Raw genomic sequence first — 56,825 nt, 5'->3', positions numbered from 1 at the left:
CGGTGGGTGCCGTGGCCACCGTCATCTGGACCGCCGTGCCCTTCGGCCTGGGCTGGCTGGCCTTCGCCAAGCGGGACGTGTGATGTCCACACCGGTAGTCTCAGACAGATGAGCACCGGCAGGACCACAGCGCCGGACGATGCCGGGCAGAACCAGCCGCTGAAGGACTGGAACGAGCTCGGCATCGTCCGGCGCAGTGGTGTGCGCGGATGGTTCCGCCGGCACCCGAGGGTGATGAACGGCGTCGTGGTGGTGGTCTATCTGCTGCTCTCGGTGAGCAATGTGCGGATCCTCTTCGTCGATATCGCTGATCGCGGCTGGCTGATCCTCGGCCTCAACCTGCTGATCGCGGTTCTGCTGCTCTTCCGGCAGCGGGCGCCGCTGATGGTGACTGCGGCGGTGGCCGTTGCCGAGGCCTCGGCGATGACCATCTACCCCTGGCACAACGCGCAGGCGATCGGGCTGTGCTTCGCGCTGTACTGCGTGGGTCTGACCATGGGGCTGAGATGGGCGCTGCCCGTGGCCGGGGCCGTATGGGCCTTCTCCTATGCGCCGGCGCTGCGGGTCTCCACCTGGGAAGCTCAGTACGGGACCTCCGCAGTGGTGGAGTCCATGGGCGACCCGGTGACCACCTCCGCCTTCTTCTGGACGGCCGCACCGGTGATGCTGCTGTTCTGTGGGATGTCCGCCGGGATCGGGGCTGCGGTCCGGCGGGGCCGGGAGCACCAGCGCGAGGTCCTGGAATGGGCCCAGCGCTCCCAGCAGATGGCCCAGGTGGAGGAGCGGAACCGGATCGCCCGGGAGATGCACGATGTGGTCGCCCACTCACTCTCGGTGATGATCTCCCTGGCCGACGGCGCCCGTGTGGTGGTCCGGCGGGACCCCGAGCGCGCCGCCGAGGTGCTGGAGGAGCTCTCCGGGACCGGGCGGACCGCGCTGGGGGATATGCGCCGCGTGATCGGAGTGCTCAAGCGCGGAGATGATGTGGCCCAGGCGCGTGAGCAGGAGCGCGGGCCGGTGCGCGAGACCCTGGAGGAGCTCTACGAGGGCTTCCGGCAGGCGGGGCTGCCGCTGACGGTGACCACAGTGGGGCCGCCGCTTCCCGATGACACCGGCTTCGGACTGACGGTGCACCGGATCATCCAGGAGTCGCTGACCAATGTGCTGCGCTACGGCCGGCAGGTCACCCATGTGGAGGTCCGGGTGGAGCACCACACCGGGCTCAGCGAGGAGGAGTCCGAGCGGCTCACCGATGAGGAGGGTCTCAGCCGCGAGGAGCAGGATGCGCTGGGCATGTGCCGCGGGGGACAGGTGGTGCTGACCATCAGCGACGACGGCCTGCCCAGCAGCGGCGGGCAGCGGGCCGAGTCCGTGGGATCCGGGCAGGGGATCCACGGCATGGGAGAACGTGTGGCCTTCTACAACGGGTCGATCTACACGGGGCCCAGGCATCAGCGCGGCTGGACCGTGCGGGCGGTGCTGGAGCCGCCGCAGTGAGCGTGGGCGCGGCGGCGGCCGGTGTGGCGGTTCAGTTGGCCCGCAAGTGTCGGAAAGACGCCGATATGGCCGCTGTTGCGACATCTGCGCGACAATCAGACGGAGAGGGAAGAGGGACGGAACATGGAGACCACTCAGAGTCACGAGCCTACTGAGGGCCGCGAGCCCATCCGCGTCATGCTCGTGGACGATCAGCATCTGCTGCGCATGGGCTTCCGGCTCATCCTCGAGGGCGAGGAGGATCTGGAGGTCGTGGCCGAGGCGGCCGACGGCATGGAGGCCCTGGAGGTCCTGCAGCGGCCCGATCAGCCGGTGGACGTGGTGCTCATGGACGTACGCATGCCGCGGATGGACGGGATCGAGGCCACCCGCCGCGCCGTGGAGGCCAACCCGGAGATCCGAGTGATCATCCTGACCACCTTCGACCTGGACGAATACGCCTTCTCTGGGCTGCAGGCCGGCGCCAGCGCCTTCCTGCTCAAAGATGTCGCCCCGGAGGATCTGGTCGACGCCGTCCGCGTGGTCTCCGAAGGGGATGCGGTGGTCGCCCCGCGCATCACCCAGCGCCTGCTGGACACCTTTGTGCGCAGGTCCGAGGGCTCCGGCCAGGCACCCGCGGAGGCTCCGGCGGCAGCCCCGGCGGTCACGACGCCGACCGGTGCGGAGATCTCGGGGGCGCTGGAGGACGGCACACCTCGGGAGGCGCTCACCCAGCGTGAGGCAGAGGTGCTCTTCGCCGTGGCCGAGGGGCTCTCCAACGCCGAGATCGCACAGAAGTTCTTCCTCTCCGAGGCCACGGTGAAGACCCACGTGCGCCGCATCCTCACCAAGCTGCACCTGCGCGACCGCGTCCAAGCAGTGGTCTACGCGTATCAGACCGGTCTGGTGAACTGAGCTCGGCGTTATGCTCCGGTCCATGACAGCTTCGGAGGACCAGGCGGCTGCAGCGAGTGGCGGCGCAGCCGGGCCCCAGCGGATCGTTGTGGTGGGGGCGGGAATCGTGGGCGCCTCCATCGGTCTGAACCTGGCCGAGCAGGGCGCGCAGGTCACCGTGCTGGAGGCTGAGACCCCCGGTGCAGGCACCACCTCCACCTCCTATGCCTGGGTGAACTCCAACGGCAAGGAGCCGGAGAGCTACTACGCCATCAACCGTGCCGGGCTGCTGGCCCACCGTGAGTTCGCCGCGGCCCCTGCCGGACGGCGCAGCGAGGATGCCGAAACCTGGTTCCTGCCCACCGGTCACCTGGAGATCGCCGCCGATGTCGCGCATGAGGAGGATGTGCGGCGTCGTGCTGAGGCGCTGAAGGCCCGCGGACACCAGGTGGAGGACCTCAGCGCCGAGCAGGTGCGCGAGCTCGAGCCCGGGCTGGTCCTGCCGGAGCAGCCCCGGGCCATGATCCTCTTCCGCGAGGAAGCCTACCTCTACCCGCTGCGCTATCTGGCTGAGGCGCTGCACCGACTGCGTCAGGCCGGCGGCACGCTGCTGACCGGCGCGCGGGTGGCCGGCTTCGCAGCGCCAGACGGCGGCGGCTCACCCAACGCTGACAGCTCAGCGGCGGCCCCCGTGACGGTCCAGCTCGAGGACGGCCGCAGCCTCGAGGCCGATCAGGTGGTCCTGGCTGCCGGCCGCTGGACCGGGGGGCTGGCCGCCGCGGCCGGCGTCGAGGTGCCGCTGGCCGAGTTCCAGGAGCCCGGGGATGTCACCGTGGGCTATCTGGCCCGCACCACCGCGGTGCCGCATCCCCTGCAGCGACTGCTGACCTCTCCCTGGCTCAACGCCCGTCCCGACGGCGGCGGCCGCCTCCTGCTTCAGGCCCTGGACCTGGACGTCACCGCTGATCCCGGCGATGTCTCCGGCCCCGACAGTGAACTGGCCGCCGAATTCCTCCGCCGTCTGCGCGCGGTGCTGCCCGATGCCGCCGGCGCGCAGATCGAGGAGATCGTAGTGGGTCAGCGCGTCATGCCCGCCGACGGCAAGACCATCGCCTCCCCGGTGCCCGGTGTGCCGTGGATGTACGCGGTGGCCACCCACAGCGGGGTCACCCTGGCACCCTTCCTGGGCCGGGCGGTGGCCTCGGAGGTGCTGGGGCATGCCGAGCCGCTGCTGGAGGACTTCCGGCTGGAGCGCTTCCGCGAGGGTGTGCCCGCCGAACCTCCGCGCGGCCCCCGCAAGCCCGGGGAGCAGTGAGTCTCCGGCCTCCCCGCCCCAGCAGCAGGGAGCGTGCATAGGATGGAGCTCATGAGCAACAGCGCTGAATCACCGGAGAGCACCTACCGTCTGGTCGAGGATCTGGGCGGGTTCGTCATGGAGTCCCCCTCCTCCTACCACGCCGCCGAGGCCGTGGCGCGGCGCCTGGTGGCCGCCGGATTCACCCAGCTGGGCGAGCACCAGGACTGGTCCGCCGCCCCCGAATCCGCAGGTCCCGGCCGCTACGTGCTGGTCCGTGACGGCGCAGTGCTCGCCTGGATCGTTCCCGAGGGTGCGACGCCGACCACCCCGGTCCGCGTCCTGGGCGCCCACACCGATTCTCCCGGCTTCAAGCTCAAGCCCCGGTCCACCGTCCTCTCCCACGGTTGGGTGCAGGCCGGCACCGAGGTCTACGGCGGCCCGCTGCTGAACTCCTGGTTGGACCGCGAGCTGCGCCTGGCCGGCCGGCTGGTGACCCGCGACGGCGCCACCCACCTGGCCGCCACCGGCCCGGTGGCGCGGATCCCTCAGCTGGCCATCCACTTGGACCGCCAGGTCAACGAAGGACTGAAGCTGGGCAAGCAGGCCCACACCACGCCGGTGCTCAGCCTGGCCGGATCCGCGCAGGAGGCCGCCGAGGCAGACGTGCTGAAGGTGATCGCCGACGCCGCCGGGGTCGCAGCTGATGAGGTGGACGGCTACGACGTGGTCGTGGCCGACTCCCAGCAGCCGGGGGTCTTCGGCGCTGAAGGTGAGTTCTTCGCCTCGGGGCGTCTGGACAACCTCTCCTCGGTCCACGCCGGGGTGGTGGCGCTGGAGCAGGCTGCCGAGGAGGCGGCGTCGGGTGAGGTCATCCCCATGTTAGCGGCCTTCGACCACGAGGAGCTGGGGTCGGCGTCGCGCTCCGGTGCGGCCGGACCGTTCCTGGAGGAGGTGCTCGGTCGGATCTATGCGGGCCTGGGTGCCACCGTCACCCAGCGGGCGCAGGCCCTGGCCGCATCCTGGCACCTGAGTTCCGACGCCGGTCACGCCGTGCACCCCAACTACGCTGAGCGGCACGATCCGGCCAACCGCCCGCTGCCCAACGGTGGTCCGCTGCTGAAGATCAACGCCAACCAGCGCTACACCACCGACGCTCCCGGCGCGGCCATGTGGGCGCGGGTCTGCCGCGACGCCGGCGTGCCCACCCAGGAGTTCGTCTCCAACAACGACATCCCCTGCGGCTCCACCATCGGCCCGATCACCGCCACCCGTCTGGGGATCCGGACGGTGGACGTGGGGATCCCGCTGCTGTCCATGCACTCGGCACGGGAGATGTGCGGCGTCGAGGACGTGGTGTACCTGACCCGTGCGGTGCGCAGCTTCTTCACCGCTGAGCTCGGCTGAGCTGGTTGGGCTGACTCGCGCTCGCTGCGCGCCCGGATCGCCCCGGGTTCTTCCTGAGAATCAGCCGAAATCGCCGATTCTCAGGAGAAGCCTGGGGCGATCTGCGTGTGCACCGCCGGCCCCGCCTCTGCCAGGGCGCGGTACACCGCCTCCACAGCGGGATTGCGCATCGCGTCGGGGCGGATGACGGCCCAGTAGGAGAGCGGATGGGCGATCTCCTCAGCCAGCACCGGATGCAGCCGGGGGTCCTTCTGTGCCACATAGTCGGGCAGCAGGCCGATGCCGGCCCCGGCCAGTGTGGCGGTGACATGGGCGAGGATGTTGGTGGAGGCCACGCCGCGGCGCATCCGCGGCAGGCGGGCCACAGCGCGGTCCAGGTCATCCACGGTGAGGATGGACTCCACGTAGTAGTTCAGCGGGTGCGCAGAGAGCTCCGACGCCGTCCTCGGAGTGCCGTTTCGCTCCAGGTACTCCCGGGTGGCGTAGAGCCGCAGCGCGTAGTCGGTCAGATGTGAGGCGGTGGCATGCCGGATCTCCGGCTTCTCCACGACCACCTCCAGGTCCAACCCTGAGCGCACCTGCCGGGCCCGCTGGGTGGCACTGATGTTCTCGATGCTCAGCTGGGGATAGCGGTGCAGGAGTCCGGCCATGGCCGGCGCCGCGATATGCACCGAATAGGCGTCGGGGGCGCCCAGACGCACGGTGCCGGTGAAGGCGGCGTGGTCCTGTTCATGGTCGGTCAGTCCACCCATCGCCTCCTCGATCTTCTCCGCGGCCTCCACCGCGCGCTGCCCGAGGTCTGTCAGCGCCCAGCCGGAGGTCCCCCGCAGCATCACGCGCCCGCCGAGCACCCGCTCCAGGGAGCTGATCCGGCGGGACACGGTGGAGTGGTTGACGCCCAGCGAGTCGGCGGCCGTCGTGTAGCGGCCCAGCCGGGCCACGGCCAGCAGCGTCATGAGCTCATCGAGATGGTCGGTCATCACACGGCGATCCGGTGCATTCATAGCCTCAGTGTGCATAGATGCACACCATGGGTGCAAAATCCCCGGTCCACTGTGCCTTCATCCGACACGATCCGCCTACTAGCGTGATCCACATCACAACAGCGCCAGCACGTCAGGAGTGATCAGCGATGACCGAGAAACCAACCCACTACGGCTGGATCGGCCTGGGCAATATGGGCGGACCCATGACCGGCAACCTCGTCGACGCCGGCCACAGCGTGCGCGGCGTCGACCTGGACCAACGCAGCCTCAGAGACGCCCAGCAGCGCGGTGTCACCCCCGTCTCCGGCGTCGCCGAGGCGGTCCAGGGCGCCGACGTCGTCTTCACCATGCTCCCGGCCGGCCAGCACGTCCGCGAGGTCTACGCCGGTGAGGGCGGGATCTTCGAACATGCCTCCCAGGACACGCTGCTGATCGACAGCTCCACCGTGGACTTCGAGACCTCCCGCTGGTGCCACCGGGAGGCTGAGGCCCGCGGCCTCCGGTTTGTGGACGCCCCCGTCTCCGGCGGGATCTCCGGAGCGGAGGCCGCCACGCTGACCTTCATGGTGGGCGGCCGCGCCGAGGACGTGGAGCAGGCCCTGCCCTATATCGAGCCCATGGCCGGCAACACCTTCCCCGCCGGAGGTGCCAGCGCCGGCATCGCCGCCAAGCTGGCCAACAACATGATGCTGGGCATCAGCATCATGGCCGCCTCCGAGGGCTCTCAGCTGGCCGAACGTCTGGGCCTGGACCCGAAGGTCTTCTGGGACATCGTCTCGGTGTCCTCAGGCCAGTCCTGGGCACAGAAGACCTGGTACCCGGTGCCGGGGATCGTTGAGAGCGCGGCGGCCAACAACAACTATGACGCCACCTTCCGCGCCGACCTCGCCCTGAAGGACCTCACTCTGGCCACCCAGGCCGGTACGGAGGCCGATCTGCGGCTGACCGCCGCGGAGCTGGCCAAGTCCCAGCTGCAGGCGCTCGCCGATGAGGGCCTGGGCCATAAGGACTGCACGCTCATCACCAAATACGTCTCCCCGGAGGGGGCCGCCCCGGGCTACACGCCGGAGAGCGACATCCCCGACGCCGCCTGACGAGAGGACACATCATGACGCAGACCGCAGAGAACCCCGCAGCGGACGATGTCGCCACCCTGCCCACCATCGGGCATGTGATCGCCGGTGAGACCGTCACCGACGCCGATCGGCACGCCCCCGTCTACAACCCGGCCACCGGCCAGCAGGCTGCTCAGCTGACCCTGGCCGATGCGGCCACAGTGGAGAGAGCGGTGGCTGCAGCCGCCGAGGCTCAGAAGGCCTGGCGCAGCACCGGGCTGGCCAAGCGCAGCCAGATCATGTTCACCCTCCGGCAGATCCTCCAGGAGCGCCGCGGGGAGCTGGCCGCCCTGATCACCGCTGAACACGGCAAGGTGCTCTCCGATGCCGACGGCGAGATCACCCGCGGACTGGAGAACGTGGACTTCTGCACCGGCCTGATGCATCACCTCAAAGGTGAATATGCCGAACAGGTGGCCGGCGGACTGGACGTCCACCAGGTGCGCCAGCCGCTCGGCGTCGTCGCCTGCATCACCCCGTTCAACTTCCCGGCCATGGTGCCGCTGTGGATGGTCACGACCGCCGTCGCCGCGGGCAATGCAGTGATCCTCAAGCCCTCGGAGCGCGATCCCTCGGCGGCAGTCTTCCTGGCGCAGGCCTTCAAGGACGCCGGGGTGCCCGATGGCATCCTCAATGTGGTCCACGGGGATAAGACCGCGGTGGACGGGCTGCTGGATCATCAGGGCATCAGCGCGGTCTCCTTTGTGGGCTCCACGCCGATCGCCGAACAGATCTACTCCCGCAGCGCGCAGCAGGGCAAGCGGGTCCAGGCCCTCGGCGGAGCTAAGAACCATATGGTCGTGATGCCCGACGCCGACCTGGACTCGGCCGCGGACGCGGCCGTCAGCGCAGCCTATGGGTCCGCGGGGGAGCGGTGCATGGCAGTGTCTGTGGCCGTCGCCGTCGGAGATATCGCCGATGAGCTGGTGGAGAAGGTCCGCGACCGCGCCCGTAGGCTGACCGTGGGAGACGGCACCGATCCCAGCTCCGAGATGGGGCCGCTGATCACCGCGGAGGCCCTGAAGCGGGTCACCGGCTATGTGGCCGGCGCCGCGGGGGAAGGGGCCGAGGTCGTGGTGGACGGCCGCGACTGGTCCTTCGACGGGGAGGGCTACTTCGTCGGCCCCACGCTGCTGGACCACGTGAAGCCCGGGATGTCGGTCTACGACGATGAGATCTTCGGTCCGGTGCTCTCCGTAGTGCGTGTGGAGAGCTACGACGAGGCCGTGGAGCTGATCAACTCCAACCGCTACGCCAACGGCACGGCGGTCTTCACCCGCGACGGGAAGACCGCCCGCGAGTTCGAGTTCGACATCGAGGTCGGGATGGTGGGCATCAACGTGCCGATCCCGGTGCCGGTGGGCGCCTTCAGCTTCGGCGGTTGGAAGGACTCGTTGTTCGGCGACACCCATATGTACGGACCTGAGGCCTTCAACTTCTATACCCGGCGGAAGGTGGTCACCCGACGCTGGCCCGAGCCCAGCGAATCACAGATCAGCCTCGGATTCCCCACCCACTGATCGGCCGACCGGGGGCCGGCGGCCGTGCGCGCCGTCGGGCCCCGGACAGGCATGCCCTTGAGGAGGAGCTGTGATTCTCGGTCTCTTCGGAATTCTGCTGTCCCTGGCGCTGCTCATCACCCTGGCCTACCGCGGGATGTCGATCATCATCGCCGCCCCACTGTGCGCTCTGGTGGCCATGCTCTTCTCCGGGGCGCCGGTGCTGGTCAACTACACCGACACCTTCATGCCGGCGCTGGCGGACTTCGTGGCGCAGTACTTTCCGCTGTTCCTGACCGGTGCCATCTTCGGCAAGCTGATGACCGTATCGGGCTACGCCACCGATCTGGCCACTGTGATCACTCGCTGGGTCGGTTCCAAGCGTGCGATGTTGGCCACTGTGCTGACCACGGCGCTGCTGACCTACGGCGGGATCAGCGTGTTCGTCGTCGTCTTCGTGATGTTCCCGTTGGCGCGGGAGCTGTTCCGTCAGGCGGGGATCCCGCGACGGCTGATCCCAGGCGCCATCGCCCACGGCATGCTGACCTTCACGATGACCGCGCTGCCGGGCAGCCCGCAGGTGCAGAACATCATTCCGGGGCAGGCCTTCGAGACCAACACCTTCGCCGCTCCCGGGGCGGGCATCCTCGGCGGCACCGTCATCTTCATCCTGGGGATGCTCTGGCTCGAGCGGCGCAAGCGCAGTCTGTCGGCGGCCGGGGAGGCCTTCCCCGACCCCACCGACGCCGAGCGCCGTGCCGTCGCGGCCGCGGCCCGAACCCAGTCCGCAGGGCCCGGCGCCGCTGTTTCGAGTTCACAACCTCCGCGCACCGCAGCACAGCCCGACGCCGACCAGGCGCCGGCGCTGACCCCGCCGAACCATCTGGTGCCGTTCATCCCGATCCTGCTGGTCTTCGTGATCAACTTCGGGTGCACGGTCCTGCTGTTCCCTGCCATGGACTGGGACTATCTGGGCGACTATGAGACCAGCCTGGGAGAGCGCAGCGGGGTCTGGGCGGTCCTGTGCGCGATGCTCGGAGCGATCCTGAGCATCCTGCTGCTGAACATCCGAAACCTTCGCCGGATCCTCTCCGAAGTGACCCAGGGTGCGAAGGACTCGCTGATGCCGATCTTCAACACGGCCTCCGAGGTGGGCTACGGCGCAGTCATCGCCTCCCTGGCGGCCTTCGCGATCATCCGCGACGGGATCTTCGGGATCTCGGAGAACGCGTTGGTGACCTCGGCGGTGTCGACCTCGACGATCGCCGGTGTGACCGGTTCGGCCTCAGGTGGCATGACGATCGCGCTCAATGCCTTGGGCGATGATCTGAAGGCCATGGCCGCGGACCAGGGGATCACGATGGAGGCGATGCATAGGATCACCGCCATGGCCTCCGGAGGACTGGACTCGATGCCCCACAACGGGGCGGTCATCACCCTGCTTCTGGTGTGTGGAATGACCCACCGTGAGTCCTATAAGGATGTGGGCGTGGTGTCCCTGGTGATTCCGGTGCTGGTCACTGCCGCGCTGATTCCGCTGGTGCTGGCTGTGGGTGCCTTCTGAGTCTGACCTGCAGGTTCGCGGCAGCACCTCAGAGGCGGTAAGATTGCCGGGTTGTCTGCCCATGATGGGCAGATCTACGTGATCGATTGAACCTCCTGTTACGGAAATCCCGTGACCGCAAGACCGAAGGAGGTGGGTTCACTCATGCGTCACTATGAACTGATGGTGCTCGTCGACCCCGAGGTGGATGAGCGCACTGTGGAACCGACTCTCACCAAGTACATGGAGGTCGTCAAGAAGGACGGCGGCTCCGTGGACGAGATCGACGTCTGGGGACGTCGTCGCCTGGCGTACGAGATCCAGAAGAAGACCGAGGCGATCTACGCCGTCGTGAACTTCCACGCCACCCCCGCAGCATCGGCAGAGCTTGATCGCCTGCTGCGTCTGAACGAGACGATCCTGCGCACCAAGATCGTCCGTCCCGAAGAGTTCAAGGTCGCCTGACCAGGCGACACCTGGGTACACCACTCGAAAGCAGGTACAGAGCATGGCAGGCGAAACCATCATCACCGTTGTCGGGAACCTGACGGCAGATCCCGAGCTCCGCTTCACCCCCTCCGGTGCCGCGGTCTCGAACTTCGTCATCGCCTCGACGCCCCGGTTCTTCGACCGGCAGGCGAACGAGTGGAAGGACGGCGAAACGCTGTTCGTCCGCTGCTCGCTCTGGCGTGAAGCAGCTGAGAACGCTGCGGAATCCCTGACCAAGGGCACCCGCGTGATCGCCCAGGGCCGCCTGAAGGCCCGTTCCTTCCAGACCAAGGAAGGCGAGAACCGGACCTCCTGGGAGCTCGACGTCGACGAGATCGGCCCCTCGCTGCGCTTCGCCACGGCGAACATCCAGCGCCAGGGCCGTGGAGGCGGCGGCGGTGGCTTCAGCGGAGGTGCTGCAGCAGGCGGCGGCTTCGGAGGAGGCGACTCCTTCAACGGCGGCGGTGCTGCGCAGAGCTCCGGCGGCTGGGGCAACGACGGCGGCGCCGACCCGTGGGGCGGACAGCCCTCCGGCGGCGGAAGCTGGGACACCCCGGGCAGCAGCGAACCCCCGTTCTGATCCTGCACCACTGAATCTATTCACCATCCCGCACCCAGTGCGGGCTCCATACAGAGAAGGAGCACCACGATGGCAAAGGCTGAACTGAAGAAGCCGAAGCCCAAGGCGAACCCGCTGAAGGCTGCTGACATCAAGGTCATCGACTACAAGGACACCGCCCTGCTGCGGAAGTTCATTTCCGACCGAGGCAAGATCCGCGCACGCCGAGTGACCGGCGTGTCCGTCCAGGAGCAGCGGAAGATCGCTCAGGCGATCAAGAACGCCCGCGAGGTGGCCCTGCTGCCTTACTCCGGCGCTGGCCGCGGCTGATCGGACTGAGGAAGGAAAGGAACACACCATGGCAAAGCTCATCCTGACTCAGGAAGTGACCGGTCTCGGCGCTGCCGGCGACGTCGTCGAGGTCAAGAACGGCTACGCACGCAACTACCTGCTGCCTCGCGGCTACGCACTGACGTGGAGCAAGGGCGGCGAGAAGGATGTCGAGCGTATCCGCGCGGCCCGTCAGGCCCGCGAGATCGCGACCGTCGAGGAGGCGCAGCAGATCGCTGAGAAGCTGCAGTCCCAGCCGGTCAAGATCGTTGTGAAGACTGGCGAGAACGGTCGTCTGTTCGGCACCGTCGGCGCCGCTCACGTCGCTGAGGGCGTTGAGGCCGCAGGCCTCGGCTCCATCGACAAGCGCACCGTCGAGATCCCCGAGCGCATCAAGGCGACCGGCAACTACACCGCAACGGTGAAGCTGCACGCCGATGTGACCGCCACCGTCGACCTGCAGGTCGTCGCTGGGAAGTGAACATCACCGCTGAGGGATGATCCTCGCTGAGGGTTGATCCTGCAGTGAGCAGAAGCGGCCCCGGGATATGATCCCGGGGCCGCTTTGCTGTGCGCTGGGACTGTGCAGCTGTGCCCTACCCTCCCTGCGTTGCCGTGAGTGCTCTGCCGACCCCACAGCTGGGTGTCATCTTGCGGCATGTCGCGCGATGATGTGGGATCCGTCGATCACTCGCGGATCGGGGGTGGATACGCTGAGGGGCATGAGCACACCGGCAGGAGAGTATGACAGCGTCCCCGATTATCTCGCGAAGGTTCTCCGCGACTGCGGCCGGGACACCAGCGGAGCGATCGCGGCGGAGCTGCCGGAGCTCGGCGGCTCTGGTGCGCTTCGGCACGCCTTGGCTGTGGCCACTGCACAGGGCGAGGAGTACTCCGCCGGCGATGATCAGCACCTCTTCACCATCCAGTCGATCTCCAAGCCTTTCGTCTATGCGCTGGCCATCGACGACGTCGGGATGGGTCAGGTGCAGCAGGCTGTCGGCATGGAGCCTTCCGGAGAGGCGTTCAACGAGCTGTCCCTGGAGGGCGAGACCGCCCGGCCCCTGAACCCCATGATCAACGCCGGCGCCATCGCCACCCACCATCTGGTGGACTGGGCGAGCTATGAGCCGCATGCGCCGGGGCCCGAACGCCTCGAGCGGACTGAGCAGGTCCGGCGTCGCAGCGCGCGCATCCTGGCCGGACTCAGCGCCTTCGCCGGACGCGATCTGGCGATCGACTGGGAGACTGCGGACTCCTTCAGCCACAGGAACCTGGCCATCGCGCATATGCTCACCAGTCATGAGGTGCTCGAGGGGCCGCCTGAGGAGGTGGTGCTGGGCTACAACGAGCAGTGCGCGGTGCTGGTGACGGTCCAGGACGCCGCCCGCATGGCGGCCACCTTGGCGAACAACGGACTGCATCCGGAGACGGGACGGCGAGTGATCTCTGAGCACGCCGCCCGCCAGACGCTGAGTGTGATGGCCACCTGCGGCATGTATGACGCCTCCGGCGAGTGGCTGGCACGCATCGGGATTCCCGCGAAGTCAGGTATCTCCGGCGGGATCATCGGCGTGCTGCCGGGCCAGGTGGGGCTGGCCTCCTTCGCTCCGCGTCTGGATGGAGCGGGCAACAGCGTCCAGGGGCTGGGGATGTTCGAAGGGCTTTCCCAGGATCTGGGCCTGCACCTGATGGCCAGTGAGCGCCGCGATATCGCTGCGTGCCTCAAGAAGATCCACCGGTGAGCATCAGCTGCGTTCGGCTGATGCGGTCATCAGCTCCGCGCGGCGTGGACTGCTCCCTCCAGGACACGCAGTGCGTTGCCGGAGGCCAGCTTGCTGAGCTCCGCTTCGGACCACCTGCGCGCCTTCAGAGCTTCCATGAGGCGCGGATAGCAGGAGACGCGCTCCATACCTGTGGGCGTGACCGGGACGCCGTCGTAGTCCCCTCCGAGGCCGATGTGGTCGACTCCCACCACGTCGCGGGCGTGCTCGATATGGGACACCACATCCTCGACGCCGACCCGGCGTGCGACCTCCGCGTCCTCGGGAGCGGCGGCAGCCTCCTGGTCGATGAACTTGGGCACGAACGTGATCATCTGCACCCCACCGTTGCCCGGCAGGCGCTCCAGCACGTCATCGGGCACATTTCGTGGGTGCTCGGTGACTGCGCGGCAGGAGGAGTGGGAGAAGATCACCGGGGCCGTGCTGATGTCCAGGGCATCATGCATGGTCCTGGTGTGGACGTGGGAGAGGTCCACCAGCATGCCGATGCGGTTCATCTCCCGGATCACCTCACGGCCGAAGTCGGTGAGCCCATGGTCCACCGGCTCACCTGTGGCTGACGCGGCCCAAGGGGTGTTGTCGTTATGGGTCAGAGTCATATAAGCGACTCCCATACGGCGCATCATGCGCAGGGTCCCCAAGGACTCGGCGATGCTGTGCCCGCCCTCCATTCCCATCAGAGAGGCGATCTTCCCCGCCTGATGCGCGCTGCGAACGTCTTCGGCGGTGACGGCGAGCTGGAGATCCTCCGGGAAGGCTTCCACCAGCCGGTGCACGCAGTCGATCTGCTCCAGAGTCGCGACCACGGCATCGGCGGGCGTCAGCGTGGAGGGCACATAGACGGACCAGAACTGGGCGCCCACGTTCCCCGCACGCAATGAGGGGATATCGGTGTGCAGAGCCGGGTTCCCCTCGCCGAGGCGGGCAGCGTCGAGGTTGTAGGCGTAGTTTTCCCGCAGCGCATAGGGCAGGTCATTATGTCCGTCCAGGACTGATGCGATCGGCATGCACTCTCCTTCCGGGCTGCGATCAGGGTCATCTGATCCCAGCCTATCCCGGCCTTCGCCGGGCACCAGCCTCCGCCGGCGCCTCACCTCTCCTGCTGCTGGGTCCCGCCCGGGACCGGCTCCCGGCCCTCGGCTCTCCGGGCCTTCAGCAGCTCGTGTGTGGGCGGCTCAGGGGTGCCCTCGGGCGCCCGAGCGGCGACTTCCCTGCGCAGCACCGGCACGACCTCCTCGCCCAGCATGTCGATCTGCTCCAGCACAGTCTTCAGCGGCAGCCCTGCGTGGTCCATGAGGAAGAGCTGGCGCTGGTAGTCCCCGGCGTACTCGCGGAAGCTCAGCGTGCGCTCGATGACCTGCTCCGGGGTGCCCACGGTCAGCGGGGTCTGTGCGGTGAAGTCCTCCAGGGAGGGGCCGCCGCCGTAGACCGGCGCATTGTCGAAGTAGGGGCGGAACTCGCGGACCGCGTCCTGGGAGTTCCTCCGCATGAACACCTGGCCGCCCAGGCCCACGATGGCCTGCCCGGCGGTGCCGTGGCCGTAGTGCTCGAAGCGCTCCCGGTAGAGGTCCACCATGCGCCCGGTGTGCTCCTTGTTCCAGAAGATGTTGTTGTGGAAGAAGCCGTCGCCGTAATAGGCCGCCTGCTCGGCGATCTCGGGGGAGCGGATGGAGCCGTGCCAGACGAAGGGTGCGACGCCGTCCAGCGGCCGGGGCGTGGAGGTGAAGTTCTGCAGCGGGGTCCGGTAGCGGCCCTGCCACTCCACGTCCTCCTCGCGCCACAGGCGGTGCAGCAGCGCGTAGTTCTCCACGGCCAGCGGGATGCCGGCACGGATGTCCTTGCCGAACCACGGGTAGACCGGTCCGGTGTTGCCGCGGCCCAGCGTCAGGTCGATGCGTCCCCCGGTCAGGTGTTGCACATAGGCGTAGTCCTCGGCCAGGCGCACCGGATCCGTGGTGGTGATCAGAGTGGTCGCCGTCGAGAACTGAAGCCGTTCGGTCTGAGCGGCCATATGGGCCATGAAGATCGGCGGGTTGGCCGGAGCGACGAAGGGCGGGTTGTGGTGCTGCCCGATGGCGAACACATCCAGGCCCACCTCCTCAGCCTTCTGGGCGATGGCCACTGTGGCCTGGATGCGTTCATGTTCGGAGGGGGCCCGGCCCGTGGTGGGGTCCGGGGTGACGTCACCGATGCTGAAGATGCCGAACTGCATGAGGAGCTCCTTGCCCGTAGGGCCTGCGATCAGGGATATTTCAAAATTGAAGTATAACAGGGTGTGGAGAACTTGTGGATAAGCAGGAGTGAAAAGTGTCTATACACCTAACTCAGGGCAAACGGCAACCCCTCGCAGGGAGGGTGCTGTGGGTTTCGAAAAAACTTCAAATCACAGGTGTGTCGCTGCAAAACACCAGGTCAGAGGACTATCTGTGCAGAAGAAAGATCTCTCTCCACAGAGTTCTCACCATGTTCTTCACAGAACACGCCGCACAGTCCACATTTTATCCACAGGGGCTGTGGGTAAGGCTATTGCCCCGGGGGAAAACTCCCCATATCGTGTGAGACGTCCCTCGCGCAGAGAGTGGGTATTGGCCGGCAGAAGTCGGCGTGCATCCTCTCCTGTGACCCCCGGGGCGGCATACAGCCCCCTGGACGAGATCAGGGGCCCGCGGCACGCGCGGACCTCACCCGGCTTGAAGGACGGAATGCGCTTCGCGGCCGTCCGCCAAGCGATGAGCGAGGGTCTGGTCCGGATCGTCGGGCTCGGCGGCGAAGGGAAGGGAATCACGGCGTCGACGTCGTGATTCTGCCGCTCAGCCCGGCGATCCGACGCCAGCCGCATGTGCGGCGACGAAATCTCTGCTCCGCCCCGGCCAGGTGTCCAGGTCCTCAGGCGTCTCAGCGATCCTCAGATGCGCCTGCGGCAGCAGCCGCTGCAGCTCCTCCGCCGTGGAGACCGGATGGGCATAGTCATCCACCCAGGCCAGGATCTGCACCGGCACCTCGAGGCCGGACACCTCCTCCTTCGGCGGAAGATCAGTCAGCGCCGCGCCCCGGAAGATCGAGGGCAGCAGCTCCTGGCTCACCGCAGGAACACGCTCCTTGGGCCGGTCCGCCAGGGCCGGCGGGGGCAGTACGGAGGCCCCCACGCGCACGAAGGCGCCGATGCCGCTGCGTTCCACCAGATCCGCCGACTTCCGGTAGGACTCGGCCTGCGCCACCCGGCTCTGCCAGGCGGTGGGCGGCACCAACAGGGTCAGCGAGGCGAAACGCTCAGGATCCTTCAGCGCTGCATAGAGCAGAGTGGCCGTGCCCATGGAGGGGCCGGCGGCGTGGACCTGCTCACCGGGGCAGAGCTCATCCAGCAGGTTCAGCAGATCATCGGCCAGCTGCGGCCAGAGATAGTCCTCCGGCACCGTGCGACCGGTGGAGGAGCCGTGGCCGCGGGCGTCATAGCGCAGCACCTGGAATCCGCTGAGCGGACCGGACATGTCCAGTCCTGCGCGGTGCTCGCGGGAGGCGCAGGAGGTCAGGCCGTGCAGCTGGACGAAGGTGGGTCCCTCCCCGCTGATCTCGTAGGCGAGCTTCGCCCCGTCAGTCTGGAATATGCCCACTGTTGTGCTGCCACCTCTTCGGTTCCACTCGCCGCAGTGCTCTGTGCGGCGCTGACTCCAGCATCCCGCGGGTGTGTAAACCCTAGGTTTCCCGCGCGACACATAGCGTACGCGAGGCCCCTCTACACTGCGCAGTATGCGGTTGACGAACGTCTCCCAGATGCAGGTGCAGCCTGGCCGACTGCACAGCTGCGTGGTGACCGCCACGCCGGAGGACACCGAACGGCTGCCTCTGTCCTTCGATCAGCGCCGTCATGTCAGCTTCGGCTCCAGGCCGGGCTCCTGGATGGCGGTCTCCTTCCGACTGCCGCATCCCACCGGGCTGGAGCAGATCGCAGAGGCCTGGGAGCACGTCCTGGGCCGCCACGGCACGCTGCGCTCGGTCTTCACCTGTTCCGAAGGATCAGGTGACCAAGGTCACCCGGAGGTGACGGGGGAGAAGGGCGCGCAGCTGCGGCTCAACCGCGTGGAGCCCACGGAGAGCCAGTGGGAGACGCTGGCCCGCGACGCCGGCCCCGCCGAGATCAGAGCCACCCTGCGGGAGCTCTTCGACGTCGCCTGCGATCCCTTCGCTCAGCCCTCCCACCGCCTCTGCGTGGTGGAGCCGAGCCCTGTGGAAGCACCGCCGGCTGAACAGGGTGCGGAGCCGGCGTCGGGAAGGCAGCGGCAGGCCCCTGTGGAGCAGGGGCCGCAGATCATCATCGGCTCCGACCACTCGCATGTGGACGCCTGGTCGCTGTTGGTGCTGATCCGGGATCTGACCTCCTGTCTGGAGGACCTCGACGCCGGCCGTCCCCTGGGTGCCCGGCTTCCGGAGGCGGAGCCGTTCTCCGCGCACACCCGGCATATGGCGGCCAAGTCGGCCCCGCCTGAGGAGATCACCACCCGCTGGCGGGAGATCCTCGACGCCGGTGGGGGTGCGATGCCCAACTTCCCGCTGAATCTGGGGGACCTCTCCACCCCTGCGCAGGAGGTGGTGGAGGTCCGCGATGTCTTCGACGCCGAGGAGTTGGCCTTCCTGGAGGGCCACGCCGCCGAGCATGGGGTGCGGCTGATCGCCGTCGCAGTCTCTGTGATGACCCGGCTGGCGCGACAGCTGGCCGATCAGCCGCTGCGCACCGTCTTCCCGGTCCACAGCCGGGAGGATCCGCGGTGGTTCGACTCCGTGGGCTGGTTCATCACCAATTCGGTGTTGGAGAACGACGACGACAGCTACGCCGCCAGCTACCGCACGGTGAAGGAGGCCATCCGGCTGGGGTCCTATCCGCTGGGGCCCATCATGGAGCCCTACGGTGGGATGCCTCAGGAGCCCGGGACGTTCGCGATGTCCTGGCTGGACCACCGCAAGCTGCCGGTGAACGTGGCTGAGGACCTGCACCCGCAGCACGTCTCAGCGGTGATCCGCACCGATGGGGTGATGATCTGGTTCGTCATCAACGACTCCGGCATGCACCTGCGCTGCCGCTACCCCGACACCCGGCAGGCTCGCCGCGCTATGCGCACGTGGTTGGCGGGGCTGGTCTATGGCCTGCGGGCCCCGCTGGAGGCGGGATGACACAGAGTGCAGCCGTGAGCCTGAGCCGAGCCCTGCGCCTGGGACGAGCCCCGCGGTCGGGTGGAGCTCAGTCCAGCCCGAGCTCCGACTTGGAGTAGGCGAAGAGATAGGGCACGCCGGCCTCCTGCTCCACGCGCTCCTTGGCACCGGTGTCCCGGTCGACGATGACGGCGACAGCCTGCACCTCGCCGCCGGCCGTGCGCACGCCCTCCACTGCGGTCAGCGCGGAGCCGCCGGTGGTGGAGGTGTCGTCGAGGATGACCACCTTGCGGCCCTCCACCGAGGGGCCCTCGACCTGGCGCTGCATGCCGTAGTCCTTCTGCGCCTTGCGCACCACGAAGGTGTCCACCGGGCGGCCCTGGCCCGCGGTGTGGTGCATGATCGCGGCACCCACCGGATCCGCGCCCATGGTCAACCCGCCGGTGGCCTCAAAGCTGACGCCGGCCTCGTCGAGCATCTCGGTCATCACAGCGCCCACCAGGGGGGCGGCCTCATGGTGCAGCGTGATGCGGCGCAGGTCCACGTAGTAGTCGGCTTCCTCTCCCGAGGAGAGAGTGACCTGTCCCCGGACGACGGCGAGCTCGGTGATCAGTTCCTGCAGGCGCGTGCGATGACTCATGGGCGCCATCCTACTCATCCACAGGGGCGCTCGAGCACCCAGCTCCACCCGGTATTGTGGAACGGTGAGTTCCGACGTCTATGACACCAGTGCGCCGGCCGGGGCGGAATCCCGCACCCCGCCGCAGGACATGGCCGCCGAGCAGTCCGTGCTGGGCGGCATGATGCTCTCCAAGGACGCCATCGCCGACGTCGTCGAGATCGTTCGTGGTCCTGACTTCTACCGGCCCGCCCACGAGATCATCTATGACGCCATCGTGGACCTCTATGGCCGCGGTGAGCCCGCCGACGTCGTCACCATCTCGGATCACCTGACCAAGCGGCAGGAGCTGCAGCGGATCGGCGGTCCCGCCTATCTGCACAACCTGGCCCAATCGGTCCCGACGGCGGCCAACGCCTCCTTCTACGCCGAGATCGTCCGGGAGCGCGCCATCCTGCGCCGCCTGGTCGAGGCCGGCACCAAGATCGTCCAGCTGGGCCACGGTGCCGACGGCGAAGTCGACGCCATCGTCAACGAGGCCCAGTCTGAGATCTACAACGTGGCGGAGAACCGACAGTCGGCCGACTACGTCTCCCTGGGCGAGGTGCTGGTCCCCACGATCGATGAGATCGAGACCAACGCCTCCCACGACGGCGGCCTGACCGGCATCCCCACCGGCTTCCGTGAACTCGACGAGCTCACCCACGGCTTCAACGGCGGTCAGATGATCATCGTCGCGGCCCGTCCGGCGATGGGTAAGTCCACTCTTGCCCTGGACTTCGCCCGCTCGGCGGCGGTGACCAATGGGATGACCGCGGCGTTCTTCTCTCTGGAGATGGGGCGCAACGAGATCGCGATGCGTCTGCTCTCTGCCGAGGCGCGCATCCAGTTCCAGGATCTGCGCAAGGGTGACATCCGGGATGAGGACTGGGACAAGATGTCCCTGGCGGTGGACCGGCTGAACGAGGTGCCGCTGTTCATCGATGACTCCCCGAACATGTCGCTCATGGAGATCCGCGCCAAGTGCCGTCGCCTCAAGCAGCGGAACAATCTGAAGCTGATCGTGCTGGACTACCTGCAGCTGCTCTCCTCCGGAAAGCGCGTGGAGTCCCGTCAGCAGGAGGTCTCGGAGTTCTCGCGAACCCTGAAGCTGCTGGCCAAGGAGCTGGACGTCCCGATCATTGCGCTCTCGCAGCTGAACCGTGGTTCCGAGCAGCGTACCGATAAGCGTCCCCAGGTCTCTGACCTGCGTGAATCCGGGTCCATCGAGCAGGACGCGGATATGGTCCTGCTGCTGCACCGCGATGAGGTCTATGACAAGGAGTCCCCGCGTGCGGGTGAGGCCGACATCATCGTGGCGAAGAACCGTGCGGGTCCCACCCGTGACATCGTCGTCGCCTTCCAGGGTCATTACGCCCGGTTCCAGGACATGGCTCAAGATATGTGAGCCCCTGACAGAAGGAACGCCCCGCGAGCCTCTCGCAGGGCGCTCCTGCTGCCTCCGGGGTGGGGCGGTTGATCGTGGCCGGGCGTCTTCGCCGAGAACACTCCGATAGGATCACCGCTGTGACCTCAGAACCGCGCGTCGACCGTTCGTACGACTCCGCACACACAGATGCGGGGGCCGGAGCCCCCGCAGAAGCCGTCGCCCACCCGGGGAGCCCCCGCCTGGTGGCCTTCGACATCGACGGCACGCTGTTGGGCTCCGATAAGGTCCCGCAGCCCGGCACGCTGCGCGCCTTCGAGGCCATGCGAGCCGCCGGGACCCGGATCATGCTCGCCTCCGGCCGGCCGATCCCGGGGCTGAAGGCGCTGGCCGCTCGCTGCGGCCTGGGAGAGGACCTGATCTTCGCCGGGCTCAACGGATCAGTGGTGGTGGATCAGGCCAGCGAGGAGACCCTTGCTCGGCACCCCGTCCCCGCGGAGACCGCTCAGCCGATCATCGAGCTGGGCCGTGAGCACGGTGTGGTGGTCATGCTCCCGCACGGCGCCGAACTGGTGGTCGGCGCTGAGCATGCCGAACACCCCCAGGTGAAGCATGAGGCGGCCGGCAACGGGCTGACCGTCCGCGGGGTCGAGGACATCGCCCGGCCGGACATCGCCCCCACCAAAGTGCTCTTCTGTGCCGAGCGCCCCGAGCTGGAGGCCCTGGAGCAGCGGCTGCGCGCTGAGAACGCAGACCAGATCGAGCTGGCCTACTCCTCACGCATCTACATGGAGGCCACGGCCGCAGGCGTGGACAAGTCCACCGCCATCCGGGACTTCTGCCGCACCCACGGGATCGGCGCGGAGGAGACCATGGCCTTCGGCGACAACGGCAACGATGTGACCATGCTGCGCGCCGCCGGCGTCGGGGTGGCCATGGGCAACGGGATCCTGGAGGCCAAGGAGGCCGCCGACGTCGTGACCACCAGCAACGACGACGAGGGCATCGCCCGCGTGTTGGCCCAGCACTTCGCCGTGGAGATCAGCTGACTGCAGACGCCGGTCAGCTGAACACCCCGAGGATCCGGTCCAGGAAGATGTAGCCGAGCGCGGCATAGACCAGTCCGATCCAGAGGCTGTGGGTCAGGCTCTTCCAGAAGCGGCCGGTGCCGATCAGCAGGCCGAATGCCCAGGGGACACAGGCCAGGACATAGCCGGCGGCGACCATCCAGAGGCCGATGAACTCCGCCTCGGCCACCGTCCACAGGCCTACGCTCAGGCACCACAGCATAGTGGGTTCGAAGAGCATGGCCGCGAGGACCAGAGTGGTGATGACCGCCCAGAGCCAGCGCCCCCATTCCAGGCCTCCGTGGAGCAGGCGCGAGCCGGCGGAGGGCTTCTTCTCAGCCGATGTGCGTTCCCGCTGTCCGCTGCGCGCCTTCTGGCCTGCTGGTGCGGCCGGCTTCCGGGCGGGGGAGGGCTTCTTCGCCGGAGCCTTCTTCTCTCTGTTCACTCACTCCAGATTACATCCGGTCGAAGTAGGGCAGCAGCAGCACCAGGACGAAGAGTGCGATGCCGACCACCAGGCAGATGCCTACGGCTCGGTTGGAGGAGGCCTGGAAGTGGTCGCTGCCAGTGCTGCGGTGATCGCCTTCTGGCTCCCGCGACGTCATGTGCACCTCGCTGCACGGATATGGACCAGGTACGTCACCTGCGCAACTGTAAGGAGCATTGCTGGGAATGACCTGTGCGAGGAGTCAATCTTGGCTCAGTGAGCTCCCGACGCCGGCTCAGACCACCCGAGCGGCCGCTGAGGGTGCCACATCCAGGAAGCGCAGCCCGGCGTCGATCTTCAGAGCGGCTGCGGCCACATCGTGCATCTTGTCCTCGTGGACCAGCACCAGCACCGATCCGCCGAAGCCGCCGCCGATCAGCCGCGCCCCGGCGGCGCCGGCGCCCAGGGCGGCGTCGACGATCCGGTCCGCGGCGGGGAGGGAGACCTCGGCCTCGTCGCGCATGCTCACATGTCCGGCCGTCATGATCTCGCCTATCTCTGCGGCCATATGGTCCAGGCCGAAGGCCTCCTCGGAGAGCAGCGTGTGCAGCTTCTCCGAACGCAGCATCTCCATCAGCGCATGCTTCAGGCGGCGCCGGCAGGAGGCGGCGTCGTAGTCCTGGCCGTCCGGGCCGGTGATCTGAGTGCGGTCTGCGGTCTTCTCGTCGAACTCGGTCAGCCGCTCGGTCACGTGCAGCTTCTTGGGTCTGCGCTCCGGCAGCGCCTCGCGCAGCTGGTGGCCCTCGGCCACGGAGAAGCCCAGCAGGGCGCCTGCGGCCTCAGCCTCGGCCCGGCGTGCGGCGAACTGCCCGTCCACCAGCCAGTGGGCCTGGCGGGTGTCCACGGCCAGGAAGCGGTAGCCGCGCAGCAGGCAGGAGGCGTTGAGCCGGTTCACCGAGAAGTCGCGGCAGTCCAGGGAGAGGATGCGATTCTCGGCTCCGCGCAGGCTCACGGTCTGGTCCAGGCCGCCGGTGCCGGCGCCCACGAACTCCACTTCGGCGCGGATGCAGGCCTGAGCCAGCAGGGCGCGGTGGTCGTCGGTCAGCGCGGAGGTCAGTTCCTCCTCCGGGTTCTCATGGCCCAGCGGAGTGCCCAGGCCCACGAAGGCCAGGGCGCAGGCGCATTCCAGCGCGGCCGAGGAGGAGAGGCCTCCGCCCACCGGGACGGTGGAGAGGATCAGCAGATCCGCACCGAAGCCGTCCTCGGGGGTGAGGTTTGTGATCAGGGAGGGATCGCCGTCGTCGTCCAGGCCGGTGGCGCCGGTGCCCAGTCCCTGCAGCGCCCAGAGCACGCCGGAGACGTAATGGGTCCAGGAGGGGGCCTCCGGGCCGGAGGGGATGACCCCGCTGTCCAGTTCCGGGTCCAGGGTGCGCATCTGCAGCACGCCGTCGGTGCGCGGTGCTGCGGCCACGTAGGTGCCGTGGGACAGGGCCATCGGCAGGCAGCGCCCGCCGTGGAAGTCGATGTGTTCCCCGTTGAGGTTGGCGCGTCCTGGGGCGAACCAGGTTCCCTCGGCATCGCGGCCGAAGGTGCTGAGGAACTGAGCCCGCAGGTCAGCGGTGATCTGTTCAGGGTCTCCGGCAGGGTGCCGGGCGGCGTCGAGTGTTCGCACGAGGCACCATTGTGCCACTGACGTCCATGTGATGTTCTAAGGGGTGGAAGGCACCTTCCCCCATCGACTGAGAGGACACGAAGATGGCTGTCGAATCCGTGTACACCGCAGAAGCTCTGGCCACCGGCGGCGGCCGCCAAGGAGAGGCCAAGACCAAGGACGGCGCTCTGGACCTGACGCTGGCACCGCCGAAGGAGATGGGCGGCTCCGGTGACGGTGTGAACCCCGAGCAGCTCTTCGCCACCGGCTGGTCCGCCTGCTTCCTGGGCGCGCTGAAGAATGTCGCCGGCGACGACTACAACACCGACGACGCCGCCATCGGTGTGAAGGTCAGCATCGGCAAGGACACCGAGGACGGCGGCTTCGGCCTCGCCGTGGAGATCGAGGTGGTGCTCCCCAACGAGGATCAGGCCCGTGCCGAGGAGCTGGCAGAGAAGGCCCACGACTTCTGCCCCTACTCCAAGGCCACCCGCGGCAACATCGACGTGAAGGTCACCACCAGCCAGGACTGATGCTCCTGGGCGCGGCGGCTGCTGCGCGGCGGGCGTTGAGCCCGCGGTGATCGAGAAAGGCTCTGCGGACTGCTATGCGGTCCGCAGGGCCTTTCATATGGGCGCGGCTGGGCTGGGCCGCGTCCCGCCGATCACCGAGTACCAGGCATCTGCTCCGGCACTGAATCCTGCTGCAGCGTTTGGATCACCTGAGACGCCCACGCTCACGTGCTCCGGCAGCACAGCGCGCACCGCCTCGGTCCTTTGACGGGCCTGAGCCGGATCTGCCGGAACCGGCGGAATCTTCGCCTAGGCGACGCCGGGGAGTTCGGCGATGTGCCCGTAGAGCTCTGTGGGGAAGGTGAATCCGGTGGTCCCGGGGTTGTCATAGAGGACCACCGGGGTTGAAGTCTCGGCCGAAACGGTGTCGAAGAGTGCCTAGACGTCCTCCCCGGTCAGCGTGCCAATAAGACCTTGAGCCCTTTGCTGACGATGGTCTTAGCATCTACGCCGTGCTCGGCATGTAACGAGGAGTAGAGGGGTGCGGTGCCTTCGTCTATGGGGGCTTGCCGCTCAAGGCCTGCGATCGGTGTGGTGGCAGCACTGCCGATGACGAAGTTCGACAGGGCATACGCATCTCCCAGTGGGTCGGATGAGCCTCGTTCAGAAAGCAATGTGCACATCCGCTCCGAGAGTCGCAGGTAGTTCGGCCCCCTGGGGGCGCGCATCGCGATGACCTGGGATGCCCAGGGGTGGGCAACGAGATGACGGTAGTAGGCAAGCATCAACTCATGCAGCGGTGCATCTTCGATGGCCCGCTGCAGAGCTACGTCTTGACCGAGTGCTTGATCGAATCCGAGATCGTAGAGGTCATCCACGGAGTCCATCCGCGAGTACAAGCTCGCCGGGGCCACCTCCAGCCGCAGGGCCACTGCCCGGATCGTCAAAGCACGCAGGCCACCTTCGTCCAACAGTTTCACAGAGGTGGTGGCCACCTGCTCTATATCCACTGCCCGAGCGCGACGAACTGGTCTCCGATGCTCCCAATAACTCATACTTCCATATTAACCGAACTGTGTTAGTTTTACGTGCATGTTGAATGCCGAGCTTCTTCCGCTCCGTGACGACCGGGCGGTGCTGCGACCGATGCGCGCAGAGGACGCAGATGCCTATGCTGCAGGGACTACAGATCCGGCGGTGCATCTGTATGCTCATCTGCCTGAACCTGAATATACCCCGGCCTCGGTGACTGAGTTGATCCGCGGCACCCTCAAGGAAGGGTTGCACCGCGGTGACCTTGCAGCACTGACCATTGCTGAGCCCGCGACAGATGCTTTTGCAGGCAGCCTGGTCCTGTTCGGGGTCTCCGACGACTCTGTTGAAGTGGGGTTCTGGATCCACCCTGACCACCGAGGCAAAGGACTGAGTGCAGCAGCCCTTCAACTGGGTTCTGCTTTCGCCGGACGAAGCGGAATCACACGACTGACAGCCCGTACCGTGCCGGAGAACCAGGCATCGCAGCGTATTCTCGAACGGGCAGGTTTCACCCAGGGAGAGTGTGGCCGCGGCATGGCTCCTTCCGGTGAGGAAGCCGACTTGCTGCACTACTTCTCCTCGATAGAGCCGATTTCTCTTTTGCCCGTCGAGACCGAGCGATTGCGCCTCCGGCTGCACCAGCATGGTGACGCCGATGCCCTGCACAGGATCTATGAGCAGGAAGAGGTGGCGCGGTATCTGCTCGAAGAGCCCTGGTCACGGAGTGAGGCCGAACGCCGTATCAGCCAACGAATTGGCCAGACCGGCCTCCACCACGGCAGTGAGGCGCTCTCATTGGTCATCGAGCAGGATGGCGCCCTCATCGGTGATGTGCTGCTGTGGCTCACCGATACTGAACATCGCATTGCCGAGATCGGATGGGTGATGAACCCTGCCTATGGTGGTCAGGGGCTGGCCACAGAAGCGGTGCAAGCCGTGCTGGAATTGGGCTTCGAGCACTATGGTCTCCACCGTGTCGCAGCACAGATGGATGCCCGCAACACTGCTTCCGTCCGGCTGTCCGAACGGGTTGGGCTGCAGCGCGAAGCCCACCTCCGGCAGGACTGGTGGAGCAAAGGCGAGTGGACAGACACCCTGATCTACGGGTCCCTGTCGGCTGACTGTGAATCAGATGTAGCGCCCTAAGTCACTGAGAGCTCGCGTCTCGCTGAGGTTCCGCCGGTTCGCGCCAGGCGATCTGCTTGGTCCCGGGGAGATGAAGCCCTCTATGACCAGATACGGCTCCTGCCCCGACTCCAAGGCCGCCCGAGGCAACATCGACGTGAAGGTCACCACGAGCCAGGACTGATCCTCCTACGCGGCTGTACGGGCTGCGCGACTGTGTCGTCGCCCATCTCGATGCGAGCATACTCCATCTGATCGCTGCTGATGAAGCCCAGCACTCCCAGGGAGAGCACGCAGCGGACTTCAGCTCCGGCGGAGGTGGTGGACCCAGGCGAGGGCGTCGTCGTCGCTGTGGCCCAGAGCGGCCATAGCGGCCAGATAGTCCATGGTCAGCTGCTCGGCCGCCTCCACGACCGGAGCTTCCGCGCCCCTATCGGCCGAGGATCCGGCGCTCGACGCCGACGCCGCACCGCCCGGGTGAGCCGCACCGTCGAGCACCACAGTCCCGCGGCGCCCCTGACCCTGCGCGACGCCGGCCGCCTCCAGCTCCCTGTACGCCCGGGCCACGGTGTTCGGCGCCAGGCCGAGGTCGCTGGCCAGGCGGCGCACCGGTGGGAGGGTCGCCCCGGCGGTCAGCCGGCCCTGCCGTATCTGGTGCATGAGCTGCTCGCGCAGCTGGTCATAGGGTGGCTGCGCGGCGTTGGGATTGATCCGCAGGGTCATGCCGGATCCCGCCGATGCCGCGGCTCAGTCTCCACGGCACGGATATCGGGCCCGCCGAGTCCGCCCGGTTCGCCCAGGCCGGCAGGCGCGCCGCCTGCAGTGCCGCCCCCTGCAGGGTCAGGACCAGCCGCAGGGTCCTCCGCCAGTCCGTCCTCGGTGAAGGTCGTGTTCCCCCAGAGGCGGCGCAGCACGTGCTGACGGGTCCCGCGGCTGAACTCCTTCATCAGCGGCAGCAGGAAGATCGCGGCCAGCAGCAGGGTCACGAAGAACATGCCCAGCCCCACGAACAGCGTCTCCTCCATGGCGCCTTCGCGCACCTCGGGCGTGGTGGTGGCCAAGCCCACCGGGATGGCGGCCAGCAGGCAGATCAGTCCGGACAGGGTGATGGGCAGTGCATAGAGGGCTCGCAGGGACTCGGAGCGGCAGCAGTCGTCCCAGGCCAGCTCCAGCTCAGAACCGGCATGCTGAGGCCTGTGCACCGTGGCCGCCGCCGTCAGCTCCACACCTAGGAAGGTCAGTGCCAGCACCGGAACGGCCACCCAGGCGGCGAGCATCCAGTTCCACCACATGCCCTCTGCGGGGATGTCGAAGGGCGCGAAGTTCAGCACCGTCCAGGCCAGCAGCACCGCGGCCGCAGACAGCGGCGGACCCATACGGGCCGCCCACAGCTGACCTTCCGGGACGTAGTCGGGCTTCTGGGTGGTCTGGACGCGCTCCACGCGCTGGCTGTGGGGCAGCAGCGCCTTCTGCCCGGTGAGCACGGAGATCGCACCGCCGCAGACCATGCCCAGCAGGGTGCTGATCACCACCAGGCTCTCGTGCTCTCTGGTGATGCCGCTGAGCAGAATGACAGCGATGCTGAGGCCCAGCCCGATCAGCCCGCCGATCTGCACGATGCGGGCTCGTGAGCGCAGCCTTCTGCGCACCGGGCGGCGCAGCGGTGCCGGCAGCGGGAGCGCGTTCTTCTGCTCGGAGGGCCAGGGGCCGCTCCCGGCGGAGAGGATGATGGCCAGGGCGATGAAGCTCCATAGGGCGAAGCTCATGACATGTCCTTCCGCAGTCATACAGCTTCACTCTGTATCAATACAGAATTCCCTGGCAAGGGTTCTGGGCCGATCAGTTCGGTCCGGACGGTCGCGCACCGAGACTCAGCGCATCGGGTAGACCACGGCGTGGACTGTGGGAGCGCTCTGCTGCCCGTGGCCCGAGCCGTGCTCTGACCCCTGCCAGAGGCGCGCCGTGGGCTCCTCCGCTGCGAAGCCCTCCGGCTCAGCCTCGTCCGGGGAGATCTGCTCTGGGGTCAGCGGTACGGTCATGCTGCTGGTCTCCGGGGAGCCGGCACTCACCGAGAGCCGCAGCTCACCAGTGCTGCCTTCCTCCGCACCGGAGCCTTCAGCCCGGCCGGCACCCAGCACGACGGCGGTGCCCGGCTCGGCCTGCTGCAGCGCCTCATCCACCAGCTCCCGGTACGCGGCCTCCACAGCGTGCACATCGAGTTCGCCCTCGATCTGGGCCAGGGCGCCCAGCACATCGGCGGTCTGCCCGGCCCCGTGCTCGGAGTCCTCCAGAGCCAGGATGAACCGGCGGTCCGGGTGCAGCTGCTGCAGCTGATGCTGGGCGCGGAGCACGAGCGAGGCCGCCGACGTGCGCTGCAGGGAAGCGGGCTGTGCAGGATCGGCAGTGTCGGGTTCCGCAGCGCCGGGTTCCGCGTTGTCATGGTCGGCACGGTGCTCAGGCTCAGCGACGCCGGCCTCAGACTCTCCAGTCGCACCAGCACCGGCAGCACCATCCGCAGCGCTCACCTCGGACGCACCGTCAGCGCTCGCAGACTCCCACCTCTGGACAGGACCCCCGCGCATCAGATCGCTCAGCGGCACCGTCGGATCGCCGGTTTCCTCCGGAAGCGGGCGGGCCGGAGTGCTGTTCCAGGAGGCGTCCTGAGCAGAGTCGGGGTGGCCGGGGTCGTCGTAGTGCTCTCCGCGGCGCCGGGACAGGATCTGCTGGGTCATCCCGATGCCGAACCAGGAGCCCGCGCCCACCAGCAGCAGCGCCAGCACGGAGACCCAGGTGAAGGTCCAGACGATGCCGGCGGCCTCCTCCTCGGCGGGTGTGGTGAAGTGTAGGACCAGGAAGACGCCCTCCTGATCCGTGGTGACCTTGCCCCAGCGGATCTCCCCGAAGCCGGGAGTGTCCTGGACGCCGGAGGCGGCATCGGCCTCCAGCAGGGTCTCGAACTCGGGGCTGTCCTCCACGAACCGCTGGCCCATCCCGTTCTGCGCGTTGTCCAGGAACATGGTCTCGCCCTCGGAGACAGAGACCAGCATCTCGTGGGTCTCGGGGGTCTCGCGGGCCAGGAACCCGCGCATCAGGGAGGCCTCGGAGTCGAACTGCTCGCCCTCGCCGTTGCCGATCTGAGCGCGGTCCACATAGGCGATGAACTCATCCACCTCGTCCAGGATGGCCTCATCGGCGCTGCGGTCCACCTGGTTCAGCAGGATGGTGCGCACGGTCAGCAGGCTCAGCAGCAGCACGACGGCGCTGCTCAGCCCGATCAGCGCAACGAGCTTCATGCGGGTGCGGGCGTTCTCAGTCATCCTCGTCCTCCTGGTCGCCTGCCGTCTGGGCCCAGTCAGGGTTGGGTGTGGGTGCATGCCCGGGAGCCTCCAGGGGCGCCTCCTCAGAGGGCTCTTCGGCCTGCACCGGCGGCTGATAGGGGGAGGGGTCGGCGTCGTCGGTGCTGTCTGAGGAGGCGCCCGGGGAGGAGGTCAGCTTCTTCTCCACCTCGACGACGTCATCGGTGACGCCGTCGGGCTCCGGGGCGTCGCTGAGCGAGCGGCTGCCCACGAGGGCGCCGCCGAGCAGGGCGATGGCGCCCAGGAGCAGGGCGGCGCGGGAGAGGGCACCTCGGAGCATGGTCCCCAGCATGCTGGGACTCTGTGAGAGTTCGATGAGAGGCGTCGGCGGCTGATGCGGTGGGCGCAGACGACCAGCCGGGACCTCTGGGCGAATCCGTTCAAATTTGAAACCATAGGCCCATGAGTGCCGAAGCCGACCCCGTGAACCCCACTGAGCAGATCTGCATCAACAGTTCGGACACAGTGCAGGAGCTCAGCTCCTCCAGCGGGCTGCGCGACGGGGTCGTCGTCGGGGACTCCGGGGTGGAGGTGCTCGAGCCGCGCGAGGTTCCGCTCGGCGGTCCGCGGGCCATGCAGGTCCGCCGCACGCTGCCGCAGCGGGCGCGCTCGCTGGTGGGCGCCTGGTGCTTCCTGGACTTCTACGGGCCCGATGACCTGACCGAGGCCACGCCCATGCGCGTGCCGCGCCACCCGCACACCGGCCTTGCCACCGTCTCCTGGCTGTTCTCCGGGCGGATCGACCACATGGATTCCGCCGGCAGCTGGGCCACGGTCCGCCCTGGCGATGTGGTGCTGATGAACGCGGGCCGCGGCATCTCGCATTCCGAATACTCGACGGCGGACACCAAGGTCCTCCACGGCGCTCAGCTCTGGTACGCATTCCCGGATGAGCACCGGTCTGTGGAGCCTTCGCTGGAGGCTCACCGGCCCGAACCCGTGCGCGGCGACGGCTGGGAGGCGAAGGTCTTCCTCGGATCGCTGCTGGGGTACGAATCCTTGGTGAAGACCTATATCCCGCTCACCGGTGCGGAGCTGCGGCTGGAGCCGGGGACGGTGCTGGAGATCGAAGTGCCCGAGGACCATGAGCATGCGCTGCTGCAGGTCACCGGAGCGGTGAGCTTCAACGGCGAGGACATCCCTGAGGATCACCTGGGCGTGGTGGAGACCGGCGCCTCGACGCTGCGCGTGGAGGCCGGAGACGAGCCGGTGCTGGCGCTGCTGATCGGCGGTGAGCCCCTGGGCGAGCAGATCGTCATGTGGTGGAACTTCGTGGGCCGCTCCCATGAGGAGGTGGCCGCCTACCGCGCGGCGTATCAGGCGGAGATGGGCTTTGAGGCCCCGCAGGAGGATTCGCCGATGTTCGCCCGGCTGGGACTCGACGGCTCGGCTGAGGGCGCGGGGGCCGGCGTCGGGAGCTCCGGAGGCTGGGAGACCGCCGCCGAGCCCAACGGCGACACCTACGAGGTGGAGGTGGGGCCCGGTGCGCTCGGCGAGCCGATCCAGGGGGAGCTGCGCGAGGCTCTGGGCGGGACCCGGTACCGCGACGGCAGGCCCTTCCCGCAGTTCGGCGACTTCCCGCCCGGGCAGTCCGCTCCGCTGCCAGCGCCGCCGCTGCCCAACACACGGATGAAGCCGCGAGGCTGACGAATCGCGTACCTGATTCTCGACGATGAGGTACGCGATCCCGGTATTCACACAGTTCAGGTACACGATTTCCCCGCGGCCAGGCCCGCTAGGGTGGGGCCATGGTGAGAATCGGGTACATCATCGGCAGCACGGCAGAGGACTCCATCAACCAGAAGCTGGCCCGCGTCCTGGTGGACCAGGCGCCGGAGCAGGCTGAGATGGTGCATATCCCCATCCGGCACCTGCCGCTGTACCACCGGGATATGGACGCGGAGTTCCCGCAGGAGATGACCGACTATAAGCAGCAGGTCGCCGACGTCGACGGTCTGCTGGTGGTCAGCCCCGAGCACAACCAGAGCTTCCCCGCCGCGGTGAAGAACGCGCTGGACATCCTCACCCGCCCCTGGGGGAAGAACATCATCGAAGGGCTGCCGCTGGGCATCGCCGGCGCCTCGCCGGGGCGGTTCGGCACCATCAACGGCCAGTCCCAGCTGCGCCAGTTCCTCCCGCCGCTGGGTGTGAAGGTCATGGGCTCACCGCTGATGGCCGTCCACGCCACCCGGGAGACCTTCACCGACGACGGCGCCGATGAGCAGACCACGCGGCGCGCGGCTTCCTATATGGAAGCCTTCGTGGAGTTCGTGGTGCGGCACTCCCGGGTGGGCGATTAGCTCGGATTCAGAGCTTTCCGAACTCCACGGAGTCCACAGTCCAGGCTCGGGCCTGCTCACTCATGGTGATGCCCAGACCAGGGCGGTCCGGGATCAGCATGCGGCCGTCCTGGGTCTCCAGGCGTTCGTTGAACAGCGGGTCCAGCCAGTCGAAGTGCTCCACCCACGGCTCACGCGGGTAGCAGGCGGCCAAGTGCAGATGGATCTCCATGGCGAAGTGAGGTGCCAGGTCCAGGCCCTTCTGGTCGGCGAAGGTCAGCAGGCGCATGAACTGGGTGATTCCTCCGACGCGAGGCGCATCAGGCTGGATGATGTCGCAGGCGCCGCCGTGGATCAGCCGTTCGTGCTCTGCCACTGAAGCGAGCATCTCGCCGGTGGCGATGGGCGTATCGAGCGTCTGAGTCAGTCGTGCGTGACCTTCGACGTCGTAGGCGTCGAGGGGCTCCTCGATCCACACCAGGTCGAACTCCTCCAGACGGCGTCCCATGCGCAGGGCCGTACTGCGGTCCCACTGCTGGTTCGCGTCGACCATCAGCGGAACCTCGTCGCCGATGTGCTCGCGGACCCCTCGCACGCGGCGGATATCTTCGGCGTTGTCCGGCAGACCCACCTTGATCTTGATGCCGCCGATACCCTCTTCCACGGAGCGGCTGGCGCGCTCCTTGACCTCCTCCAGTGAGGCGTTCAGGAACCCTCCGGAGGTGTTGTAGGTCCGCACGGAGTCTCGATGCGCCCCCAACAGTTTGGCCAGGGGGAGATCGGCACGCTTGGCCTTGAGGTCGTAGAGCGCGATGTCGACCGCGGCCAGTGCCTGGGTGGCCAGGCCGGAGCGCCCGACGGAGGCACCTGCCCACTGCAGCTTGGTGATGAGCCGCCCGATGTCATTCGGGTCCTCGCCGATGAGCCCCTCCGCCACTTCTTTGGCATGGGCGAACTGAGCCGGACCACCGGCGCGCTTGGAGTAGCTGAACCCGATCCCTTCGAGCCCCTGTTCGGTGCTGATCTCGGCGAAGAGGAAGGCGACTTCCGTCATCGGCTTCTGGCGACCGGTGAAGACTTTGGCATCGGAGATGGCCGTCTTCAGCGGAAGGGTGACGGAGGACAGTTTGACGCCTCGGATGGAGTCAGCGGACATGAGTCTCCTCAGTTTCGGTGGATGAGTCGGACAGGGGGTTCAGATTCTTGTGCCGGGTGATCATCTTCAGGACCACGGGGAGGATGAGGACCAGCAGGAAGACGGCCAGCAGCGTCAGGGTGATCGGCCGGCCAGCAACCTGGCTGATGTCGCCTTCGAACATCATCAGTGCGCGGCGGAAGTTGTCCTCCAGGAGTGCGCCGAGGACGAAGGCCAGGACCAGTGGTGCGGGGTCGAAGCCGAACTTCTTCATCAGGTAGCCCAAGACGCCGAAGACGATGACCACCATGACTTCGAAGAATCGGTTGCTGATGGTGAAGGCGCCCATGCAGACGATGAGCAGCGTGATCGGAGCCAGGATTGTGGAGCGGACGTAGAGGATCCGCACGAAGAGTCCGATCATCGGGATGGCCAGCACCAGCAGGATGAGGTTGCCGATGTACATGGAGTTCACCACGCCCCAGAACAGATCTGGGTTGCTCTCCACCAGCTGAGGGCCGGGGGCGATGCCTTGGATCATGAGTGCTCCGAACATCACCGCCATCGTGGCGTTGGCAGGGATGCCGAGAGTCAGCAGGGGGATGAAGGAGGAGGTGGCGGCTGCGTTGTTCGCGGTCTCGGGCCCGGCCACTCCCTCGATCGCTCCCTTTCCGAATCGCTTCGGATCCTTGGAGATCCGCTTCTCCAGGCCGTAGGAGACCATCGAAGAGACGGTGGCTCCGCCGCCGGGAAGGATGCCCAGGAAGAACCCGAGGATGCCTCCGCGGGCCATCGGGCCGGAGGACTGCTTCAGGTCCTGGCCGCTGGGCAGCACTTTGTCCACCTTGATGGGCTTGGGCTGAGCCAGGTGCCGCTTCTCGAGGTTGTAGAGGATCTCGGCCAGGCCGAAGACGCCCATGGCGATCGGCACGAACTGGAGGCCGTCGGAGAGCTCCAGGTTCCCTGCGGTGTAGCGCAGCTCGCCGGTGAATCCGTCACGCCCGATGACGGCGAGGAGCAGCCCTGCCGCTGCGGCCACGAGGGCTTTGAGCATGTTGCCGTTGGAGATGGTGGCCACCAGCAGGATGCCCAGGAGGGTGAGGGCTGCGTACTCGGGAGGACCGAAGCGAAGTGCCCAACCCGCGATGATCGGAGCGACCATGGTCAGGGCGATGATGGCGATCGTCCCGCCCAGGAATGAGCCTAGAGCGCCGATTCCCAGTGCTTTTCCGGCCTGTCCCTTCTGGCCCATGGGGTATCCGTCCAGGGCGGTGATGGCCGAACTGGTCTCTCCGGGAAGTTTGAGGAGCACAGCGGTCACGGTGCCGCCGTAGATCGCCCCGTAGAAGATGCCGGCGAGCATGATGATCGCTGTGACCGGCTCCATCGTGTAGGTCAGCGGCAGCAGGATGGCGATGGTTGCCGCCGGGCCGAGCCCCGGCAGGACGCCGATGGTCATGCCGACGATGACGCCGAGGAGGCAGAAGAGGAAGTTCTGGGGTTGGAGCACCACCCCGAACCCTTCGATCACGGGAGCGAAGTCCATAGGAGTCAGAGCCTTTCGGAGGTTCTTCTGTAGTGGGCGGGATCAGAAGAGCCGTGGGATGGGCACATTCAGACCGATGACGAAGATCAGGTAGAACACAGCGACGGAGACGGCGGAGATCGGAACGGAGAGGCGGTACTTCTCCTTGCCGAGGATGCTCATCCAGAAGATCATCAGCAGCACAGCTGGGATCTCGAAGCCGATATGAGGCATCAGCTGGGCCGCTGCGGCGAGGCTGACCGCTCCGACCGCCACGGCCGTCGCGTTGGTGGTGATGCGTTCGGCATCGTCGAAGGTCTTGGCGCGGATGATGATGAGCACGCCGAGCAGGATGAGCAGGCCTGAGAGCAGACCGGGCCACGTGCCTGCCTGGGGCTGGGCCAGGGTGCCCAGCCCCAGGTCTATGGCGACCAGCAGTGCGCCCAAGCCGACCAGAGCGATCGTGGCCCCGCAGGCGACATTGGTCCAGGTTCCCGCGCGGGGCGCCTGGTAGTCGGCGGTGGTCAGGGCTGCCTCCTCCTCAGCGGGGGAGGTCTCCTCTGCGGTGTGCTCGAGAGCAGTCATCAGTCGTCGCCACCCAAGTCGATGTCGTTCTCTTCGACGAGCTCAGCATAGAGTTCGGCGTATTCGGTCCACTGCTCCTCCACCTCTTCGCCGTCCAACTCCGCCGGGGTCAGAAAGTGTTCCTCGTTGAACTGCTGGTAATCCTCGGAAGCGAAGACTTCTTCCAAACCTTCGCGCAGTGTTTCGATGACTTCGTCGGGGGCTCCGGCAGGCAGGGCGAGGGCGCGGTACTGGGAGATCGGGATCTCGTATCCTTCTTCCACGGCAGTGGGGACGTCCGACAGGTAATCGATACGGTCTTCGGAGAAGACCACGATGGGCTTGACCGTCCCCGCTTCGATCTGAGGCATCGCTTCACCGACTTGGACCGTGGCAACCTCGACCTGATCGCCCATCACAGCGGTCATAGCCGGAGCGCCGCTGTCGAAGGGAACTTCGTTGCCGGCGATGTCGGCCTCCTCCATCAGCAGCAGCTGGGCCAACTGGCTGGCCGTTCCGACGCCGGTGGTTCCGTAGCTGATCGTGCGGTCGGCCTGGACCATGTCCTCGACGGTTTCGATGTCGCTGTCTGCATTCGCGACCATGATGTAGTCGTCCTGGGACAGCCCAGCAACGATGTCGAGATCGTCGAGGGTGACTTCTTCGTCTTCATCGACGACCAGCGAGGTGACAGTGATCAGAGAGGCGTTGAGGAGGACCAGCTCGTAGCCGTCCGGCTCCTGCGAGGCCACATCCTGGGTGGCGATCGCGCCGTTGGCGCCGGGCTGGTTCTCCACTGTCATGGAGGTTCCCAACGCGCTCTGAGCTTCGTCGGCGATGGCGCGAGCGATCAGGTCTGTGCTGCCTCCAGCTTCCTGGCCCACGGTGAGGCGGATGTTCTCGTTGGGGTAGTCGTCGGCGTCGGTTGTTCCGTCGGTGACGCCGCCGCAGGCCGAGGCGGTCAGGGCAACTGCTGCCCCGGTGGCGATGAGTGTGGTTGAGCGGGTCGTGCGTCGGGTCCAGAACATTGCGCCTCCTTGAACGAAATTCTGGGAAGGGCGCCTAGCCTGTGAGCGGCGCCACATATTGCGAGTGATGTAGAGCATAATCAGGGGAGTGATACCTGTCTAAGCCCCAAGACGTATAGCTTGATACCGTTCGTGCATGACGTAAGGAGATCGCACGTGTTCACCCTTGACCAGGCTCGAGCCTTCGCCGCTGTGGCTGAGGAGCTGCACTTCGGGCGTGCTGCTGAGCGCCTCCATATGACCCAGCCGCCGTTGAGTCGCCAGATTCAGAAGCTCGAGAAGTCTCTGGAGGTTCAGCTGCTGGTGCGGCATCCCCGCGGTGTGGAGCTCACGGCGGCGGGCGAGGCCTTCCTGGATGAATGTCGGCAGGTGCTGGCCAAGGTGGATGAGGCCCCCCGGCGCGCTCGGCTGATCGCTGAGGGGCATCTCGGTGTGGTGCGTCTGGGGTATACCGCGGCCTCGGCCTACAACGTCCTCGGGGAGCTGTTGGCTCGCATCAAGGCGGAGGTGCCGGGTGTGACGGTGGAGCTGCATGAGATGGTCTCTGCCCGACAGCTTGAGGCTCTCCGCAATGGGGCGATCGACATCGGCCTGGCGAGACCTCCCTTCCACCTGGAGGCGGTGGAGTCGGCCCAGCTGCGGACCGAGGCGCTCGTCGTCGCTGCGCCCTCAGGGCACCCTCTGGTGAAGCGGGGAGGGCCGGTCAGTGCCGTGGAGCTGCAGCAGGAGAAGCTGATCATGCACTCCTATGAGCAGGCCAGATACTTCCGTGACCTGGTGGTCGGGCTGATCGATGTGCGAGAGGAGATGATCTCTTACACCGCCAGCCAGGTTCTGACCATCGTGGCCCTGGTTGCGGCAGGCCACGGAGTGGCACTGGTTCCAGAGTCGGTCGCGGAGCTGGGTATGGGCGGTGTGGTCACGCTTCCCCTCGAAGAGTCTCCGGCGAACCTCGTCCAGCTCCATGCCATGTGGCTGTCGACTTCCACCAATCCGGCACTGGAGCGGATCATCCCCCTGTTGGGGCGGTGACGGCTGAATGCTTGGTGATGCTCTGAAGGTATCGGACTATACGAAACAAGGCTTGGACAGGCATGACAGGGCGCTCGTAGCGTGAGTCACATTACGTCCGAGAATGTGGAGGTCCAGATGCCCGAATACTCACCCGCCGACCTGGCTGAGACCCTCAAAGACGGCCTGCTGTCGTTCCCCGTGACACCGTTCACCGAGAGCCTCGCCGTCGATGAGTCCGCCTTGGTCAAGCACCTCGAGTGGCAGTCCAGCTATGACATCGGCGGGCTGTTCGTCGCCGGAGGCACCGGAGAAGGCTTCTCCCTGACCCTGGAGGAGAGCCGCCTGGTGGTCTCCACTGCGGCGGAGACCGTCCGGGACGGAGTGCCCGTCCTCGGTTCAGCCACCGGCAACACTGCCCAGGCCGTCGAATTCGCCCAGATGGCAGAGACCGCCGGCGCCGACGGTCTGCTCCTGCTTCCGCCCTACCTCACCGAGACCACCCAGGAGGGGCTGCGAGCTCATGCCGCCGCGGTGCTTGAGTCCACCGATCTGGGCGTCATCCTCTATAACCGCGCCAATGCGATCTACAGCGCTGACACGGTGGCGTCCCTGGCCGAGGCCTATCCCAACCTCATCGGTTTCAAGGACGGCGTCGGGAACTTCGAGCAGCTCGCACGGGTCACAGCGGCCTGTGGTGACCGGCTCTTCTACCTGGGCGGGCTGCCCACGGCAGAGACCTACGCGCTGTCGCTGCTGAAGATGGGGATGAGCACCTACTCATCGGCCATGTTCAACTTCCTGCCCGAGTTCGCCCTTGAGTTCTACCGCAACGTCCGTGCCGAGGATCAGCAGGCCGTGCAGGAGAAGCTGCGGGACTTCGTCCTGCCCTACCTGGACATCCGTGACCGCGGAAACGGTTATGGGGTCTCGATCGTCAAGGCCGGCCTGCGCGCTGTGGGCCGCGACGCCGGTCCGGTGCGGCCGCCCCTGCGTGACCTCTCCGCCGAGGAGCAGAAGATGCTCAACACTCTGATCGGGAGCGTCGCTCCCGCAGCAGTCTGACCTGAAACCGTCGAAGAACTGAGGGAGTCCAGATGAGCACCCTGAACGAGACTGTCTACCATTCGTTGGTCGCCGGAACTCCGGTGGAGGGAACCGCCGGAAGCACCCAGGCGGTGGACCCGGCCCAGAACCAGAAGACCGGACCTGAATTCACGCTGCTGGGGGAGGGGCAGGTCGAGGAGGCCGCACAGGCCGCCGCAGAGGCTTTCCCCACCTACCGCAGACTGGCCCCTGAGGCGCGGGCGGCGTTCCTGCGCACTGCCGCTGATCGCATCGAGGCCCGGGGCGAGGAGATCGTCGCCACGGCGATGACCGAGACCGGGCTGCCCCAGCCACGCCTGCAGGGCGAGCTGGCGCGCACGGTGAATCAGCTCCGCCTCTTCGCCGGCGTCGCCGCAGCAGGTGACCACTTGGGCGTGCGGATCGAGCCGCCGCTGTCCGACCGTAAGCCGCTCCCGCGTCCTGACCTGCGCCAGCGCAGGATCCCGCTGGGCCCGGTGGTCGTGTTCGGCGCGTCCAACTTCCCGCTGGCCTTCTCCGTGGCCGGCGGCGACACCGCCTCGGCGCTCGCCGCAGGATGCCCGGTGGTCTTCAAGGCGCACAACGCGCATCCGGGGACCGGCCAGCTGGTCGGCCAGGCGCTGGCAGAGGCAGTGGCCGAACATGACCTCCCACGGGGCACCTTCTCGCTGGTCTACGGCCGCGGCACCGATGTCGGCCAGAAGCTGGTGGCTGACCCGCGCATCAAGGCAGTCGGCTTCACCGGCTCCCGCGGCGGCGGCACCGCACTGATGCAGACAGCTGCCGCTCGTCAGGAGCCGATCCCGGTCTACGCCGAGATGAGCTCGGTGAACCCGATCTTCCTGCTCCCCTCCGCAGCAGCAGGGGACCGGAAGGCCTTGGCCGAAGGCTTCGTCACCTCGCTGAACGGTTCTGCCGGCCAGCTCTGCACCGCCCCCGGGCTGCTGTTCGTCCCCGAGGGCTCTGATGGTGACGACCTGATCCAGCAGGTGCAGGCGGCTCTGAGTGAGGCGGCCGGAGTGACCATGCTGACTCCGGGCATCTGCTCCTCCCGCGTGGAGGGTGAGCAGAAGCTCTCCGGCCTGCCGGGAGTCTCTGAGGTCGGCCGCGGCACAGACGGTCAGACCGAGCACGCTCCCGCGCCGGCGGTCTACTCCACCGACGTGAAGACCTTCATCGAGACCTCGGAGCTCTCTGAGGAGATCTTCGGCGCAGTCTGCCTGGTGGTGCGCTATAGCTCCTCCGAGCAGCTGAACCAGGTGGCCGAGTCCATCGAGGGGCAGCTGACCGCCACGCTGCATCTGGACACCGATCAGGACGCTGACGTCGCGGCAGCTGAGACCCTGGTCGAGCTCCTGGAGCTGAAGGCCGGGCGACTGCTCATCAACGGCTGGCCCACCGGCGTCGACGTCGGGGATGCGATGGTCCACGGCGGGCCGTTCCCCGCGACCTCCGACGGTCGGTCCACCTCCGTGGGCACTCTGGCGATCGAGCGGTTCCTGCGCCCCGTGGTCTATCAGAATGCTCCTGAGGCTCTGCAGCCTGCTGCCGTCCAGGACGCGAACCCGTGGAACCTGACGCGCCGTGTGGACGGCAGCTGGGTTGTGGCTCAGAAGGAGGAAGGATGACCGCAGCAGGTCCCACTGTCGCCCAGGTCGAAGTCGTGCCCGTGGCCGGGTACGACTCGATGCTGATGAACCTCTCCGGCGCCCACGGCCCTTACTTCACCCGAAACGTCGTCATCATCACGGATGACGAGGGCCGGACCGGGCTCGGAGAGGTGCCCGGCGGGCAGAAGATCGCCAGCACCATCGACGAGGCCGGCCGTCGCATCGCTGGCCAGCCGGTGGCGCGGTTCCGCTCCCTGCTGCGGGAGATCTCGCAGGCCTTCGCAGACCTCGACGCCGGCGGGCGCGGCAATCAGACCTTCGATCTGCGGACCACGGTCCACGCCGTCACCGCCATCGAGTCAGCGATACTCGACCTCCACGGCCAGTATCTGGGCGTCCCAGTGGCTGAGCTCCTGGGCGAAGGTCAGCAGCGGCACAGCGTGCCGATGCTGGGCTACCTGTTCTTCGTCGGCAACCCTGACGCCACCGATCTTCCCTACCTGCGGGAGAGCGAGGGCGACGACTGGAGCCGTCGGCGTCGTGAAGAAGCCATGGATGCCCAAGGCGTCATCGAGCTCGCCAAGGCGGCTCAGCAGCGCTACGGATTCCGTGATTTCAAGCTCAAGGGCGGCGTGCTCGACGGCGACGTCGAGGCAGACGTGGTCACCGCGCTGCACGAAGAGTTCCCCGAATCGCGCATCACGCTGGACCCCAACGGAGGGTGGCTGCTGGAGGACGCGATCCGCATCGGCCGGAGGCTGCGCGGAGTGGTCGCCTATGCTGAGGATCCCTGTGGCGCCGAAGGGGGCTTCTCCGCCCGCGAGATCATGTCGGAGTTCAAGCGGGCCACCGGACTGCCCACGGCCACGAATATGTGCGCCACCGATTGGCGCGAGATGGCGGCAGCCATCCGCAGCAACGCAGTGGACATCCCGCTGGCGGATCCGCATTTCTGGACCATGGGCGGCTCGGTGCGTGTGGCCCAGCTCTGTCACGACTTCGGGGTGACCTGGGGATCGCACTCCAATAACCACTTCGACATCTCCCTGGCGATGTTCACCCAGGTGGGCGCAGCGGCCCCCGGGGAGATCACCGCTTTGGACACCCACTGGATCTGGCAGGACGGGCAGGGCCTCACCGAGGAGCCGCCGGTCATCCGCGACGGTGCCGTTGCAGTGCCCGATGCGCCCGGTCTCGGCGTGACGCTGGACAGGGATCGCCTGGCCGAGGCTCATGAGCTCTACGTGGAGCACGGCCTGGGTGCCCGTGACGACTCGGTCGCCATGCAGTATCTGGTCCCAGGGTGGGAGTTCGATCCGAAGAAGCCCTGTATGGTGCGTTGAGAAAGTTCTCACACGACGGGATCTGCGCGGGAGGCGGGTAGATGGAAGGGATCCTCCTCGGCTTTGCCGTCGTCGCCGTGCTGATGACCACCGGCGCGGTGACGGCCGCGTGGCGTCCGCGCCGGGCCGAGGTGATCCAGCAGGGCGCCACCCCGCTGGTCTACTACATCACCAATCCCTGTCTGATGATCATCCTGGTGGCCGACACCGATGTGCGGGTGGTCGCCGGGCTCTTCGCCCCGCTGGCGCTGGCCATCGCGCTGCTCACAGGGCTGTGCTTCGCGCTCTTCGGACTGCTGGCCCGCCGAGCCAAGCGGGACATCGCCGTCGGCGCGATGGCCTCCAGCTACGTCAACGCCGGCAACATCGGCGCCCCGGTGGCGCTCTACATGGTGGGCAGCACCGCCCCAGTGGTGGCGGTGCTGCTGGCCCAGCTGCTGGTGCTCGCCCCGCTCTATCTGGTGATCTTCGGTCTGATCGCCAGTGCCGACGGCGACGACGTCTCCGGGTCCTCCCGCGGCCGCACCATCCTGCGCTCGCTGTTCAACCCGGTCACGCTCGGCGTGCTGGTGGGCAGCGTGATCTCCCTGGTGGGCGAGGTGCCCCCGGCCTTCCTCTGGCAGCCGATCACCATGATCGGTGAGGCCTCCATTCCGCTGATGCTGATCATCTTCGGCATGGCGCTGTGGAAGGAGAAGCCCTTCCGCTCCCGTGAGCACCTGGCTGAGAGCCTGGTCAGCACCCTCTGCAAGGCGGCGGTGATGCCGCTGATCGCCTGGGTGCTGGCGGGGCCGATCTTCGGGCTCTCCGGCACGGATCTGCTCGGCGTCGTGGCGATGGCGGCTCTGCCCACGGCGCAGAACGTCTATATCTTCGGACTCCAGCACGGCATGCCCACCAGCGTGCCGAAGGACGTCATCTTCGCCAGCTCCTTCCTGGCGCTGCCGGTGACCCTGCTGGCCGCCTGGCTGTTGACGATGTGAGCCGGCTTAGTGACCGGTGGGGGAGCCCTCGATTAAATCGATCTATGGAAAAGCGCTGATCAGGTAGCTGAACTAGTCCTCCAGGGCGCTGATGGAGCGGAAAGTTCATCGCGCCCCCTTGTAAATCGATTCAATTCGCGCTTAGCATGTAGTGACTGAAGTCACGTGTCCTGAGTCACGTGAGCGCATTGTCTCTTCATCGCAAAGGAGCGAGCCCATGGCCACTGAACTTCGCCGATCCCAACGCTGGCGCTCGTGGTACACGGCAGGAGTCGCCGGTATGGCCTCGTACCTGGATGCGTGTGCCATCGTCACCACAGGCACTGCTCTGGTGCTTTATCAGGACAGCTGGGGCATCACTGGCGCTCAGTTCGGCCAGTTGTCGGCACTGCTGACGATCATGATCGCTGTCGGCGCATTGGTCGGTGGTCCGTTGTCCGATCGTTTCGGCAGGAAGCGGATCTTCACTCTGACCATCGCGCTCTACGCTCTGGGTGCACTCTTCTTGGTGCTTGCTCCGGGGGTCGGTCTGCTCTATCTCGGAATCATCTTCATCGGGTTCGGCGCCGGTGCAGACCTGCCGCCTTCGCTCGCGATGATTGCAGAAGCGGCTCCAGAGGGTGATGAAGGAAAGATGGTGACCTTCTCTCACGTGCTGTGGATGGCTGGAATCGTGGCGGCTCATGTCTTCGGACTCTTCGTCGGAGACTTGGGTGCGGAGGGTGCGCGCATCATGTATGGGCACCTTCTCCTGGTGAGTCTGCTCGTCCTGATTCTCAGATGGGGCCTGCCAGAGTCGCAGTTGTGGACGAGTCGGATGAACGCGGTCTCCTCGGGCTCGGTGGACGCCACCTCTCTGCGCACTGTGTTTTCGAAGAGGTACCTGCCGGCTTTGGTGGCGATAGGCCTCTTCTATGGCATTACGAACATCGCAGCGAATACGAATGGGCAGTTTTCCACCTACTTGTATGTCAACGTCGCGGGGTCGGATGTGCGAATGGCCGCATCCATGAACCTCGTCGGACTGGGAGTTGGGGTGTTGGCGACATTCTTCCTGATGCGGATTGTGGACAGTCGATATCGCATGATCGGTTTCGCGTTGGGAACGGTTGCAGCAGTATTTGCGGCGTTGGTCCCAGCTTTGATCGGCGTCACCATCATTACTCTGGTCATTTTCGGTCTCATCTATGGGATTGCCGGTGTCATCTCTGGCGAGCCCTTGTTCAAGGTGTGGTCCCAGGAGCTCTTTCCCACAGAGCTGCGTGGCACTGCGCAGAGCATCGCCATCTCATTCACACGGTTCGTCGCGGCGGGAGTGGGGCTGGTGACCCCCGGAATCATCGAATATGGCGCAGACGTCCTCTTCTACTTCTTGGGCGCGTGCCTGCTGACTGCTGGATGTATCGGGTTCTTCTGGATCGCTCGCATGCCCAAGGTCTTGCAGGGAGAGAAAGAGGTCGGAGTTCATGCACCAGCAAGCGTTCGAGGTGAAGCCGGTGCGTCCGTCAATTAAAAAGTCATAGACCAGCGATCTGTCTGAATCGAAAGGTGTTCCCCATGTCTCAATCCGTTCAGTCGGAAACCTCGTCGGCCTCAGAGTCGGTGTGGAACCCGGATGCTCACTTCATCGGGCCGCAAGAGCCCGATGGTTCCGCGCCACGCTTCCGGAAGAGTTTCGCCTTGAAAGAGGGCCATGGCCGGGTTATCCAGGCAACTCTGCGTGCGACTGCTTTCGGCGTATACGAGGCGTTTCTGGACGGAACGCCTGTCAGCAGCGATGTGCTGGCTCCCGGTTGGTCGAGCTACGAGTGGCGTCTGAGGTATCAGACCTATGACTTGACCGAACGACTGGCGGACAGCGACCGGCGAGTTCATGTCCTTGCAGCTGTGGTCGGAAACGGTTGGTATCTCGGGCAGTTGGGCTGGGAGGAGCGCCGGAATCTCTATGGCAACGAGCGAGGTGTTCTGCTGCAGCTGGATATCAGGTACGAGGATGGTCATGAACAGACAGTCGGCACGGACGATTCGTGGCAGAGCCAGGGCTCCGAGATCCTTCATGATGATCTGTACGACGGGCAGACCATCGACTGCAGGCGTTGCGATGAAGGATGGGCCGATGGGGTGGAGACTGCGCGGCCGTGGGGGCCGGTCCGATCTCTCCAGCCGCAGGCTGAAACGCGGCTGACAGCTCCCTTCGGTCCGCCGATCCGGCGTCAGGAAAGCCTCCGGCCGGTGAAGATCTGGCAGTCTCCGTCAGGAAGGACGCTGGTCGATTTCGGTCAGAATCTGGTGGGATGGCTTCGCTTCCGAGTATCAGGGGCAGCGGGACAAGAGGTCGTGCTCAAGCATGCCGAAGTGCTTGAGCATGGTGAGCTGGGTACGCGGCCCTTGCGTCATGCGGATGCTACTGACCGACTGGTGCTGTCGGGTCAGGAGGACTTCTTTGAGCCCACCTTCACTTTCCATGGGTTCCGATACGTCGAAGTGACCGGTTGGCCCGGAGAGCTGACGGCGGATGATCTGGAGGCCGTCGTCGTCCATTCGGACATGGCTCGGACAGGCCACTTCAGGACGTCCAATCCGAAGGTCAACCAGTTGCACCAGAACGTGGTCTGGGGCTTGAAGGGGAACTTTCTGGATGTGCCGACTGATTGCCCACAGAGGGATGAGCGACTCGGGTGGACAGGGGATATCTCTGTATTCGCGCCGACCGCCGCTCGGCTCTATGACGTGAAGAGCTTCCTTGCTGATTGGTTGCGCGATCTGGCTGCCGAGCAGAGGGCGGCTCAGGATCTCGTGCCTTTTGTCGTGCCGGATGTGTTGAAGTATCAGGGCGCGCCCGAAGAGTTCGAGCCGTTGAACTCAACCGCGATCTGGTCCGATGCGGCCGTCTGGGTTCCCTGGGCTTTGTATCAGGCCTACGGAGACGTCGAAATTCTCAGGAACCAGTACGAGTCGATGACGGGGCATGTCCGTCGTGTCGAAACTCTTCTCTCGGATTCCGGCGTGTGGGACACCGGCTTCCAATTCGGTGACTGGCTGGACCCGGATGCCTCGCCGCACGAACCTGCTGCGGCCAAAGCAAATCCAAGCGTCGTTGCGACAGCATGCGTGGTGCGGAGTGCCCGCATGGTGTCGGAAGCAGCGAAGCTGCTGGGCCGTGACGTCGAAGCGGCCGAATTCTCGGACCTTGCGCGACGCGTGGCAGAGGCCTTCCAGGATCAGTACGTCGATGCATCCGGCACGATCATGTCTGACTGCACCACCGTCTACACGTTGGCCATCGTCTTCGACCTCTTGACGCCTGAGCAGCGTGAGCGCGCGGGGGAGCGGCTCAGCGAGCTTGTTCGGGAAGCTGATTATCGCGTGTCTACAGGTTTTGCCGGCACCCCGTACATCACGGAAGCCTTGAGCAGCACTGGTCACGTCGAGGACGCTTACCTCCTGCTGTTGGAGGAGGAATGCCCATCGTGGATGTACCCGGTGTCCATGGGGGCAACCACTGTGTGGGAGCGCTGGGATTCGATGTTGCCTGATGGGACCATCAATCCGGGGGAGATGACGAGCTTCAATCACTATGCGTTGGGGTCTGTGGCTGAGTGGATGTATCAGGCGATCGGCGGCATCGAGATCGCTGAGCCTGGTTATGCCCGGGTGCGGATTCGGCCGCTGGTGCCCGAAGGTCGTGTGAAGGACGCGATCACCTGGGCGGACGTCTCGGTGGATACAAGGTATGGGCAGGTTCGCAGTGCTTGGGAGCGTGACGGCGATGTCGTGCATTACCGGGTGCAGATTCCCGAAGGTGTTGAGGCGGAGCTGGCGCTTCCCGGCGGTGAGAAGCAGGTGCTGGCGGCTGGTGAGCACCGCCAGACTGCTGTCGTGAGTGTCTGAAGGCAGCAGCCCGAATGCGTTGAAGTGACACCTGTTCTCTTGGCTTCGGGTTTTGGCAGATTGGGCTGAGGGGCTAGCCGGCCGGTCTCCGGTCGCGGGCCCCTCAGCCCAGTGGCTGTGTGCTGGGGCGGCCTAGGTTTCGGGGTGCGCTGCTCACGCTCCGGTCGTCGACTCGCGCACAACAATCTCGGGCTGGAAGACGGTGTGCTGTACGGGTGCGCCGGGTTTGTCGATGACATCGCAGAGAAGTTCCGCCGCACGTGAGCCCATCTCTTCTGCGGGCTGGCGGATCGAGGTGATCGGAGTTGTGGCCGAAGCGGAGAACTGGATGTTGTCGTAGCCGATCAGGGCGATGTCGTCAGGGACGGAGACGCCTGCTCGAACCAACTCTTGGAGTACGCCGAGAGCGATGAGGTCGTTGGCGGCAAAGATCGCGTCGGGGCGAGTGCTGCGTGGTTTGGCCAGGATGTCGAGGGTTGCCAGGCGTCCGGCGGCTACGTCTGTCGTAGGCGTTTCGTGGAAGGTCAGTGTGGCCGAGTCAGACTGCTGGACTCGCTGCTGGGCCCCCTGAAGGCGGTGTTTGATCTGCCGGAGGTTCTGCGGCCCACCGACCATGGCGATGTGCTGCCGGCCGCGCTCGAGGAGGTGATCCACTGCGAGACGGCCTCCGAGCTTGTCGTCTACGGAGACGGAGGAGAACTCGTCGGCGCCGGTCTTGCGGTCCACGATGACAACTGCCGTTCCCCGTTCTTTGAGTCGCCGCAGGCGGTGGAGAACATTTCCTACAGGGGTGACCAGGACGCCGGCCAGGCGCTGCTCCTCAAACAGGCCGAGCTGGGCTGCTTCCCGTTCTGCATCCTGGTTGCTGTTGCTCAGAAGGAGCGGGCGATGGCTGGTGGTGAGTTGATTCTCGGCTCCGCGTGCGACTTCGGCGAAGAAGGGGTTCCCCACATCCAGCAGGATCATCCCGACTGCTCGGTTGCTGCCGGCTCGCAGCTGGCGCGCTGCATCGTTGCGGACGTAGCCGAGCTCGTCGATGGCCTCTTGGATGCGTTGGCGCGTAGAGGCGGAGACGCGTTCGGGGTGGTTGAGTGCGTTCGAGACGGTGGCCGGAGAAACCCCTGCGAGCTTTGCCACGTCCCGGACCTGCGCCAATGCCATGCATTTCAGGATACCCGGGGTGCTCCTATTGACGACCTTGTGAGCCATGCCATACAGTGCTGAGCAGAATTGAAACGATTTAATAAGCGTTCGCGCTACGTGGTGAGGGCTCAATGACGACATTCGACGATATTGCTCCGCAGCTGGAGCACCAGGCCATCGAGGTCCCCTCATGGGCCTACGGAAACTCTGGCACCCGCTTCAAGGTCTTCGGCTCCCCGGGCACCCCGCGCACGGTGGAGGAGAAGATCGACGACGCCGCCACGGTCCACCGCTTCACCGGGCTGGCGCCCAAGGTGGCCCTGCACATCCCCTGGGACCTGGTGGACAACTTCAGCGCCCTGCGCAGGCATGCGGAGGACCAGGGGGTCGCCATCGGGACGATCAACTCCAACACCTTCCAGGACGACGACTACAAGCTCGGCGGTCTGACCCACCACGACGAGGCCGTGCGGCAGAAGGCCATCGACCACCACCTGCAGTGCATCGAGGTCATGTACGCCACCGGCTCCAAAGACCTCAAGATCTGGCTGGCCGATGGCTCCAACTACCCCGGACAGGCGGATATGCGCTCCCGGCAGGACCGGCTGGCGGACTCCCTGCAGCGCATCCACGCTGAGCTGGACGCCGAGCAGCGCCTGGTGCTGGAGTACAAGATCTTCGAGCCGGCGTTCTACCACACCGACGTCCCGGACTGGGGCACGGCCCTGCTCCACGTGCAGGCCCTGGGGGAGAACGCCGTGGTCTGCCTGGACACCGGCCACCACGCGCCCTCGACCAATGTGGAGTTCATCGTCGCCCAGCTGCTGCGCGCCGGGAAGCTGGGCTCCTTCGACTTCAACTCCCGCAACTACGCCGACGATGACCTCATCGTGGGTTCCGCGGACCCCTTCCAGCTCTTCCGGATCCTCTTCGAGGTCATCCGCGGCGGCGGCTATGAGCCGGACTCCGGAGTGGCCTTCATGCTCGACCAGTGCCACAACATCGAGAAGAAGATCCCCGGTCAGATCCGCAGCGTGCTCAACGTTCAGGAGATGACCGCCCGGGCCCTGCTGGTGGACCGCGAGGCCTTGGCTGAGGCCCAGCAGGCCGGCGATGTGCTCGGCGCCCATGAGACCTTCATGGACGCTTTCTACACCGACGTCCGAGGCGACCTCGCCGCCTGGCGCGAGTCCCGCGGGCTGCCCGCCGAGCCGATGAAGGCCTATGCGGCCTCTGGGCACCAGGAGACGATCGAGGCCGACCGCGTCGGCGGAACCCAGATGAGTTGGTAAGAGAGGCATGCAGACGATGACCAACCCCGCAGTGGACGCCCTGATCGCCCGATCCAACCGGCTGGGCGCAGACCCGAAGAACACCAACTACGCCGGCGGCAACACCTCCGCCAAGGGCACCGACCGCGATCCCGTCACCGGCGAGTACGTGGAGCTGCTCTGGGTCAAGGGCTCCGGCGGAGACCTCGGCACCCTCAAGGAGTCCGGCCTGGCCACCCTGCGCCTGGACCGGATGCGCGCCATGGTGGACACCTACCCCGGCGTGGAGCGCGAGGACGAGATGGTCGCCGCCTTCGACTACTGCCTCCACGGCAAGGGTGGCGCCGCCCCTTCCATCGACACCGCCATGCACGGCCTGGTGGACGCCGCCCATGTGGACCACCTGCACCCGGACTCCGGCATCGCCATCGCCACCGCCGTCGACGGCCCGGAGCTCACCCAGAAGATCTTCGGCGACAAGGTGGTCTGGGTCCCGTGGCGCCGCCCCGGCTTCCAGCTCGGCCTGGACATCGCCGAGATCAAGGAGCAGAACCCGCAGGCTGTGGGCTGCATCCTCGGCGGTCACGGCATCACCGCCTGGGGTGAGACCTCCGAGGAGTCCGAGCGGAACTCGCTGTGGATCATCGACACCGCCGCCGCCTACATCGCCGAGCACTCGAAGCCCGAGCCCTTCGGTGCACCCCTGGAGGGCTACGCGCCCCTGGGGCACGCCGAGCGCCGAGCCAAGGCCGCCGCCCTGATCCCCACCATCCGGGCCATCGCCAGCGCGGACAAGCCCCAGGTGGGCCACTTCTCCGACGATGAGGCCGTCCTGGAGTTCCTGGCCCACGCCGAGCACCTGCGCCTGGCCGCACTGGGCACCAGCTGCCCGGACCACTTCCTGCGCACCAAGGTGAAGCCCCTGGTGCTGGACCTGCCCGCCGAGGCCGGCATCGAGGAGTCCGTGGCCCGGCTGAAGGAGCTCCACGAGGAGTACCGCAGGGACTACCAGGCCTACTACGACCGCCACGCCGACGCCGACTCCCCGGCCATCCGCGGCGCGGACCCGGCCATCGTGCTGGTCCCCGGCGTGGGCATGTTCAGCTTCGGCAAGGACAAGCAGACCGCCCGCGTGGCCGGCGAGTTCTACCTCAACGCCATCAACGTCATGCGCGGCGCCGAGGGCCTGTCCAGCTACGCCCCCATCGATGAGCGCGAGAAGTTCCGCATCGAGTACTGGGCGTTGGAGGAGGCCAAACTCCAGCGCATGCCCCAGCCCAAGGAGCTCGCCACCCGCATCGCTCTGGTCACCGGAGCCGCCTCGGGCATCGGCAAGGCCATCGCCCAGCGCCTGGCGGCCGAGGGTGCGGTGGTCGCCATCGCGGACCTGGACCTGCAGAAGGCCCAGGAGGCCGCCGCGGAGATCGGCGGACCGGATCAGGCCGTCGGCGTCGCCGTCGACGTCTCCGACGAGTCCGCCGTCCAGCAGGCCGTGGAGGAGACCCTGCTGGCCTTCGGCGGCCTGGACATCGTGGTCAACAATGCCGGGCTGAGCCTGTCCAAGTCCCTGCTGGAGACCACCGCCAAGGACTGGGACCTGCAGCATGACGTGATGGCCAAGGGCTCCTTCCTGGTGTCTAAGACCGCCGCGAACGCGCTGATCGAACAGGGCCTGGGCGGAGACATCCTCTACATCTCCTCGAAGAACAGCGTCTTCGCCGGCCCCAACAACATCGCCTACTCCGCTACGAAGGCCGACCAGGCCCACCAGGTGCGGCTGCTGGCCGCCGAGCTGGGCGAGCATCAGATCCGCGTCAACGGCATCAACCCCGACGGCGTGGTCCAGGGCTCGGGCATCTTCGCCTCCGGCTGGGGCGCCAACCGCGCCAAGACCTACGGCATCGCCGAGGAGGACCTGGGCAAGTTCTACGCCCAGCGCACCATCCTCAAGCGCGAGGTGCTGCCGGAGAACGTGGCCAACGCCGCCTTCGTGCTGCTCAGCCAGGACCTGTCCCACACCACCGGCCTGCACGTGCCCGTGGACGCCGGCGTGGCCGCGGCCTTCCTGCGCTGAGACGACAGGGCAGGAGAGCGCAGATGAGCACGACGACGTCGGTCACCCATCATGCGGCGGTGGACCTCGGGGCCTCCTCCGGCCGGGTGGTGCTGGGTCGAGTGGGTCCGGACACGCTTGAGCTGGCAGAGGCGGCTCGCTTCGGCAACGGGGTGGTGCCGCTGCCCGACGGGCTGCACTGGAACCTGGTGGGACTCTACGAGCAGGCACTGGCCGGCATCGCCGCTGCCCAGCAGACCGTGGTCCGGGAAGCCGGGGCAGGATCTGGGGCTGGGCTGGCCTCGGTGGGGATCGACTCCTGGGCCGTGGACTACGGGCTGCTGCGCAGCGCTGGTCCAGGTGCGGACCGGAACGATAGGGAGGCGATGTCCCTGCTGGGCACCCCCTTCCACTACCGGGACTCCCGCACCGCCGCCGGGGTGGAGGCCACCCACCGGCAGGTGCCCTTCGCCGAGCTCTACCGACGCAACGGCCTGCAGTTCCTGCCCTTCAACACCCTCTACCAGCTGGCCGCCGAACCGATGCTGGAGGCCGCCGAGCAGCTGCTGCTGGTCCCGGACCTGCTGGGCTACTGGCTCACCGGCCAGCGCCGCGCCGAGGCCACCAACGCCTCCACCACTGGGCTCCTGGACGTGTGCACCCAGCAGTGGGACACCGAGCTGATGGACCAGCTGGGCATCAGCCCCAGCGTGTTCCCCGAGGTGGCCGCCCCGGGGAACACGCTGGGGGTCACCCGCGCCGAGCTCGCCGAGACCCTGGGTGGGCAGCACCCGGTGACCCTGGTGGGCTCCCATGACACCGCCTCCGCCGTGGTGGGCACCCCGCTCTCCAGCCCGGACGCCGCCTACATCTCCTGCGGCACGTGGGGGCTGGTGGGCCTGGAGCTGGGCGCCCCGGTGGTCACTGAGGCCGCCCGGCAGGCCAACTTCACCAATGAGGGCGGGGTGGACGACACCACCCGTTTCCTGACCAACGTCATGGGGACCTGGCTGCTCTCCGAGACCTTGCGCACCTGGGCGCGCCAGGACGCCGCGACGGCGGGGGCGTCGGAGCCCAGCCTCACCGCGCTGCTGGAAGCCGCCGCCGAAGTTCCTACGGACGCCGTCGTCGTCTTCGATGTCCAGGACGAACGGTTCGTCGCACCCGGGGATATGCCCGCCCGGATCGCTGCGCTGTGCACCGAGCAGGACCTGCCGGTGCCCACCACCCGGCCCGAGCTGGTGCGCAGCATCGTGGAGTCCATCGCCGCCGGCTTCGCCCGAGCGCTGGATGACGCGGCGCGACTCTCCGGCCGGCAGCCCGATGCAGTGCATATGGTCGGAGGGGGATCGCAGAACGCGCTGCTGTGCCAGGCCACCGCGGACCGCTCCGGGCTGCCCGTGATGGCCGGGCCGGTGGAGGCCACAGCATTGGGAAACCTATTGATCCAGGCCCGAACCGCGGGAACACTGAGCGGTGGGCTGTCCGACCTGCGGTCGCTGATTCGTCGCTCGCAGCGGATCGCAACGTATTCGCCTGCCGATTCGGCAGGTCGTGCCAGAGAGGAAAGCGCGAGATGAATGAACCAAAGTCCGCCGCCCGCGTCCAGCGCCAGGTGCCCAAGCCCCGCGATCTCGCGCCGCTGATGAAGTTCAAGGGGATCGATCTCAACGCCTCCCGACGCCGCCTCAACGCCGCTCTGACCATCGAGGATCTGCGGAAGGTGGCCAAGCGCCGCACCCCCAAGGCCGCCTTCGACTACACCGACGGCGCCGCCGAGGGTGAGCTGTCCCTGAGTCGAGCCCGCCAGGCCTTCCAGGATGTGGAGTTCCACCCCTCCATCCTTCGCGACGTCTCAGCCGTGGACACCTCCACCCAGATCTTCGGCGGCCCCTCCGCGCTGCCCTTCGGGATCGCGCCCACCGGCTTCACCCGGCTGATGCAGACCGAGGGCGAGACCGCCGGCGCCGGAGCGGCGGGAGCCGCGGGCATCCCCTTCACCCTCTCCACACTGGGCACCACCAGCATCGAGGACGTGAAGTCCGCCAACCCGCAGGGCCGCAACTGGTTTCAGCTCTACGTCATGAAGGACCGGGAGATCTCCTATGAGCTCACCCGCAGAGCCGACGACGCCGGCTTCGACACCCTCTTCTTCACCGTGGACACCCCGGTGGCCGGGGCCCGCCTGCGGGACACCCGCAACGGCTTCTCCATCCCGCCGCAGCTGAGCGTGAACACCATCCTCAACGCCATCCCGCGCCCCTGGTGGTGGATCGACTTCCTGACCACTCCGCCCCTGGAGTTCGCCTCGCTGACCTCCACCGGCGGCACCGTGGCCGAGCTGATCGACAAGGCCTTCGACCCCTCCATCTCCTTCGAGGACCTCAAGATCATCCGCGACCTCTTTAGCGGCAAGATCGTGGTCAAAGGTGTCCAGACGGTGGAGGACGCGAAGAAGCTCGCCGAACTCGGCGTGGACGGCGTCGTGCTCTCCAATCACGGCGGGCGTCAGCTGGACCGTGCGCCGGTGCCCTTCCATCTGCTGCCGGAGGTGGTGCGCGAAGTCGGCGAGGACCTGGAGGTCACGCTGGACACCGGCATCATGAGCGGCGCCGACATCGTGGCCTCCCTGGCGCTGGGCGCGAAGTTCACCTTCATCGGCCGCGCCTACCTCTACGGGCTCATGGCCGGCGGCCGGCCCGGCGTGGACCGCACCATCGAGATCCTGCAGGACCAGATCGTGCGGACCATGAAGCTGCTGGAGGTCTCCGAGATCGCCGAGCTGGAGCCCCGGCACGTCACCCAGCTGGAGCGGCTCCGCCGCCGATGAGAGGAGACCCCATGCACACCCTTCCCGATGACCTCACCCCACCCGGCGCCCAGCTCACCCAGGTGGCCACCGGCGCCACCTGGTCCGAGGGGCCCTGCTGGATCCCCGACGCCGGCGTGCTGCGCTGGTCCGACATCCACGGCGACCGCATCCTGCAGTTCACCCCCGACGCCGGCGATCCCGCTCAGGGTCAGATGAGCGAATACCGCACTTCGGTGGAGTTCACCAATGGCCGCACCTGGCACCCCGACGGCTACGCGGTCCAGTGTTCCCACGGCCTGCGCCGCGTGGAGGCTGACCGCGGCGGCATCGTGGAGCCGCTGGTGGACTCCTGGGGCGGCGTCCGGTTGAACTCGCCCAACGACGTGGTGGTCAACGATGACGGCTCCATCTGGTTCACCGACCCGCACTACGGCCTCACCTCGCCGGGGGAGGGGCATCCCGGTGAGATGGAGTACGGCGCCTGCTATGTCTTCCGCTACGAGCCGGCGTCGGGCCGCCTGGATCCGGTGGTGACCGATATGGAGGAGCCCAACGGGCTCGCCTTCTCCGCTGACGGCACTACGCTCTACGTGGCCGACTCCTCAGCGGTGCGCAAGCTCGAGGGCGTGGGAAACCGGCATGTCCGCACCTACCGCGTGGAGCGCGCCGAAGGAGTTGACGGTGCAGGCGGTGCTGTGCGCTGCACCGACGGCCGGACCCTCTTCGAGATCCCCGCGGGCATCCCTGACGGGCTCCGCGTGGACGAGTCAGGACGAATCTGGTGCTCAGCGGCTGACGGCGTTCACGTCTATACTCCTGAGGGTGAGCACCTGGGGCATCTGCCGGTACCGGAGGTGGTGGCCAATCTCTGCTTCGGCGGAGAGGATGGCAGGGATCTGTACATCTCGGCGACCACCAGCATCTATCACCTCCCGGTCACCGTGCGCGATGCCACGTGGAGAAGGATCTCCGCGTAACCCCCGCAGGCTCGATCCCTCAGCTATAGTGCTGTGCATCACATATAAGTCTGATCATAGGTCGAAAAGAGGAGCAGCATCATGACCGGTCCGATCATCGTCGGCGTCGACGGCAGCCCCACCGCACACAAGGCCGCAGAGACGGCCAAAGAGCTTGCCGCGAAGCTCGGGGCACCCCTGCACGTGGTCTCCGCGCACACGGAGGACAAGATCGCCCACACCAACTCCGGCTCCGACCAGTGGGAGGTCTCCAGCGCGGACAACGCCCTCTACATCGCCGAGCAGGTGGTGAAGAAGCTGCGCACCCCCGGTCAGAAGTTTGTGCCCGCCTCCGCCCACGGCAAGCCTGCCGAAGCCTTGATCAGCTACGCCGATAAGGTCGGCGCCCACATGATCGTGGTCGGCAACCAACGCATGCGCGGCGTCACCCGCGTGCTCGGCAGCGTGGCCAACTCGGTCTCGCACAACGCCACCTGCGACGTCTACATCGCCAACACCTACGGAGACTGAACTCCCGACGCCGGCGGATGAGCAATCAATCCGCCGGCACCAGTGCAGGTTCGGCAATTCCGTGGAAGAATCCCGGGCATGTCCCAAACACCAGATTCTTCTGTGCCGGATGGCGACGATCTGACACCCAGCACTGAGCAGACCTCTGCCGCGGAGAAGAAGCGGCGCCACGGGATCTTCCAGCGCTTCCTCGACGGCGTCGAGTATGCGGGCAACAAACTGCCCCATCCCGTCACGCTCTTCGCCCTGCTGGCCCTCGCTGTCGTGCTGCTCTCCTGGGTGCTCTCTCAGGCGGGCCTCTCCGTCCAGGACCCCTTGGAGGGAGAGGAGGTCGAGGTCTACAATCTCCTCTCCTCCAGCGGCATCGAATGGATGTTCACCTCCGCAGTGGACAACTTCATCAACTTCGCCCCGCTGGGCGTGGTGCTGGCTACGATGATCGGCATCGGCATGGCCGAGCAGACCGGTCTGATCGGTACCCTGCTGCGCAGCTTCATCCTCTCCATCCCCAAGTTCCTGGTGACCTTCGGGATCGTATTCGCGGGCATCATGTCCTCCGTGGCCTCCGACGCCGGCTACGTGGTTCTGCCCCCACTGGCCGCGATCCTGTTCATGGCTCTGGGCCGACACCCGCTGGCCGGCATCGCCGCAGCCTTTGCCGGCGTCTCGGCCGGCTTCAGTGCGAATCTGCTGCTCTCCGGCACCGACGTCATGCTCGGTGAGCTGACGATCGAGGCTGCCGCCACGTTGGATCCCGCATACGCGGAACAGATGAATCTGGCGATGAACTACTGGTTCATCATCGTCTCCACTGCCGTGCTGGCCATCACCGGCACCTTGGTCAGCCAGTTCCTCGTGGAGCCTCGACTGGGCGCCTGGAAGGGCGAGGGTGTCCTGAGGGGCCAGGACTCCGAAACCCTGACCATCACTAAGGTCGAGAAGCGGGGTATGCTCTGGGCCGGCGCGTCCCTGCTGGTCACTGTGGGCCTGATGATGATGCTCGTCGTCCCAGAGAACGCGCCGCTGCGCGGGGAGGACGGAGCGGTGATCCAGTCGCCGTTCATGAGCTCGCTGGTCGTCGTGATCATCGTGGCCTTCTTCGTGCCCGGCTTGGTCTACGGGATCGTCACCAAGTCGGTCCGCAATGACACCGATGTGGTGGATCACCTCTCCCGAACGCTGGCCGGTATGGCCATGTTCCTGGTCCTGGCCTTCACCGCCGGTCAGTTCATCGCCTTCTTCGATCAGTCCAACCTGGGTCTGATCGTCTCGGTCCTCGGCGCCGACTGGCTGGAGTCCATCAACCTGACCGGTGTGCCGCTGGTCCTGCTGTTCATCGTCTTTGTGGGCGTGGTCAACCTCTTCGTCGGTTCGGCCTCGGCCAAGTGGGCCATGCTCGCCCCGATCATGGTGCCGATCATGATGCAGCTGGGCATCTCACCCGAGTTCACTCAGGCCGCTTACCGTGTGGCTGACTCCAGCACAAATATCCTCAGCCCACTGATGACCTACTTCGCCCTGGTCATCGCGGTGGCGCAGAAATATGACAAGCGCGTGGGCATCGGCTCGCTGATCTCCGTGATGCTCCCCTACTCCCTGGCCTTCATGGCGGTCTGGACCCTGATGACGATGGGCTGGATGGGACTGGATCTGCCGCTGGGACCGAACGCACCGGTCTTCTACGACTGAGGCTGAGCGGATCACCCCGGGCTCTTCCTGAGAAATGGCGTGTGTCGCTCTCGGGTTCTAGTGAACGTCGCAACGACCTGACCGTTCAGGAGTTGCAATGCCCAGACGTGAATCCTCTCGAGGAGAGCCTTATGCCGAAGCGGTGAAGGCTGACTGCCTTCGCCGCTTCGGCCAGA

General features: G+C 66.6%; 52 protein-coding genes (1 of these 52 running past the window's edge). 34 read left to right on the top strand and 18 right to left on the bottom strand.

Annotation, left to right across the window (positions count from 1 at the left end; translation table 11 throughout):
• The 5 genes from IEW85_RS00260 to IEW85_RS00240 all read left to right on the top strand — a co-directional run.
• Positions 1–83, top strand: partial view of an ABC transporter permease subunit gene (locus tag IEW85_RS00260; RefSeq protein ID WP_188681985.1) — the end only. The gene continues 793 nt to the left of window position 1, outside the view; 83 of the gene's 876 nt are visible here — the last part of the coding sequence; its start codon lies off the left edge, out of view; the stop codon is at positions 81–83.
• A gap of 25 nt (positions 84–108) precedes the next feature.
• A complete protein-coding gene (locus tag IEW85_RS00255; protein WP_188681984.1) occupies positions 109–1,497 on the top strand; it encodes a sensor histidine kinase in 1,389 nt (462 codons plus the stop codon).
• 123 nt (positions 1,498–1,620) lie between these two features.
• Entirely contained in the window at positions 1,621–2,391 is a 771-nt protein-coding gene (locus tag IEW85_RS00250) for a response regulator transcription factor (protein ID WP_188681983.1), read from the top strand.
• Between the two features lie 22 nt (positions 2,392–2,413).
• The gene (locus tag IEW85_RS00245) at positions 2,414–3,685 is read left to right on the top strand and encodes an NAD(P)/FAD-dependent oxidoreductase (RefSeq protein WP_188681982.1); all 1,272 of its coding nucleotides are present in this window, start codon (positions 2,414–2,416) and stop codon (positions 3,683–3,685) included.
• Positions 3,686–3,736: 51 nt separating this feature from the next.
• Positions 3,737–5,071: a M18 family aminopeptidase gene (locus IEW85_RS00240; RefSeq protein ID WP_188681981.1), complete on the top strand. Its 1,335-nt coding sequence runs from the start codon at positions 3,737–3,739 to the stop codon at positions 5,069–5,071.
• Positions 5,072–5,151: 80 nt separating this feature from the next.
• Here the strand turns inward: IEW85_RS00240 and IEW85_RS00235 are convergent, their stop codons facing one another.
• Positions 5,152–6,075 carry a LysR family transcriptional regulator gene (locus IEW85_RS00235; RefSeq protein ID WP_229658667.1) on the bottom strand — a complete coding sequence of 308 codons (924 nt, stop codon included), beginning with the start codon at positions 6,073–6,075 and terminating at the stop codon, positions 5,152–5,154.
• Positions 6,076–6,203: 128 nt separating this feature from the next.
• Here IEW85_RS00235 and mmsB point away from each other — a divergent pair, with 128 nt between their 5' ends.
• The 8 genes from mmsB to glsA all read left to right on the top strand — a co-directional run bounded on the left by mmsB (position 6,204) and on the right by glsA (position 13,337).
• The gene (gene mmsB, locus IEW85_RS00230; protein ID WP_188681980.1) at positions 6,204–7,151 is read left to right on the top strand and encodes a 3-hydroxyisobutyrate dehydrogenase; all 948 of its coding nucleotides are present in this window, start codon (positions 6,204–6,206) and stop codon (positions 7,149–7,151) included.
• Positions 7,152–7,165: 14 nt separating this feature from the next.
• On the top strand, positions 7,166–8,692 hold the full coding sequence (locus IEW85_RS00225; protein WP_188681979.1) for a CoA-acylating methylmalonate-semialdehyde dehydrogenase: 1,527 nt from the start codon (positions 7,166–7,168) through the stop codon (positions 8,690–8,692).
• Between the two features lie 70 nt (positions 8,693–8,762).
• Positions 8,763–10,235 carry a GntP family permease gene (locus tag IEW85_RS00220; RefSeq protein WP_188681978.1) on the top strand — a complete coding sequence of 491 codons (1,473 nt, stop codon included), beginning with the start codon at positions 8,763–8,765 and terminating at the stop codon, positions 10,233–10,235.
• 144 nt (positions 10,236–10,379) lie between these two features.
• The gene (gene rpsF, locus IEW85_RS00215) at positions 10,380–10,679 is read left to right on the top strand and encodes a 30S ribosomal protein S6 (RefSeq protein ID WP_188681977.1); all 300 of its coding nucleotides are present in this window, start codon (positions 10,380–10,382) and stop codon (positions 10,677–10,679) included.
• 43 nt (positions 10,680–10,722) lie between these two features.
• Positions 10,723–11,283, top strand: a complete 561-nt coding sequence (locus IEW85_RS00210; RefSeq protein ID WP_188681976.1) for a single-stranded DNA-binding protein — start codon at positions 10,723–10,725, stop codon at positions 11,281–11,283.
• Positions 11,284–11,352: 69 nt separating this feature from the next.
• The gene (rpsR, locus tag IEW85_RS00205; RefSeq protein WP_044495657.1) at positions 11,353–11,592 is read left to right on the top strand and encodes a 30S ribosomal protein S18; all 240 of its coding nucleotides are present in this window, start codon (positions 11,353–11,355) and stop codon (positions 11,590–11,592) included.
• 28 nt (positions 11,593–11,620) lie between these two features.
• Positions 11,621–12,073: a 50S ribosomal protein L9 gene (gene rplI / locus IEW85_RS00200; RefSeq protein WP_188681975.1), complete on the top strand. Its 453-nt coding sequence runs from the start codon at positions 11,621–11,623 to the stop codon at positions 12,071–12,073.
• 241 nt (positions 12,074–12,314) lie between these two features.
• Positions 12,315–13,337 (top strand): glutaminase A, encoded by a 1,023-nt coding sequence (gene glsA / locus IEW85_RS00195; protein WP_188681974.1) that lies wholly within the window; start codon positions 12,315–12,317, stop codon positions 13,335–13,337.
• Positions 13,338–13,366: 29 nt separating this feature from the next.
• Here glsA and IEW85_RS00190 read toward each other — a convergent pair whose 3' ends face one another.
• From IEW85_RS00190 to IEW85_RS00180, 3 genes are all read right to left on the bottom strand, one after another.
• Positions 13,367–14,383: a dipeptidase gene (locus IEW85_RS00190; RefSeq protein WP_188681973.1), complete on the bottom strand. Its 1,017-nt coding sequence runs from the start codon at positions 14,381–14,383 to the stop codon at positions 13,367–13,369.
• Between the two features lie 83 nt (positions 14,384–14,466).
• Positions 14,467–15,588, bottom strand: a complete 1,122-nt coding sequence (locus IEW85_RS00185; RefSeq protein ID WP_188681972.1) for an LLM class flavin-dependent oxidoreductase — start codon at positions 15,586–15,588, stop codon at positions 14,467–14,469.
• Between the two features lie 598 nt (positions 15,589–16,186).
• Entirely contained in the window at positions 16,187–16,987 is an 801-nt protein-coding gene (locus tag IEW85_RS00180) for an alpha/beta fold hydrolase (protein WP_188681971.1), read from the bottom strand.
• Between the two features lie 136 nt (positions 16,988–17,123).
• Here IEW85_RS00180 and IEW85_RS00175 point away from each other — a divergent pair, with 136 nt between their 5' ends.
• Positions 17,124–18,542: a condensation domain-containing protein gene (locus IEW85_RS00175; RefSeq protein ID WP_188681970.1), complete on the top strand. Its 1,419-nt coding sequence runs from the start codon at positions 17,124–17,126 to the stop codon at positions 18,540–18,542.
• 67 nt (positions 18,543–18,609) lie between these two features.
• Here IEW85_RS00175 and pyrE read toward each other — a convergent pair whose 3' ends face one another.
• On the bottom strand, positions 18,610–19,170 hold the full coding sequence (gene pyrE / locus IEW85_RS00170) for an orotate phosphoribosyltransferase (protein WP_229658666.1): 561 nt from the start codon (positions 19,168–19,170) through the stop codon (positions 18,610–18,612).
• Positions 19,171–19,225: 55 nt separating this feature from the next.
• Between pyrE and dnaB the strand changes: the two genes are divergently transcribed.
• Positions 19,226–20,587 (top strand): replicative DNA helicase, encoded by a 1,362-nt coding sequence (gene dnaB / locus IEW85_RS00165; protein ID WP_188681968.1) that lies wholly within the window; start codon positions 19,226–19,228, stop codon positions 20,585–20,587.
• A gap of 119 nt (positions 20,588–20,706) precedes the next feature.
• A complete protein-coding gene (locus tag IEW85_RS00160; protein ID WP_188681967.1) occupies positions 20,707–21,615 on the top strand; it encodes an HAD family hydrolase in 909 nt (302 codons plus the stop codon).
• A 13-nt stretch (positions 21,616–21,628) separates the two neighbouring features.
• Here the strand turns inward: IEW85_RS00160 and IEW85_RS00155 are convergent, their stop codons facing one another.
• From IEW85_RS00155 to IEW85_RS00145, 3 genes are all read right to left on the bottom strand, one after another.
• Entirely contained in the window at positions 21,629–22,078 is a 450-nt protein-coding gene (locus tag IEW85_RS00155; RefSeq protein WP_188681966.1) for a hypothetical protein, read from the bottom strand.
• Positions 22,079–22,088: 10 nt separating this feature from the next.
• On the bottom strand, positions 22,089–22,238 hold the full coding sequence (locus IEW85_RS00150; protein ID WP_188681965.1) for a hypothetical protein: 150 nt from the start codon (positions 22,236–22,238) through the stop codon (positions 22,089–22,091).
• A 117-nt stretch (positions 22,239–22,355) separates the two neighbouring features.
• Positions 22,356–23,732 (bottom strand): galactokinase, encoded by a 1,377-nt coding sequence (locus IEW85_RS00145; RefSeq protein WP_188681964.1) that lies wholly within the window; start codon positions 23,730–23,732, stop codon positions 22,356–22,358.
• An 83-nt stretch (positions 23,733–23,815) separates the two neighbouring features.
• Here IEW85_RS00145 and IEW85_RS00140 point away from each other — a divergent pair, with 83 nt between their 5' ends.
• Positions 23,816–24,244 carry an organic hydroperoxide resistance protein gene (locus tag IEW85_RS00140; RefSeq protein ID WP_188681963.1) on the top strand — a complete coding sequence of 143 codons (429 nt, stop codon included), beginning with the start codon at positions 23,816–23,818 and terminating at the stop codon, positions 24,242–24,244.
• A gap of 434 nt (positions 24,245–24,678) precedes the next feature.
• Here IEW85_RS00140 and IEW85_RS00135 read toward each other — a convergent pair whose 3' ends face one another.
• A complete protein-coding gene (locus tag IEW85_RS00135) occupies positions 24,679–25,218 on the bottom strand; it encodes a TetR/AcrR family transcriptional regulator (protein WP_229658665.1) in 540 nt (179 codons plus the stop codon).
• Between the two features lie 97 nt (positions 25,219–25,315).
• On the opposite strand from IEW85_RS00135, the gene IEW85_RS00130 reads away from it, so the two are divergent.
• Positions 25,316–26,404: a GNAT family N-acetyltransferase gene (locus tag IEW85_RS00130; RefSeq protein ID WP_188681961.1), complete on the top strand. Its 1,089-nt coding sequence runs from the start codon at positions 25,316–25,318 to the stop codon at positions 26,402–26,404.
• A 282-nt stretch (positions 26,405–26,686) separates the two neighbouring features.
• Here the strand turns inward: IEW85_RS00130 and IEW85_RS00125 are convergent, their stop codons facing one another.
• From IEW85_RS00125 to IEW85_RS00110, 4 genes are all read right to left on the bottom strand, one after another.
• Positions 26,687–27,106, bottom strand: coding sequence for a GntR family transcriptional regulator (locus tag IEW85_RS00125; RefSeq protein WP_188681960.1), 420 nt, complete (start codon positions 27,104–27,106; stop codon positions 26,687–26,689).
• Entirely contained in the window at positions 27,103–28,149 is a 1,047-nt protein-coding gene (locus IEW85_RS00120) for a hypothetical protein (RefSeq protein ID WP_229658664.1), read from the bottom strand. The genes IEW85_RS00125 and IEW85_RS00120 overlap by 4 nt, the downstream gene beginning before the upstream one ends.
• A gap of 105 nt (positions 28,150–28,254) precedes the next feature.
• Complete coding sequence (locus IEW85_RS00115; protein WP_188681958.1) at positions 28,255–29,700, bottom strand: hypothetical protein; 1,446 nt, start codon at positions 29,698–29,700, stop codon at positions 28,255–28,257.
• Positions 29,693–30,031, bottom strand: coding sequence for a hypothetical protein (locus IEW85_RS00110; protein WP_188681957.1), 339 nt, complete (start codon positions 30,029–30,031; stop codon positions 29,693–29,695). The genes IEW85_RS00115 and IEW85_RS00110 overlap by 8 nt, the downstream gene beginning before the upstream one ends.
• Positions 30,032–30,141: 110 nt before the next feature.
• Here IEW85_RS00110 and IEW85_RS00105 point away from each other — a divergent pair, with 110 nt between their 5' ends.
• Both IEW85_RS00105 and IEW85_RS00100 read left to right on the top strand, forming a co-directional pair.
• Positions 30,142–31,386, top strand: coding sequence for a pirin family protein (locus IEW85_RS00105; protein ID WP_188681956.1), 1,245 nt, complete (start codon positions 30,142–30,144; stop codon positions 31,384–31,386).
• A gap of 101 nt (positions 31,387–31,487) precedes the next feature.
• The gene (locus IEW85_RS00100; protein ID WP_188681955.1) at positions 31,488–32,039 is read left to right on the top strand and encodes an NADPH-dependent FMN reductase; all 552 of its coding nucleotides are present in this window, start codon (positions 31,488–31,490) and stop codon (positions 32,037–32,039) included.
• A gap of 7 nt (positions 32,040–32,046) precedes the next feature.
• On the opposite strand, the gene IEW85_RS00095 is transcribed toward IEW85_RS00100, so the two are convergent.
• From IEW85_RS00095 to IEW85_RS00080, 4 genes are read right to left on the bottom strand one after another with little or no spacing between them, the layout of a single operon-like run.
• Positions 32,047–33,174 (bottom strand): L-talarate/galactarate dehydratase, encoded by a 1,128-nt coding sequence (locus IEW85_RS00095; RefSeq protein WP_188681954.1) that lies wholly within the window; start codon positions 33,172–33,174, stop codon positions 32,047–32,049.
• Positions 33,164–34,699: a tripartite tricarboxylate transporter permease gene (locus IEW85_RS00090; RefSeq protein WP_188681953.1), complete on the bottom strand. Its 1,536-nt coding sequence runs from the start codon at positions 34,697–34,699 to the stop codon at positions 33,164–33,166. Before IEW85_RS00090 ends, IEW85_RS00095 begins: the two co-directional genes overlap by 11 nt.
• A gap of 42 nt (positions 34,700–34,741) precedes the next feature.
• Positions 34,742–35,263: a tripartite tricarboxylate transporter TctB family protein gene (locus IEW85_RS00085; protein ID WP_188681952.1), complete on the bottom strand. Its 522-nt coding sequence runs from the start codon at positions 35,261–35,263 to the stop codon at positions 34,742–34,744.
• Complete coding sequence (locus IEW85_RS00080) at positions 35,263–36,270, bottom strand: Bug family tripartite tricarboxylate transporter substrate binding protein (RefSeq protein WP_188681951.1); 1,008 nt, start codon at positions 36,268–36,270, stop codon at positions 35,263–35,265. Before IEW85_RS00080 ends, IEW85_RS00085 begins: the two co-directional genes overlap by 1 nt.
• Positions 36,271–36,426: 156 nt before the next feature.
• Here IEW85_RS00080 and IEW85_RS00075 point away from each other — a divergent pair, with 156 nt between their 5' ends.
• The 7 genes from IEW85_RS00075 (at position 36,427) to IEW85_RS00045 (ending at position 46,194) form a co-directional block, all read left to right on the top strand.
• Positions 36,427–37,302 carry a LysR family transcriptional regulator gene (locus tag IEW85_RS00075; RefSeq protein WP_188681950.1) on the top strand — a complete coding sequence of 292 codons (876 nt, stop codon included), beginning with the start codon at positions 36,427–36,429 and terminating at the stop codon, positions 37,300–37,302.
• 117 nt (positions 37,303–37,419) lie between these two features.
• Entirely contained in the window at positions 37,420–38,346 is a 927-nt protein-coding gene (gene kdgD, locus IEW85_RS00070) for a 5-dehydro-4-deoxyglucarate dehydratase (RefSeq protein WP_188681949.1), read from the top strand.
• A gap of 32 nt (positions 38,347–38,378) precedes the next feature.
• Entirely contained in the window at positions 38,379–39,995 is a 1,617-nt protein-coding gene (locus tag IEW85_RS00065) for an aldehyde dehydrogenase (NADP(+)) (protein WP_188681948.1), read from the top strand.
• Positions 39,992–41,320 carry an enolase C-terminal domain-like protein gene (locus tag IEW85_RS00060; protein WP_188681947.1) on the top strand — a complete coding sequence of 443 codons (1,329 nt, stop codon included), beginning with the start codon at positions 39,992–39,994 and terminating at the stop codon, positions 41,318–41,320. Before IEW85_RS00065 ends, IEW85_RS00060 begins: the two co-directional genes overlap by 4 nt.
• Before the next feature lie 41 nt (positions 41,321–41,361).
• Positions 41,362–42,303 (top strand): AEC family transporter, encoded by a 942-nt coding sequence (locus tag IEW85_RS00055; RefSeq protein WP_188681946.1) that lies wholly within the window; start codon positions 41,362–41,364, stop codon positions 42,301–42,303.
• 217 nt (positions 42,304–42,520) lie between these two features.
• On the top strand, positions 42,521–43,816 hold the full coding sequence (locus tag IEW85_RS00050) for an MFS transporter (RefSeq protein ID WP_188681945.1): 1,296 nt from the start codon (positions 42,521–42,523) through the stop codon (positions 43,814–43,816).
• A 44-nt stretch (positions 43,817–43,860) separates the two neighbouring features.
• The gene (locus tag IEW85_RS00045; RefSeq protein WP_188681944.1) at positions 43,861–46,194 is read left to right on the top strand and encodes an alpha-L-rhamnosidase; all 2,334 of its coding nucleotides are present in this window, start codon (positions 43,861–43,863) and stop codon (positions 46,192–46,194) included.
• A 153-nt stretch (positions 46,195–46,347) separates the two neighbouring features.
• On the opposite strand, the gene IEW85_RS00040 is transcribed toward IEW85_RS00045, so the two are convergent.
• The gene (locus IEW85_RS00040; RefSeq protein ID WP_188681943.1) at positions 46,348–47,355 is read right to left on the bottom strand and encodes a LacI family DNA-binding transcriptional regulator; all 1,008 of its coding nucleotides are present in this window, start codon (positions 47,353–47,355) and stop codon (positions 46,348–46,350) included.
• 113 nt (positions 47,356–47,468) lie between these two features.
• On the opposite strand from IEW85_RS00040, the gene rhaI reads away from it, so the two are divergent.
• The 7 genes from rhaI to IEW85_RS00005 all read left to right on the top strand — a co-directional run bounded on the left by rhaI (position 47,469) and on the right by IEW85_RS00005 (position 56,649).
• Positions 47,469–48,629, top strand: coding sequence for an L-rhamnose isomerase (gene rhaI, locus IEW85_RS00035; protein WP_188681942.1), 1,161 nt, complete (start codon positions 47,469–47,471; stop codon positions 48,627–48,629).
• A 7-nt stretch (positions 48,630–48,636) separates the two neighbouring features.
• Positions 48,637–50,682: a bifunctional aldolase/short-chain dehydrogenase gene (locus IEW85_RS00030; protein ID WP_373286530.1), complete on the top strand. Its 2,046-nt coding sequence runs from the start codon at positions 48,637–48,639 to the stop codon at positions 50,680–50,682.
• A gap of 23 nt (positions 50,683–50,705) precedes the next feature.
• Positions 50,706–52,241: a rhamnulokinase gene (locus tag IEW85_RS00025; protein WP_188681940.1), complete on the top strand. Its 1,536-nt coding sequence runs from the start codon at positions 50,706–50,708 to the stop codon at positions 52,239–52,241.
• A complete protein-coding gene (locus IEW85_RS00020) occupies positions 52,238–53,491 on the top strand; it encodes an alpha-hydroxy acid oxidase (protein WP_188681939.1) in 1,254 nt (417 codons plus the stop codon). Before IEW85_RS00025 ends, IEW85_RS00020 begins: the two co-directional genes overlap by 4 nt.
• A gap of 11 nt (positions 53,492–53,502) precedes the next feature.
• Positions 53,503–54,450 carry an SMP-30/gluconolactonase/LRE family protein gene (locus tag IEW85_RS00015; protein WP_188681938.1) on the top strand — a complete coding sequence of 316 codons (948 nt, stop codon included), beginning with the start codon at positions 53,503–53,505 and terminating at the stop codon, positions 54,448–54,450.
• Between the two features lie 81 nt (positions 54,451–54,531).
• Positions 54,532–54,960 carry a universal stress protein gene (locus tag IEW85_RS00010; RefSeq protein ID WP_188681937.1) on the top strand — a complete coding sequence of 143 codons (429 nt, stop codon included), beginning with the start codon at positions 54,532–54,534 and terminating at the stop codon, positions 54,958–54,960.
• Positions 54,961–55,038: 78 nt separating this feature from the next.
• A complete protein-coding gene (locus tag IEW85_RS00005; RefSeq protein WP_188681936.1) occupies positions 55,039–56,649 on the top strand; it encodes an AbgT family transporter in 1,611 nt (536 codons plus the stop codon).
• Positions 56,650–56,825 lie beyond the last annotated feature (176 nt).

Origin of the sequence: Nesterenkonia cremea, assembly GCF_014642675.1 — a bacterium.
In the GTDB taxonomy this organism is placed as follows: Bacteria; Actinomycetota; Actinomycetes; order Actinomycetales; family Micrococcaceae; genus Nesterenkonia; species Nesterenkonia cremea.
This window is presented reverse-complemented; position numbering and strand designations above follow the sequence as displayed.

Bases quoted from the DNA above. Each gene is read 5' to 3' on its own strand.
- IEW85_RS00210 (WP_188681976.1), top strand. From the start codon at position 10,723: ATGGCAGGCGAAACCATCATCACCGTTGTCGGGAACCTGACGGCAGAT.
- IEW85_RS00080 (WP_188681951.1), bottom strand. From the start codon at position 36,270: ATGTTCTGGACCCGACGCACGACCCGCTCAACCACACTCATCGCCACC.
- mmsB (WP_188681980.1), top strand. From the start codon at position 6,204: ATGACCGAGAAACCAACCCACTACGGCTGGATCGGCCTGGGCAATATG.
- IEW85_RS00005 (WP_188681936.1), top strand. From the start codon at position 55,039: ATGTCCCAAACACCAGATTCTTCTGTGCCGGATGGCGACGATCTGACA.
- IEW85_RS00235 (WP_229658667.1), bottom strand. From the start codon at position 6,075: ATGAATGCACCGGATCGCCGTGTGATGACCGACCATCTCGATGAGCTC.
- IEW85_RS00105 (WP_188681956.1), top strand. From the start codon at position 30,142: ATGAGTGCCGAAGCCGACCCCGTGAACCCCACTGAGCAGATCTGCATC.
- pyrE (WP_229658666.1), bottom strand. From the start codon at position 19,170: ATGGCGCCCATGAGTCATCGCACGCGCCTGCAGGAACTGATCACCGAG.
- rplI (WP_188681975.1), top strand. From the start codon at position 11,621: ATGGCAAAGCTCATCCTGACTCAGGAAGTGACCGGTCTCGGCGCTGCC.
- IEW85_RS00245 (WP_188681982.1), top strand. From the start codon at position 2,414: ATGACAGCTTCGGAGGACCAGGCGGCTGCAGCGAGTGGCGGCGCAGCC.
- IEW85_RS00010 (WP_188681937.1), top strand. From the start codon at position 54,532: ATGACCGGTCCGATCATCGTCGGCGTCGACGGCAGCCCCACCGCACAC.
- IEW85_RS00085 (WP_188681952.1), bottom strand. From the start codon at position 35,263: ATGACTGCTCTCGAGCACACCGCAGAGGAGACCTCCCCCGCTGAGGAG.
- IEW85_RS00150 (WP_188681965.1), bottom strand. From the start codon at position 22,238: ATGACGTCGCGGGAGCCAGAAGGCGATCACCGCAGCACTGGCAGCGAC.
- IEW85_RS00015 (WP_188681938.1), top strand. From the start codon at position 53,503: ATGCACACCCTTCCCGATGACCTCACCCCACCCGGCGCCCAGCTCACC.
- rpsF (WP_188681977.1), top strand. From the start codon at position 10,380: ATGCGTCACTATGAACTGATGGTGCTCGTCGACCCCGAGGTGGATGAG.
- IEW85_RS00120 (WP_229658664.1), bottom strand. From the start codon at position 28,149: ATGAGCTTCGCCCTATGGAGCTTCATCGCCCTGGCCATCATCCTCTCC.
- IEW85_RS00095 (WP_188681954.1), bottom strand. From the start codon at position 33,174: ATGTCCGCTGACTCCATCCGAGGCGTCAAACTGTCCTCCGTCACCCTT.
- IEW85_RS00110 (WP_188681957.1), bottom strand. From the start codon at position 30,031: ATGCTGGGGACCATGCTCCGAGGTGCCCTCTCCCGCGCCGCCCTGCTC.
- IEW85_RS00065 (WP_188681948.1), top strand. From the start codon at position 38,379: ATGAGCACCCTGAACGAGACTGTCTACCATTCGTTGGTCGCCGGAACT.
- IEW85_RS00240 (WP_188681981.1), top strand. From the start codon at position 3,737: ATGAGCAACAGCGCTGAATCACCGGAGAGCACCTACCGTCTGGTCGAG.
- IEW85_RS00030 (WP_373286530.1), top strand. From the start codon at position 48,637: ATGCAGACGATGACCAACCCCGCAGTGGACGCCCTGATCGCCCGATCC.
- kdgD (WP_188681949.1), top strand. From the start codon at position 37,420: ATGCCCGAATACTCACCCGCCGACCTGGCTGAGACCCTCAAAGACGGC.
- IEW85_RS00185 (WP_188681972.1), bottom strand. From the start codon at position 15,588: ATGCAGTTCGGCATCTTCAGCATCGGTGACGTCACCCCGGACCCCACC.
- IEW85_RS00115 (WP_188681958.1), bottom strand. From the start codon at position 29,700: ATGACTGAGAACGCCCGCACCCGCATGAAGCTCGTTGCGCTGATCGGG.
- rhaI (WP_188681942.1), top strand. From the start codon at position 47,469: ATGACGACATTCGACGATATTGCTCCGCAGCTGGAGCACCAGGCCATC.
- IEW85_RS00040 (WP_188681943.1), bottom strand. From the start codon at position 47,355: ATGGCATTGGCGCAGGTCCGGGACGTGGCAAAGCTCGCAGGGGTTTCT.
- IEW85_RS00175 (WP_188681970.1), top strand. From the start codon at position 17,124: ATGCGGTTGACGAACGTCTCCCAGATGCAGGTGCAGCCTGGCCGACTG.
- IEW85_RS00100 (WP_188681955.1), top strand. From the start codon at position 31,488: ATGGTGAGAATCGGGTACATCATCGGCAGCACGGCAGAGGACTCCATC.
- glsA (WP_188681974.1), top strand. From the start codon at position 12,315: ATGAGCACACCGGCAGGAGAGTATGACAGCGTCCCCGATTATCTCGCG.
- IEW85_RS00130 (WP_188681961.1), top strand. From the start codon at position 25,316: ATGTTGAATGCCGAGCTTCTTCCGCTCCGTGACGACCGGGCGGTGCTG.
- IEW85_RS00020 (WP_188681939.1), top strand. From the start codon at position 52,238: ATGAATGAACCAAAGTCCGCCGCCCGCGTCCAGCGCCAGGTGCCCAAG.
- IEW85_RS00090 (WP_188681953.1), bottom strand. From the start codon at position 34,699: ATGGACTTCGCTCCCGTGATCGAAGGGTTCGGGGTGGTGCTCCAACCC.
- rpsR (WP_044495657.1), top strand. From the start codon at position 11,353: ATGGCAAAGGCTGAACTGAAGAAGCCGAAGCCCAAGGCGAACCCGCTG.
- IEW85_RS00125 (WP_188681960.1), bottom strand. From the start codon at position 27,106: ATGACCCTGCGGATCAATCCCAACGCCGCGCAGCCACCCTATGACCAG.
- IEW85_RS00255 (WP_188681984.1), top strand. From the start codon at position 109: ATGAGCACCGGCAGGACCACAGCGCCGGACGATGCCGGGCAGAACCAG.
- IEW85_RS00055 (WP_188681946.1), top strand. From the start codon at position 41,362: ATGGAAGGGATCCTCCTCGGCTTTGCCGTCGTCGCCGTGCTGATGACC.
- IEW85_RS00050 (WP_188681945.1), top strand. From the start codon at position 42,521: ATGGCCACTGAACTTCGCCGATCCCAACGCTGGCGCTCGTGGTACACG.
- IEW85_RS00060 (WP_188681947.1), top strand. From the start codon at position 39,992: ATGACCGCAGCAGGTCCCACTGTCGCCCAGGTCGAAGTCGTGCCCGTG.
- IEW85_RS00045 (WP_188681944.1), top strand. From the start codon at position 43,861: ATGTCTCAATCCGTTCAGTCGGAAACCTCGTCGGCCTCAGAGTCGGTG.
- IEW85_RS00250 (WP_188681983.1), top strand. From the start codon at position 1,621: ATGGAGACCACTCAGAGTCACGAGCCTACTGAGGGCCGCGAGCCCATC.
- IEW85_RS00025 (WP_188681940.1), top strand. From the start codon at position 50,706: ATGAGCACGACGACGTCGGTCACCCATCATGCGGCGGTGGACCTCGGG.
- IEW85_RS00140 (WP_188681963.1), top strand. From the start codon at position 23,816: ATGGCTGTCGAATCCGTGTACACCGCAGAAGCTCTGGCCACCGGCGGC.
- IEW85_RS00225 (WP_188681979.1), top strand. From the start codon at position 7,166: ATGACGCAGACCGCAGAGAACCCCGCAGCGGACGATGTCGCCACCCTG.
- IEW85_RS00190 (WP_188681973.1), bottom strand. From the start codon at position 14,383: ATGCCGATCGCATCAGTCCTGGACGGACATAATGACCTGCCCTATGCG.